General features: G+C 62.3%; 48 protein-coding genes (1 of these 48 running past the window's edge). 31 read left to right on the forward strand and 17 right to left on the reverse strand.

Annotated elements, in window-relative coordinates; all coding sequences use genetic code 11:
- The first annotated feature begins 299 nt into the window (after positions 1-299).
- The 5 genes from ACRQDJ_RS06830 (at position 300) to ACRQDJ_RS06850 (ending at position 5,678) form a co-directional block, all read left to right on the forward strand.
- Positions 300-926 carry a heme-binding beta-barrel domain-containing protein gene (locus ACRQDJ_RS06830; protein WP_435713531.1) on the forward strand — a complete coding sequence of 209 codons (627 nt, stop codon included), beginning with the start codon at positions 300-302 and terminating at the stop codon, positions 924-926.
- On the forward strand, positions 923-1,939 hold the full coding sequence (locus ACRQDJ_RS06835) for a hypothetical protein (protein ID WP_435713530.1): 1,017 nt from the start codon (positions 923-925) through the stop codon (positions 1,937-1,939). Before ACRQDJ_RS06830 ends, ACRQDJ_RS06835 begins: the two co-directional genes overlap by 4 nt.
- Positions 1,940-1,980: 41 nt before the next feature.
- The gene (locus tag ACRQDJ_RS06840) at positions 1,981-2,322 is read left to right on the forward strand and encodes a DUF2516 family protein (protein WP_051278341.1); all 342 of its coding nucleotides are present in this window, start codon (positions 1,981-1,983) and stop codon (positions 2,320-2,322) included.
- Positions 2,323-2,383: 61 nt separating this feature from the next.
- Positions 2,384-2,851 (forward strand): D-aminoacyl-tRNA deacylase, encoded by a 468-nt coding sequence (gene dtd / locus ACRQDJ_RS06845; RefSeq protein ID WP_435713529.1) that lies wholly within the window; start codon positions 2,384-2,386, stop codon positions 2,849-2,851.
- Between the two features lie 223 nt (positions 2,852-3,074).
- Positions 3,075-5,678, forward strand: a complete 2,604-nt coding sequence (locus tag ACRQDJ_RS06850; RefSeq protein WP_435713528.1) for an ATP-dependent Clp protease ATP-binding subunit — start codon at positions 3,075-3,077, stop codon at positions 5,676-5,678.
- Between the two features lie 70 nt (positions 5,679-5,748).
- Here the strand turns inward: ACRQDJ_RS06850 and ACRQDJ_RS06855 are convergent, their stop codons facing one another.
- From ACRQDJ_RS06855 to xylB, 4 genes are all read right to left on the reverse strand, one after another.
- Positions 5,749-6,696: a hypothetical protein gene (locus tag ACRQDJ_RS06855; RefSeq protein WP_435713527.1), complete on the reverse strand. Its 948-nt coding sequence runs from the start codon at positions 6,694-6,696 to the stop codon at positions 5,749-5,751.
- Between the two features lie 62 nt (positions 6,697-6,758).
- Entirely contained in the window at positions 6,759-7,454 is a 696-nt protein-coding gene (locus ACRQDJ_RS06860; protein WP_435713526.1) for a DUF6318 family protein, read from the reverse strand.
- A gap of 160 nt (positions 7,455-7,614) precedes the next feature.
- Positions 7,615-8,694, reverse strand: a complete 1,080-nt coding sequence (locus ACRQDJ_RS06865; protein WP_435713525.1) for an aldose 1-epimerase — start codon at positions 8,692-8,694, stop codon at positions 7,615-7,617.
- Positions 8,695-8,750: 56 nt separating this feature from the next.
- Positions 8,751-10,196 (reverse strand): xylulokinase, encoded by a 1,446-nt coding sequence (gene xylB / locus ACRQDJ_RS06870; protein WP_435717899.1) that lies wholly within the window; start codon positions 10,194-10,196, stop codon positions 8,751-8,753.
- Between the two features lie 388 nt (positions 10,197-10,584).
- On the opposite strand from xylB, the gene ACRQDJ_RS06875 reads away from it, so the two are divergent.
- The 9 genes from ACRQDJ_RS06875 to ACRQDJ_RS06915 all read left to right on the forward strand — a co-directional run bounded on the left by ACRQDJ_RS06875 (position 10,585) and on the right by ACRQDJ_RS06915 (position 21,486).
- On the forward strand, positions 10,585-11,724 hold the full coding sequence (locus ACRQDJ_RS06875) for an ROK family transcriptional regulator (RefSeq protein WP_435717900.1): 1,140 nt from the start codon (positions 10,585-10,587) through the stop codon (positions 11,722-11,724).
- Between the two features lie 220 nt (positions 11,725-11,944).
- The gene (gene xylA / locus ACRQDJ_RS06880; RefSeq protein WP_016442287.1) at positions 11,945-13,108 is read left to right on the forward strand and encodes a xylose isomerase; all 1,164 of its coding nucleotides are present in this window, start codon (positions 11,945-11,947) and stop codon (positions 13,106-13,108) included.
- 280 nt (positions 13,109-13,388) lie between these two features.
- Positions 13,389-14,507, forward strand: a complete 1,119-nt coding sequence (gene chvE, locus ACRQDJ_RS06885) for a multiple monosaccharide ABC transporter substrate-binding protein (RefSeq protein ID WP_026428741.1) — start codon at positions 13,389-13,391, stop codon at positions 14,505-14,507.
- A 9-nt stretch (positions 14,508-14,516) separates the two neighbouring features.
- A complete protein-coding gene (mmsA, locus tag ACRQDJ_RS06890) occupies positions 14,517-16,070 on the forward strand; it encodes a multiple monosaccharide ABC transporter ATP-binding protein (RefSeq protein ID WP_435706344.1) in 1,554 nt (517 codons plus the stop codon).
- On the forward strand, positions 16,067-17,404 hold the full coding sequence (mmsB, locus tag ACRQDJ_RS06895) for a multiple monosaccharide ABC transporter permease (protein ID WP_435706345.1): 1,338 nt from the start codon (positions 16,067-16,069) through the stop codon (positions 17,402-17,404). Before mmsA ends, mmsB begins: the two co-directional genes overlap by 4 nt.
- Before the next feature lie 141 nt (positions 17,405-17,545).
- Positions 17,546-18,268, forward strand: coding sequence for a sugar O-acetyltransferase (locus ACRQDJ_RS06900; RefSeq protein WP_435706346.1), 723 nt, complete (start codon positions 17,546-17,548; stop codon positions 18,266-18,268).
- 62 nt (positions 18,269-18,330) lie between these two features.
- Positions 18,331-19,947 carry a hypothetical protein gene (locus ACRQDJ_RS06905; protein WP_435717901.1) on the forward strand — a complete coding sequence of 539 codons (1,617 nt, stop codon included), beginning with the start codon at positions 18,331-18,333 and terminating at the stop codon, positions 19,945-19,947.
- Between the two features lie 28 nt (positions 19,948-19,975).
- Complete coding sequence (locus ACRQDJ_RS06910) at positions 19,976-20,488, forward strand: hypothetical protein (RefSeq protein ID WP_435717902.1); 513 nt, start codon at positions 19,976-19,978, stop codon at positions 20,486-20,488.
- Between the two features lie 134 nt (positions 20,489-20,622).
- Complete coding sequence (locus ACRQDJ_RS06915; protein WP_435717903.1) at positions 20,623-21,486, forward strand: Cof-type HAD-IIB family hydrolase; 864 nt, start codon at positions 20,623-20,625, stop codon at positions 21,484-21,486.
- 162 nt (positions 21,487-21,648) lie between these two features.
- Here ACRQDJ_RS06915 and ACRQDJ_RS06920 read toward each other — a convergent pair whose 3' ends face one another.
- Genes ACRQDJ_RS06920 through ACRQDJ_RS06930 form a run of 3 tightly spaced genes read right to left on the reverse strand, consistent with a single transcriptional unit; the run spans position 21,649 to position 26,055 of the window.
- Complete coding sequence (locus ACRQDJ_RS06920) at positions 21,649-23,637, reverse strand: YjhG/YagF family D-xylonate dehydratase (RefSeq protein ID WP_435717904.1); 1,989 nt, start codon at positions 23,635-23,637, stop codon at positions 21,649-21,651.
- 22 nt (positions 23,638-23,659) lie between these two features.
- A complete protein-coding gene (locus ACRQDJ_RS06925) occupies positions 23,660-24,628 on the reverse strand; it encodes a dihydrodipicolinate synthase family protein (protein WP_435717905.1) in 969 nt (322 codons plus the stop codon).
- Between the two features lie 17 nt (positions 24,629-24,645).
- Positions 24,646-26,055: a GntP family permease gene (locus ACRQDJ_RS06930; protein WP_435717906.1), complete on the reverse strand. Its 1,410-nt coding sequence runs from the start codon at positions 26,053-26,055 to the stop codon at positions 24,646-24,648.
- A gap of 160 nt (positions 26,056-26,215) precedes the next feature.
- On the opposite strand from ACRQDJ_RS06930, the gene ACRQDJ_RS06935 reads away from it, so the two are divergent.
- From ACRQDJ_RS06935 to ACRQDJ_RS06970, 8 genes are all read left to right on the forward strand, one after another.
- A complete protein-coding gene (locus tag ACRQDJ_RS06935) occupies positions 26,216-26,968 on the forward strand; it encodes an IclR family transcriptional regulator (RefSeq protein WP_435717907.1) in 753 nt (250 codons plus the stop codon).
- A 135-nt stretch (positions 26,969-27,103) separates the two neighbouring features.
- On the forward strand, positions 27,104-27,748 hold the full coding sequence (locus tag ACRQDJ_RS06940; RefSeq protein ID WP_284906394.1) for a GntR family transcriptional regulator: 645 nt from the start codon (positions 27,104-27,106) through the stop codon (positions 27,746-27,748).
- 281 nt (positions 27,749-28,029) lie between these two features.
- Positions 28,030-29,370 carry an MFS transporter gene (locus tag ACRQDJ_RS06945; protein WP_435717908.1) on the forward strand — a complete coding sequence of 447 codons (1,341 nt, stop codon included), beginning with the start codon at positions 28,030-28,032 and terminating at the stop codon, positions 29,368-29,370.
- Between the two features lie 18 nt (positions 29,371-29,388).
- Positions 29,389-30,171 (forward strand): SDR family NAD(P)-dependent oxidoreductase, encoded by a 783-nt coding sequence (locus ACRQDJ_RS06950; RefSeq protein ID WP_435717909.1) that lies wholly within the window; start codon positions 29,389-29,391, stop codon positions 30,169-30,171.
- Between the two features lie 26 nt (positions 30,172-30,197).
- Positions 30,198-31,130, forward strand: coding sequence for a sugar phosphate isomerase/epimerase family protein (locus ACRQDJ_RS06955; RefSeq protein WP_435717910.1), 933 nt, complete (start codon positions 30,198-30,200; stop codon positions 31,128-31,130).
- A gap of 202 nt (positions 31,131-31,332) precedes the next feature.
- The gene (locus ACRQDJ_RS06960) at positions 31,333-33,045 is read left to right on the forward strand and encodes a dihydroxyacetone kinase family protein (protein WP_435717911.1); all 1,713 of its coding nucleotides are present in this window, start codon (positions 31,333-31,335) and stop codon (positions 33,043-33,045) included.
- Positions 33,046-33,227: 182 nt separating this feature from the next.
- Positions 33,228-33,692, forward strand: a complete 465-nt coding sequence (locus tag ACRQDJ_RS06965) for a ribose-5-phosphate isomerase (RefSeq protein ID WP_435717912.1) — start codon at positions 33,228-33,230, stop codon at positions 33,690-33,692.
- A complete protein-coding gene (locus ACRQDJ_RS06970; protein ID WP_435717913.1) occupies positions 33,692-34,435 on the forward strand; it encodes a triose-phosphate isomerase in 744 nt (247 codons plus the stop codon). The genes ACRQDJ_RS06965 and ACRQDJ_RS06970 overlap by 1 nt, the downstream gene beginning before the upstream one ends.
- Positions 34,436-34,562: 127 nt before the next feature.
- Here ACRQDJ_RS06970 and ACRQDJ_RS06975 read toward each other — a convergent pair whose 3' ends face one another.
- A complete protein-coding gene (locus tag ACRQDJ_RS06975; protein ID WP_435717914.1) occupies positions 34,563-35,591 on the reverse strand; it encodes a virulence RhuM family protein in 1,029 nt (342 codons plus the stop codon).
- On the reverse strand, positions 35,584-35,940 hold the full coding sequence (locus tag ACRQDJ_RS06980; protein WP_435717915.1) for a nucleotidyltransferase family protein: 357 nt from the start codon (positions 35,938-35,940) through the stop codon (positions 35,584-35,586). Before ACRQDJ_RS06980 ends, ACRQDJ_RS06975 begins: the two co-directional genes overlap by 8 nt.
- 132 nt (positions 35,941-36,072) lie before the next feature.
- On the opposite strand from ACRQDJ_RS06980, the gene ACRQDJ_RS06985 reads away from it, so the two are divergent.
- Complete coding sequence (locus ACRQDJ_RS06985; RefSeq protein ID WP_435717916.1) at positions 36,073-36,255, forward strand: helix-turn-helix domain-containing transcriptional regulator; 183 nt, start codon at positions 36,073-36,075, stop codon at positions 36,253-36,255.
- A gap of 125 nt (positions 36,256-36,380) precedes the next feature.
- On the opposite strand, the gene ACRQDJ_RS06990 is transcribed toward ACRQDJ_RS06985, so the two are convergent.
- The 3 genes from ACRQDJ_RS06990 to ACRQDJ_RS07000 are packed head-to-tail and all read right to left on the reverse strand — an operon-like array spanning position 36,381 to position 40,254.
- Positions 36,381-37,787, reverse strand: a complete 1,407-nt coding sequence (locus tag ACRQDJ_RS06990) for a sugar porter family MFS transporter (protein ID WP_026428752.1) — start codon at positions 37,785-37,787, stop codon at positions 36,381-36,383.
- On the reverse strand, positions 37,780-39,549 hold the full coding sequence (locus ACRQDJ_RS06995) for an alpha/beta hydrolase (protein ID WP_435717917.1): 1,770 nt from the start codon (positions 39,547-39,549) through the stop codon (positions 37,780-37,782). Before ACRQDJ_RS06995 ends, ACRQDJ_RS06990 begins: the two co-directional genes overlap by 8 nt.
- A gap of 12 nt (positions 39,550-39,561) precedes the next feature.
- Entirely contained in the window at positions 39,562-40,254 is a 693-nt protein-coding gene (locus ACRQDJ_RS07000; RefSeq protein ID WP_435717918.1) for an ArsR/SmtB family transcription factor, read from the reverse strand.
- A gap of 124 nt (positions 40,255-40,378) precedes the next feature.
- On the opposite strand from ACRQDJ_RS07000, the gene ACRQDJ_RS07005 reads away from it, so the two are divergent.
- On the forward strand, positions 40,379-41,818 hold the full coding sequence (locus ACRQDJ_RS07005; RefSeq protein WP_435717919.1) for an MFS transporter: 1,440 nt from the start codon (positions 40,379-40,381) through the stop codon (positions 41,816-41,818).
- 40 nt (positions 41,819-41,858) lie between these two features.
- Here the strand turns inward: ACRQDJ_RS07005 and ACRQDJ_RS07010 are convergent, their stop codons facing one another.
- Together ACRQDJ_RS07010 and ACRQDJ_RS07015 are read right to left on the reverse strand one after the other, a co-directional pair.
- Entirely contained in the window at positions 41,859-43,436 is a 1,578-nt protein-coding gene (locus ACRQDJ_RS07010; RefSeq protein WP_435717920.1) for an alpha/beta hydrolase domain-containing protein, read from the reverse strand.
- A gap of 111 nt (positions 43,437-43,547) precedes the next feature.
- Positions 43,548-44,432 carry a helix-turn-helix transcriptional regulator gene (locus ACRQDJ_RS07015; protein WP_435717921.1) on the reverse strand — a complete coding sequence of 295 codons (885 nt, stop codon included), beginning with the start codon at positions 44,430-44,432 and terminating at the stop codon, positions 43,548-43,550.
- Positions 44,433-44,652: 220 nt separating this feature from the next.
- On the opposite strand from ACRQDJ_RS07015, the gene ACRQDJ_RS07020 reads away from it, so the two are divergent.
- A complete protein-coding gene (locus ACRQDJ_RS07020) occupies positions 44,653-46,095 on the forward strand; it encodes an MFS transporter (RefSeq protein WP_435717922.1) in 1,443 nt (480 codons plus the stop codon).
- Positions 46,096-46,300: 205 nt separating this feature from the next.
- On the opposite strand, the gene ACRQDJ_RS07025 is transcribed toward ACRQDJ_RS07020, so the two are convergent.
- Positions 46,301-46,774, reverse strand: coding sequence for a flavodoxin (locus ACRQDJ_RS07025; protein ID WP_435717923.1), 474 nt, complete (start codon positions 46,772-46,774; stop codon positions 46,301-46,303).
- Between the two features lie 12 nt (positions 46,775-46,786).
- Entirely contained in the window at positions 46,787-47,254 is a 468-nt protein-coding gene (locus tag ACRQDJ_RS07030) for an NAD(P)-dependent oxidoreductase (RefSeq protein ID WP_435717924.1), read from the reverse strand.
- Between the two features lie 252 nt (positions 47,255-47,506).
- Between ACRQDJ_RS07030 and ACRQDJ_RS07035 the strand changes: the two genes are divergently transcribed.
- The 4 genes from ACRQDJ_RS07035 to ACRQDJ_RS07050 all read left to right on the forward strand — a co-directional run bounded on the left by ACRQDJ_RS07035 (position 47,507) and on the right by ACRQDJ_RS07050 (position 54,136).
- Complete coding sequence (locus ACRQDJ_RS07035; RefSeq protein ID WP_435717925.1) at positions 47,507-48,205, forward strand: sugar O-acetyltransferase; 699 nt, start codon at positions 47,507-47,509, stop codon at positions 48,203-48,205.
- Between the two features lie 32 nt (positions 48,206-48,237).
- On the forward strand, positions 48,238-49,935 hold the full coding sequence (locus tag ACRQDJ_RS07040) for a formate--tetrahydrofolate ligase (protein WP_435717926.1): 1,698 nt from the start codon (positions 48,238-48,240) through the stop codon (positions 49,933-49,935).
- A 105-nt stretch (positions 49,936-50,040) separates the two neighbouring features.
- Entirely contained in the window at positions 50,041-52,776 is a 2,736-nt protein-coding gene (gene ppdK / locus ACRQDJ_RS07045) for a pyruvate, phosphate dikinase (RefSeq protein ID WP_435706393.1), read from the forward strand.
- A 328-nt stretch (positions 52,777-53,104) separates the two neighbouring features.
- The gene (locus ACRQDJ_RS07050; RefSeq protein WP_435706392.1) at positions 53,105-54,136 is read left to right on the forward strand and encodes a hypothetical protein; all 1,032 of its coding nucleotides are present in this window, start codon (positions 53,105-53,107) and stop codon (positions 54,134-54,136) included.
- Here ACRQDJ_RS07050 and ACRQDJ_RS07055 read toward each other — a convergent pair.
- Entirely contained in the window at positions 54,054-54,659 is a 606-nt protein-coding gene (locus ACRQDJ_RS07055; protein ID WP_435706391.1) for a hypothetical protein, read from the reverse strand. The genes ACRQDJ_RS07050 and ACRQDJ_RS07055 overlap by 83 nt on opposite strands.
- Positions 54,660-55,465: 806 nt before the next feature.
- On the opposite strand from ACRQDJ_RS07055, the gene ACRQDJ_RS07060 reads away from it, so the two are divergent.
- Complete coding sequence (locus ACRQDJ_RS07060; RefSeq protein WP_435706390.1) at positions 55,466-56,317, forward strand: aldo/keto reductase; 852 nt, start codon at positions 55,466-55,468, stop codon at positions 56,315-56,317.
- A 258-nt stretch (positions 56,318-56,575) separates the two neighbouring features.
- Positions 56,576-57,671, forward strand: the 5' portion of a protein-coding gene (fucO, locus tag ACRQDJ_RS07065) for a lactaldehyde reductase (RefSeq protein WP_284890327.1). 56 nt of this gene lie beyond the right edge of the window; 1,096 of the gene's 1,152 nt are visible here — the first part of the coding sequence; it begins with the start codon at positions 56,576-56,578; the stop codon falls past the right edge of the window.

Genomic DNA, 57,671 nt, shown 5'->3' on the forward strand with positions numbered 1-57,671 from the left:
GGTCTGAACATCCGTAAAGGCCGGATCGGGAGCTAACGACACGCCGTCATTAGACCCACTTTTTGTCTATTAACCCGTGCCGGACCTGAGAGCGCCTGACGGCGCGAATGCCGCTCGTAGCGGCGCTAGTTGGAGCCCGGGGCTTTCAAGGTCCGGCACCGTGGCTTCAGAATAACAAGAGCGCGGCCAATCGGAAACTTTTCGTCGCGCTTTCGGGCCAAGCGTGAAAAATGAAGACTTTTTTGCTCCGACGTGGGAAAATGACACTAGCTATGGGCTGTGGCGGGTAACCTGAGCATATGGTCTTTGCAATCCCTGAAAATCTCAGCCCGGAAACCTATCCGATGGCCTGGCTCGTTGATACCTGGCGCGGCGCTGGCCTCCTCGAATACGAGGGCGTGGACGCGGCCGGCTACCTCCACGAATTGCGCATCGATAATGATGACCACGGCCCCTACCTGCGTTTGCGTTCAGCAACCTGGCTTTCCCAAGAGCCGGCCGGGGCGGTGGATCGCGAGGTGCCAGGCGGGCGGATGTACGCGGCCCTCACCAAAGGCCAGCTGTGGTCGAGTTTTGAGGGTTACCTGCGCGTTTCCCCGAATAACCTCCAGGGCACAGAGGGCCGTTTCGTACTGGAAGGCATGATCGCCACCTCCGCCGGGCACGCCATGACCTGGGCCGGTTTTATTAAGGGCCCGCAATTCCAGATCGTCGCGGACGCCATCGCCGCCACCCCCACCGCCGCGAGCTACACCGGCGGCCAAATCATGGGCGGCTACGTGGAATCCGAGCTTTTCTACGCCTACGATATGGCGGCTTTCGGGGCGGATATGCGCAGCTACATGGCCGGCCGCCTCCAGCGTCTGAGCGATTGCCCGGAAGCGGAGCCGAAGTCCGCAACGCCCGAAGCTCAGCCAGAATCGTGATACCCAGCCCGCTGCTGCGCTGGCCCGGCGCGGTTCCCGGGGAGGGGGAGGCAGCCGGAGTGGCCGCTTTCTACACCAATCCCAATGTGGAACAGCGCGAGCTGGAAGCCGGGCGCGGCTTCGTGGACCTTTCCCACTGGCAGGTGCTGCGCGGTGCCGCTAGGGCATGCCCGGATGTTGAGCATGCACGCGAAGTGCTGGAATGCGACGCCGAGGGCCGGATTCTCAGCGCCCTACTACGTTGCCCGGGCAGTGGCGCGGATATTTTCCTGAGCCCGCCGGGCGGGCCCGATTGTGGTATGTGCCCAGCCAACTACATAGCCATAGGTACGACGACGCAAGGAGCCGCGCGCCTCCGTGCGGCCATGCACGGCCAGCCTGGGCTATCCGCCACTTTCTGGGAAGACTGGTGGCCGGGCAGCGATACGGTGATTCTCCTGGTCGAGGACATTGAGGTGCTGGCCCGGGCCGGGCAGGCCGCCGGCATGAGTCCGGTAGGTTTATTCGCCTGGGTCGCCTACCGGGTCGCCGCGCGCCGCCCGGATCTCTTCCGGGCGGCGCGCGCGGGGGCGAGCTTGGCTGATATATACGGATCTGGCCTAGTGGGTACCCGCGAATCCGGGGAATGCGGTATCCGCCAGCTCGGGGAAGCGGGGCGGAGCCTGACGTGCCTGTATTTAGAAGGTCCGGACGCGGCCGACCTGCCCGAGGAGGGCACGCAGGTACTCGCGGAGCGATCCGATGTGGCGAGTGGTGGAGCGAGCGGGAATGCGGCGGTCGAAACGGAAACGAATCAGCCCGATGGGGCGGTTGTGGGCTGTGTGACCTCCGCGGCGCGGCATTGGGAAGAAGGGCCGCTCGCCCTCGCGCTGGTCAGGGAACCAACGGCGCTGGGGGCGGTGCGGGTCGGGGAATTCCGCTGCGGCGTCGAACCTATTCCTCTACCTGCGCACGCGCCCGTGGCGGTGACCATTCGTGAAAGCGGCGAAAAAAGTGTCGTAGGCCGTGATTAGAATGAGGGCGAGCACCACGTTTAGCACGAGGACGGAGAATCATGAACCTAACAACCTTGCGGCTCGTCACGGATATCTGCAACGGGATATTTTTTGTGATCCAGCTGGCGATTCTCGCGTTTATGGTGTGGGCGCTGGTGGCCTGCCTGCGCCGGCCGGATGCGGATTTTCGCTATGCCCGCAAGGATAAAAAGTTCTGGAGCGGGGTGCTGCTCGGCTGCGCCCTGGTCACCGGGATTGTGCTTTTCACACCCATTCGCCTACCTTTCCAGCCTTTCCTCATGCTCGGGGCGGCCTACGGGGCGCTCTACTACCTGGGTCCCGAAGAACAGCGGATGGGCCCGCGGCGCGGCTCGCGCGGGCGCGGGGGTGGGTCCTGGTAAAGCTGGGTAGGCGCAGGGCCTAGCTGCGTCGTCGTACCAATAACACCACGAAGGAGGAAGAATGCGAGCAGTTATTCAGCGCGTTAAGCGCGCGTCCGTCACGGTGGACGGCGCCGTGATTTCGCAGATCGGCACGGGGCTGTGCGTGCTCCTGGGCGTGACCCACGGGGATGGCGCGGCGGAAGTGGAGAAAGTCGCGCGGAAAATCGCGCAGCTGAAAGTGCTGCGTGCCGCGGACGGCACCGATGATCCGAATAGCCGGCGCAGCGCAGAAGAAGCCCAGGCGCCCGTGCTGCTCGTTTCGCAATTCACCCTGTACGCGGATGTGCGCAAGGGCCGCAAGCCCTCGTGGTCCAAGGCCGCGCCCGGGGAGGTTGCCGATCCGCTCTACGAAGCGGTCGTGCGCGAATTGCGGGAAACGTACGGGCTGGAGGTTGCTACCGGGCAATTCGGGGCCATGATGGATGTGGAACTCGTCAATGACGGCCCCTTCACGCTCCTCGTTGAGGTGGAATCCGCGGGCGCCTAAAGTAGCGCGCTACCTCGCGGCAATACGTTGCGGGCGTGGGTCCAAAGGCCCGGCGATAGTGAAATAAGCTCAGAAATCTTATCGATAACAGCACTTTCCGCGCGAATTCGGCTTTTTCCCTCAGCAAAATGTGAGCCACACACTCATGCCACTGGCGAACAGGGGACGGCTCCCGGGCTGAGGGCCGTTACTCTTTTAGAAGATTGCAAGTGCAAGGAGAGTTATGTTCGAAAGGTTCACCGACCGCGCTCGGCGGGTCATCGTGCTCGCGCAGGAAGAAGCACGGAACCTCAAGCACAACTACCTGGGGACCGAACATATCTTGCTCGGCCTCATTCGCGAGGGCGAAGGGGTGGCCGCGAAGGCGTTGGAAGCCCTGGGGGTGACGCTTGAGTCCGTGCGGACGCAGGTCATCGACATTATCGGCGAAGGCCAGGAGCCGCCCTCGGGTCATATTCCCTTCACGCCGCGCGCCAAGAAGGTCATCGAGTTCGCGATGCGCGAGGGGCTGCAAATGGGCCACTCCTATATCGGGACCGAACATCTCCTCCTCGGGCTCACCCGTGAAGCGGATGGCGTGGCCGCCCAGGTCCTCATCAAGCTCGGCGCGGATATGTCCACCGTGCGCAACCAGGTCAGCCAGCTCATTTCCGGTTTCCAAGGCAAGGAAGCCGTGGGGGTGGGTGGCGGCCCGCGCGAAGGCACCAAGGCCGGCTCTACGGTCCTCGATCAATACGGGCGCAACCTCACCGCCGCCGCGCGTGACCACAAACTTGACCCCGTGATCGGCCGGCATACCGAAACCGAGCGGGTCATGCAGGTGCTCTCCCGGCGCACCAAGAACAACCCGGTGTTGATTGGCGAACCCGGCGTGGGTAAAACCGCGGTGGTGGAGGGCCTGGCCCAGTCCATTGCCGCCGGTAACGTTCCGGAAACCCTCAAGGATAAGCAGTTGTATTCCCTCGATATGGGTTCTCTGGTGGCCGGCTCGCGCTACCGCGGTGACTTCGAGGAACGCATGAAGAAAATCCTCAAGGAAGTCAATACCCGCGGGGATATCATTCTTTTCATCGACGAAATCCACACCCTGGTGGGCGCGGGCGCCGCGGAAGGTGCCCTGGATGCTGCCTCGCTGCTCAAGCCGATGCTGGCCCGCGGGGAACTCCAGGTCATTGGGGCAACCACCCTCGATGAATACCGTAAGTACATTGAAAAGGATGCCGCGCTGGAACGGCGTTTCCAGCCCATCCAGGTGGAACAACCCACCGTGGAACAAACGATTGATATTTTGCGGGGCTTGCGGGACCGGTACGAGTCCTACCATCGCGTGACTATTACCGACGACGCCCTGGAGGCAGCCGCCACCCTGGCAGATCGTTATATTAATGACCGCTTCCTTCCCGATAAGGCCATTGACCTCATCGACGAAGCGGGGGCCCGCCTGGCCATCCGCAAGATGACCGCGCCGCCGGAACTGCGCGAACTGGACGATAAGATCGCCTCCACGCGCCGCGCTAAGGAAGCGGCTATTGATGCCCAGGACTTCGAGAAGGCTGCCGGCCTGCGTGACGAAGAGCAAAAGCTCGGCGAAGAACGCGATGCCCGCGAGCAAGCCTGGAAGGACGGGGATATGGACGTCGTTTCGGTGGTGGATGAAGATCTCATCACCGAAGTGCTCTCCATGTCCACCGGCATCCCGGTCTTCAAGCTCACCGAAGCGGAATCCGCAAAGCTGCTGCGCATGGAAGATGAGCTGCACAAGCGGGTGATCGGCCAGCATGAAGCCGTGACCGCGCTCTCCCAGGCGATTCGTCGTACCCGCGCGGGCTTGAAAGATCCCAACCGCCCGGGTGGTTCCTTCATTTTCGCCGGGCCTACCGGTGTGGGTAAAACCGAGCTCGCCAAGGCGCTCGCGGAATTCCTGTTCGGGGATGAATCCGCGCTCATCACCTTGGATATGTCCGAGTATTCGGAAAAGCACACCGTTTCGCGGCTCTTCGGTGCCCCTCCGGGATACGTGGGCTATGAAGAAGGCGGCCAGCTCACCGAGAAGGTACGGCGCAAGCCCTTCTCCGTGGTGCTCTTCGACGAAATTGAGAAGGCCCACGCGGACCTCTTCAATTCCCTCCTCCAGATCCTGGAAGAAGGGCGCCTCACGGACGCGCAAGGCCGGGTGGTGGACTTCAAGAACACCATCATCATCATGACCACCAATTTGGGCACGAAGGATATTGCGAAGGGCGTGCAAACCGGTTTCCAGTTCGACGCCGATACCACTTCCTCCTACGAGCGCATGAAGACGAAGGTGGCGGAAGAACTCAAGAACAACTTCCGGCCCGAATTCCTCAACCGCGTGGATGACATTATCGTCTTCCCGCAGTTGGGCCGCCCGGAGATTTTGCAGATCGTGGATCTCATGATCGGCAAGCTGGATAAGCGCCTGCGGGATCAGAACCTCTCCATCGCCCTGACGAAGGACGCGAAGGAACTCCTGGCTGACCGCGGGTACGACCCGGTGCTCGGGGCACGCCCGCTGCGCCGCGCTATCCAGCGCGATGTGGAAGATGTGCTTTCCGAGAAGCTGCTCTACGGCGAATTCTCCAAGGGTGACATCATCGTGGTGGATGTGGATAAGGACAATATTCCGATGTCCTTCACCTTCACCGGTCAGTCGCCCGACCAGCCGCTACCGGACGGCGTGATCGAAGCGCACGAACCGGCACAGATGGAGGGCCTGGCCTCCGGCGTGAATACCCGCCCCAGCGGCGGGCCGGTTGCCGGGGCTGGCGCTCCGACTGCCGGAGGTGGCTTGGCCGCGGCGAACTAGGGCCGCTGGCTAAGCGGCCGGATAGGGCCGCGGGCTAGGAGTAGCTGATATCGATACCGAGAGCTCGAAGCTAACCGATCAGGTGGGCTTCGAGCTCTCGCGTTATCACCGGGGTGGTTTCGGAGCGGGTAGTGAGTAGCTCCGGCACTGTGCGGCTCTGCCCAGCAATGCTGTACCGAGCCTCCCACTCCACGACCAGCGTGGCACTCACCTCCTCATTAGCCTGGCGGTAGACAACTTCCGTAAAGGGCTGGCGAGCCGGGACGGTCTGTGCAGGGCGGCCGGATGTGTGGTGGCTAGGTGGCAGACCGCCGGGCGTGCTCCCCGCACCGCTCGTGATTTCTGCGCCGGGCACCTCCCAGGTGGCCCGCACCGGAACCAGATCAATAACCACCTCCGCGCCGAGCAAGGTCACCGTGTGGCGCTGGGCCGGCGCGGAATAATGCAAGCGGACCGGGTAGTTGATCGCAACCCAGCCGCGCGCCGGTTCCATCCACGCCTCAGCATTCGCCGCCGCAATCCGGATACTCTCCGTGTGAATGATCGTCTCCAACTGCGCGGCGGTGGGAGCATCGCCGGTTTGCGGGTCAGCCGGAGGAGCGCCGTTTGCCAGTATCCAACTGAGAATCCCGGCCGCCCCGCGCACATGCCCCGGTAGGGAAGTATCCCGAACCGCGGCGATGAGCGCGCGCCGAGACCACGGCAGCCCGTAGGGCCCGGTGGCTGTACCGGCACCTGAGCCACGTGCTGTAGCGGCGCCGCCTTCGAACCCGGAGCCGGAATATCCAGAATCCGCGCCGGCAGCGCTTCCCGCGCCTGAGCTATCCGCGCCACCCGAGCCGGATGGCGTACCGCCCGCCCCACCGGGCAGACGCCGGGTGTAACTACCCTGAGCTTCCACGGTCACTCCGCCGGCATCGGTGCGAGCGGTATAGATCCGTTCCTCACCGTCCTCGTATTCGCGGGCAAGGGCTGGTGCGCTTACCGTGCACGAACCAAGAAATACCACCGCGGCCATGCCTATGATGAGGCCCCTCAGGAACCAGCGCGGCTTAAATCTGGGGCTGCTGTACCGGCTCATCACACGCCTCCGTCCAAAATGTCATCGTTCATGCCCACCGCATCCACGACCCAGTTATCACCCGAGCGGAAAATTCGCATGGTCACGAAGAATTCTTCGGCCCGATCTGTCTTTTCGGCACCCTTGCGGTTCACCACCGGATTAGGCGGGTGGGAGACGGAAAACTGCACGGTATAGGCCGCTATCGGATCATTCCACCGCCCCCGCGCATCACTAAAACTAAAAACAGTTGCCTGCCGGGGCCGGAAATCCGTTTCTTCACGTTTCGCGACCTGGTGTTGGCACCAATCACATTGCTCTCCGGCCAGCGGTGTGAGAGGCGCGATATCACCGGTGATCGTGGCGTAATCGAGGAGGGTGAAAAGATACTGCCCGGCCGCGATGGCTCCCTCCACGGAATCTTCGGCCATCTGAGCGGGCGGGGCAGGAACCGGAATCTGCACCGGCCAGGTAGGTGGAGCAGAGGGAGAACCGGCGGGCGCGGCAGAGTCAGAGCTGCCGGCAGCACCTGCTGACCCGCTGGCAGCGGAACCGGAGCTCCCGGTAGAGGAAGCGGAGCTAGCGGCCGGTGGGCTAGAAGCACCGCCAGACGAGAGCGCCGGGGGAGGCGCACCCGCCCCGGCTCCACATGCACTGAGAAGGAAACAGAGGATGGCAAGAATTCCGGCGCGGCGCCCGGTTATAAGTACGTTCATGGCGCCACGTTAACAGCCGCGTCGCCCCCGCCTAGCGCCTATCCACAGGAAGGCTCGCAGCGGCGCGTCGTCCACAGCTTTGCGCCACGCACACCGCGACACCTACGCAAGCCACGCCTGAACGATTCCCCGGTTCGGCTCCCCTGCGTAGCGTTGCCACCTACGCGCCAGCAACCTCCGTCACCACAACCCACGCTTCGAGCTCTCGGCGAGCGCCCGGTTCCAGCAGCATTTCGCGGCCCTCGGCCCGGTTGAAGGCATTGGGGAGTGCCTGGCACGGCTCCATGGCCACCGCTTGACCAGCGTCGCGCGCCAGCCCGGAGCCAGCAAAAATATGGAAATTCTTCGACGGCCAGTCACCCAGGCGCGCCCACAGAGCAACCTCGCGATTTCCGGTGTGCAAGCGCGCCACATTCCAGCCCGTCCCGGCGCCACTACGTGCGTCAGCACTTCCGTCCGCAGCACCGTCCGCGCTACCGGCCGAACCGGCGCCAGCCCCGACCGCACCCGCGTCCGGCCCGGCGCTATCGGCGAGCCGGGCGTAGGCCCAATCCGTAGCCGGGTCGATGGGGGAGTCCGCGAGCGGCTCGCACGGCGCGAAAGCGCCGGCGCCGTCGTACGGAATAAGCGCGGCATCGGTGGCGATACGCGCGCGGCAATCCAGGCTCAGGCGCGCCTCCGCCAGCGGGCCGGCGAGCCGGAAATACGGATGCCAGCCAAGCGTGACCGGCGCGGCTACCTCGCTGAGGTTCTCGGCGCGTAAGTGCACGTGCAAGGAGCCATCCTCCCCAATGCTGTAAACAATGTTTACGGCAAGCTCGAAGGGGTAAACACTGTTCGCATCCACGCGGGTGGCGAACTCAAGAACGCCGTCGCCTGCTCGAATGACCTCGAATTCCTGGGTAGTGACGAGGCCGTGCAGGCCCGGTTCCGTATCGGGAAGCGGTTCCGGCACGCTGTGAACGCCGTTTACTGGAACCTCGGCGTGGAGGTGAGCACGCACGGCGGCGTCGTCGCCATGATAGAGCGCGGCCGGGTAGCGCCCCGCGCGGATGCGGTTGGACCACGGCACCAGCACGGCGCTGCGGAAACCGTTGAGTTCGCGCAGCTCAGCGGGGTTGCGGTAGCCGTCGATAACCTCGGTATCGCCCAGGCGATAGCTGAGCAGGGTGGCGCCGCGGGTGGCCGCGCGCAGCGTAACGGTCCGGCCCGCGCACTCGCGTTCAGTGGTGACGATCATGGTTCTTCTTCCTTGTAGTCCCGGGTACGACGACGCCGCAGCTGCGGGCGCCTCCTTTAGCTTCCCACGTTCTCCAGGGTACGCGCCAAGGCCTGGTAAGCGGGCCAGGCCGGGTTGCCGGGGCGCGGTGTGAAGCGGGCGGTGATCCGCGGAGCCCAGGCATCGGCCGGGCAGTCCAGGCCCGCCACCCGCGCCGCCTGGTAGGCCGCCCCCTTGGCCACGTATTCACCGGGTTCGGGCAGGGCGAGGGGAATCTCCAGCACATCCGCGAGGATCTGGACCAGCACCCGCGATTGGGCACCCCCGCCAATAAGCATGGCGTTATCAATGGTGATGCCCCCGGCCCGCAGCGCTTCGAGGGCCCCGCGCATGAGGCAGGCCAGGCCTTCGTAGGCGGCGCGGGCTAGATTCGCGCGGGTGAAATTCGCGGCCGTCAAACCGCCCAGATGTGCGCGGGCACCGGGAAGATTCGGGGTGCGCTCGCCCAGGAAATAAGGGATCAGGGTGATTCCACCCGCGCCCGGAGCCGCGGATTCGGCCAGCTCGCCGAGCTCGTCGAAAGAAACATCCAGGATGCTGCGGAAATAATCCTGGATGAGGGAGCCGTTGAGGGTGCAGGCGAGCGGGAGCCACTGGCCGTTCGCATCGGAAAAACCGGTGACCCCCGAGCTGGCATCCTGAACCGGATGGTCGGAGACCGTGGCGATCACCCCGGAGGTTCCGATGGAAAGCGAAGCCTGCCCGCCGCGCAATCCCAAACCGAGGGCGGCGCCGGCATTGTCCCCGGCACCCGGGCCGATGGCGATCGTGCGCGCGGCGGTCCCGCTGCTCAGCCACTGTGCGTCAAGATTCCCCACCGCCTCGAAAGGCGCGGCAATGCGCGGCAGAATAATCTCCCGCGCGGCCGATTCGGGGATGCGTAGCGCCGCGGCGAGGATATCGTAGCGGTAGGCGTCGGTAGTGCAATCCACGTATCCCGTGCCCGAAGCGTCCGAGCGGTCGGTGGCCAGATCGCGCAGATCGGTGGAGCCGGAAAGCTTCCAGGTGAGCCAATCGTGGGGCAGACAGATCGCGTGAATCCGCGCGGCGTTCTCCGGCTCGGCATCAGCCAGGTAGCGCAGTTTGGTGACGGTGAGGGAGGCAACCGGAACCGAGCCGGTTGCCTGCGCCCAAAACTCCCGCCCGAATTCTTCCGTGAGGGCCCGCGCGGCGGGGGCGGACTTGGTGTCGTTCCAGAGCAGCGCGGGGCGAATAACCTCCCCGGCGGCATCGAGGGCCACCAGGCCGTGCTGCTGGCCGCCCACGGCGATACCGGAAATATCATCGAGCCCGCCAGCCGCGGCAATTGCAGCGCGCAGCGCATCAAGCCAGGCCTGCGGATCCACTTCGGTTCCAGCCGGGTGAGGGGCTTTGCCCTGCCGCACGATCTGCGCGGTCTCGGTATCAATAATGAGGACTTTGGTGGACTGGGTGGAGCTATCGACTCCGGCGACGAGTGGCATATTCTCTCCTAGTAGTGGGTGGCGTGACAGCGGTGTCACGCCGCGGGCTGGCACGGAGGAAAAGGGTGAGATAGCGCCGGATAACTCGCCCGGCGTACACCACTCCGTGTATTTGTTCTTAAATAAAACTAATGTGGGGGTGGGAGAGTGTCAAGGGTCTGCGCTATGCTCTGGCCCGCATCCAGCGGCGCGCCTCCATTATGATAAATGAGATGCGCGAGGGGCGGGCAGGTAAAGACCCAGCGGGCAGAGCTCGGGCAGGCAGTGGCCCAGCAGGCAGAGGTTCGGCAAGCGGAAATCAAGCAGAAGTCCAGCAGGCAGAGAGGTCGGGAGCGTGACCAAAACCGGGAAAACACCGCAGAGCTTGAGGGTGGAAAATACCAAAACGGTGTTGGCATCCGTTTTGGATAGTCCGGAACCGCCCTCGCGCGCCCAGCTTGCTACCCGCACCGGCCTCACCCGTGCCACCGTGTCTCGCCTGGTCGATTACCTCCTGGAGGTCAAGCTCATCGAGGAGCTACCCCCGGTGCGCCCGCACGTGGGCCGGCCCGCCAATCCCCTGGTCGCCAAGGGGCAGACCATGGTCATGATCGGGATGGAAGTGAATCTGGCCTACCTTTCCGTGGTGGTCATGGATCTGGCCGGCAATATTCTTTTCACCGCGGTGGATCAGCGTGATTCTCGCCAGGCATCCCCCCAGCTGGTGTGCGAGACGCTCAGTGAGATGCTGGGGCGGTGGGCCCGCCCGCGTGGCACCACGGTGCTGGGCACGGGACTATGCGTTCCCGGTTTGGTGGATCGCGGCCGCGGGATCGTGGTGACCGCCCCGAACTTGGGCTGGGCGGATGTTGATATGGTGAGCCAGCTGCACGCTACCATCGCGGATCTTGGCCGGGTGATCGTCGTGAACGAGGCTGATGCGGCCGCGTACGGGGTGCTCTACCAGCGCCCCGGGGCACTCTCGGCCACCCGCGATTTCATTTACGTGTCCGGTGAGGTCGGCATCGGCGCCGCGGTGGTGGCCGGGGGTGAAGTCTTCGAAGGAACGCACGGCTGGGCCGGGGAATTCGGGCATATGTGCGTGGAACGCTCGGGGCCGCGCTGCGGCTGCGGCTCCAACGGGTGCTTGGAGCAGTATGTGGGTCAAGACGCACTCTTGCGGAACGCCGGATTGGAGCGGGAAGTGGGCGTGGGTGAACTGATAGAAAGGTTCGACGCCGGGTATGCTGGTGTGAGAGATGCTGTTGATCTGGCTGCGGTATCCCTCGGATCGGCCCTCGCGAACGCCCTCAATCTCCTTGATCTCGACACGGTGGTTTTCGGTGGAAACTTCGCCCTCCTCTACCCTCGCTTGGAGATGATCCTGCGCTCCGAACTCAAATATCGGGTGCTGGCTTCGCGCTGGAAGGATATTGAATTGCTCGTCGATGAGCACGGGAATACCGCCGCGGCCATCGGGATATGCCTCCAGCATTTTGAGATTTTCCTCGGCGATCCCAACTCCTGGCTGGAGCCGGAACTTACCTAGGGGCTGGCCCGCAACGGCTCGCAACGGCCTGTAACGGCCCGCACACCGGCTCACGCCAGCGCACCCCACTTTGTTTGTGCCTAAAACTAACCCGCCGGTAAAACGTGCCGGAAAGCTCTCCGGGTGAGATTTACCTTATAGCTATTGACACCGCGCGCTTCCCGAATTAGTTTTGGAAGTGAACAAAGTAGTTGTTCATCAGCATAAAGGAGTGCATACGATGAGAAAGCCTACAAAAGAAGATAAGTTCTCCTTCGGTCTGTGGACCGTGGGGTGGACCGGAACCGATCCCTTCGGTGGGGATTCCCGCCCGGCCCTGGACCCGTGGGTCTACACGGAAAAGCTCGCCGAGCTGGGTGCCTGGGGCATCACCTTCCATGACAATGACGTTTTCGCTTTCGACGCCAGCGATGCTGAGCGTGCCGAGCGGGTGGGCAAGGTCAAGGAAGCAGCCGATGCCAACGGCCTGACCATCGAAATGGTCACCACCAACACCTTCTCCCATCCCATCTTCAAGGACGGCGGCTTCACCAATAACGACCGCTCGATCCGGCGCTTCGGCCTCCAGAAGATCCTGCGTAACGTGGATCTGGCCGCGGAAGTCGGCGCCACCACCTTCGTGATGTGGGGCGGGCGCGAAGGCACCGAATACGATTCCTCCAAGGATCTCAACGCCGCGTTCGAACGTTACAAGGAAGGCCTGGATACGGTAGCCGGATACATTAAGGAGAAGGGCTACGATCTCAAGATCGGCCTGGAGCCCAAGCCGAATGAACCGCGCGGTGATATTTTCCTGCCCACCATCGGCCACGCCCTCGGCATTATTGCCGAGCTGGATAATGGCGATATCGTCGGCCTCAACCCGGAAACCGGGCACGAGCAGATGGCCGGCCTCAACTACACCCACGGGCTGGCCCAGGCCCTCAACGCCGGCAAGCTCTTCCATATCGACCTCAACGGCCAGGCCGGCCCCCGCTACGACCAGGACAAGTGCTTCGGTCACGGCGATCTGGCCTCCGCCTTCTTCACGGTGGATCTGCTGGTCAACGGCTTCTCCAATGGCGGCCCGCGCTACGAAGGCCCCATCCACTTCGATTACAAGCCCTCGCGTACCGAAGGCCTCGAAGGCGTATGGGAATCCGCGGCCGCGAATATGGAAATGTACCTCATGCTCGCGGAGAAGGCGAAGGCCTTCCGTGCCGACCCGCGCACCCAGGAAATCATGGAAGCTGCCTCGGTTCCCGAACTGGCCGAACCGACCGTGGCCGAAGGTGAGAGCCTGGATGATGTACGGGCGGAGAAGTTCGACGTCGCAGCTCTGGCCGCGCGCGAATACCACTACGTTGAGCTCTACCAGCAGGCCATGCGCCACCTTATTGGCTAAGAACCGCAGGGAGGTGGGCGGCCACATATAAGCCCACCTCCCGGCTATCACTGTGCCCCGGTTGGTGGGGGTGAGGTGCGATTCGCAGCTCGCCCCCACCGCATACCGGGCTCACCGCGCAGATTGCCCACGCCTACTCCGGCGTGCCATGCCTGCCGGGCTTGCACGCCGCCCGCGCCTGAATCCACCGCGGACATATATACAGGCGCGTACGAATTGACGATAGCGCGAGCTGCGCCGTCGTTCCCCAACACTTCTCACACAGAGCAAGGAGGCTCCGGTGAAGATTTCCCTGAAGAAAATAGCCGCGATGATCACGGGGATGTTCCTCGTGCTCGCCACCGCAGCCGGGTGCTCCGCCACGCGAAGCGATGAGTACTACGGTCGCAGCGGTGGTGGCACCATCGGCATTTCCATGCCCTCCAAGTCCCTGGAACGCTGGTCGCGTGACGGTGACTACCTGCAAAAGCAATTGCAGGATATGGGATATAAAACCTCGATGCAGTACGCCGATAACAAGGTGGAACAGCAGATCTCCCAAATCCAAAATATGATTAACGAAGGCCCGGCGGTCATTATTGTGGCGTCGATTGACGGTTCGGCCCTCGCGCCGGTGCTCGCCCAGGCCAAGCAAGCCGGTATCAAGATCATTGCCTATGACCGCCTTATTCGCGATACCGACGCGGTCTCCTACTACGTGACTTTCGATAATTACCGCGTGGGGCAGATGCAGGGCGAATATATCGTCAAGGAACTTGGCCTCGACCAGGGCAAGGGTCCCTTCAATTTCGAGCCTTTCTCCGGTTCGCCGGACGATAATAACGCGCGTTACTTCTTCGAAGGCGCCTGGGATCAGCTCAAGCCCTACCTCGATAAGGGCCAGCTGGTGGTGCCCTCCGGTAAGGCCCCCGCGAATGTAGCAGATTGGCAGTCCATCGGTATCCAGGCGTGGATGGCTCCCACCGCGCAGGCGGAAATGGAAACGCGCCTCAACTCCTTCTACCGCGGCGGCACTCGCGTGGATGCGGTGCTCGCCCCCAATGATGCGCTGGCTCTGGGTATCACCCAGGCCCTCGACGCGGACGGCTACACCCAGGACACCTGGCCGGTCCTCACCGGGCAGGACGCGGATCAGGCCAATGTTACGAATATCGTCAAGGGCCGCCAGTCCATGACCGTGTGGAAGGATACCCGCAAGCTCGCCGACCAGGCCGCCCTCATGGTGGACCAGATCGTCAAGGGCGAAGAGGTGACCGTCAATGACACCGAAACCTATGAGAACGGCATGATGGTTGTGCCTACCTACCTGCTCGAACCGGTGGTTATTAACGCGGAGAACGCGCGCGAAAAGCTGGTGGATTCCGGATACTACTCGGCTGCCGAGATCGGCCTCGAGTAGGAGGACGCCATGTATTCAGACGAAAATATTTTGGAGATGCGCGGAATCGTCAAGGACTTTTCCGGCGTGCGCGCTCTCGACGACGTGACCCTCAATGTCAAACGCGGGGAAATCCACGCGATTTGCGGGGAGAACGGCGCCGGGAAATCCACCCTCATGAAGGTGCTCTCCGGCGTGTGGCCGCACGGTACCTACGAAGGCGAGATTATTTACGATCACGAACCGGTCAAGTTCTCCACCATTAAGGATTCGGAGCGGTCCGGAATCGTGATTATCCACCAGGAGCTGGCGCTTTCGCCCTTCCTCTCGGTGGCGGAAAATATTTTCCTCGGTTCCGAAATTACCCGCTTCGGGGCCATCGACTGGAATAAGACGAATGATCGCGCGGCGATCCTGCTGGCCAAAGTGGGCCTCGACGTCGACCCCACCACGGAAGTGGTGGACCTGGGCGTGGGCAAACAGCAGCTGGTGGAAATCGCGAAGGCGCTATCCAAGAACGTCAAGCTCCTCATTCTTGACGAGCCCACAGCGGCCCTCAATGATGATGATTCTGAACACCTACTCAACCTCATGCGCCAGCTCCAGGCGCAGGGTGTTTCCCAGATCATTATTTCCCATAAGCTCAACGAGATCGCGGAGATCGCCGATAATGTCACCATTATTCGCGACGGTCACGCGGTAGGAACCTGGCCCATGAAGGGCGAGGGAGCCATTAGCGAAGCGGAAATTATTCGCCATATGGTGGGCCGCGAGCTCACCAACCGCTACCCGGAGCACACCCCGAACGCGGGGGAGATGCTCCTGGAGGTGGAAGGCTGGACCGCCTACCATCCCCTCGATACCGGGCGGAAAGTGGTGGACGACGCCGCGATTAACGTGCGGGCCGGGGAAATTGTGGGTATCGCCGGGCTTATGGGTGCCGGGCGTACCGAGCTGGCCATGAGCCTCTTCGGGCATTCCTACGGAACAAAGATCTCCGGGACGGTGCGCATGCACGGCCAGGAGGTTGATACTTCCACGGTGGGCAAGGCCATTAAGGCAGGTATTGCCTACGTTCCCGAAGATCGCAAGAGTCTGGGGCTCAACCTCATCCAGGATGTGCAACTTAATGTCACCTCCGCTGCGCTGCGCAAACTCGTGCGCGGCGGGGTGATCGACGAGCACGAAGAAACCCGGGTGGTGGATGGCTACCGGAAGTCGATGCGGATTAAAACCTCCTCGAACCGGGCGCTGGTCTCCTCGCTTTCGGGGGGAAACCAGCAGAAGGTAGTGCTCTCCAAGTGGATGTACACCGATCCGGAGCTCCTCATTTTGGACGAACCGACGCGCGGCATCGACGTCGGCGCGAAATACGAAATCTACCAAATCATTAACGAACTAGCGGACCAGGGCAAGGGTGTTCTGGTGATTTCCTCCGAGCTTCCCGAATTGCTGGGAATCTGCGACCGCATTTACACACTCAACGCCGGAAAAGTCACGGGCTGCTTCGCGCGCGAAGACGCGAGCCAGGAAAAGCTCATGAGCTACATGGCCGGTGAACGCAAGGAAGGACAGGTAGCATGAGCGAGAAACCTGAGGTAACCACGGGCGCGGCCGGTGCGGGCGGCGCAAGGGCCGCCGGCACCGAAACCGCAACCGGCACCGAAACCGCAACCGCCGCGACACGCGCTGTTCCCGCGGTGCGCGCGCCGAAGAAATCCGAGGATCCGGCCACCGCCAACCGGGGCAGCGCGAAACTGGGCGGGATTAACCTGCGCCAGTACGGCATTTTGCTGGCTCTCGTCATTATTATTCTGCTGTTCCAGGTCCTTACCAAGGGCCTGCTCCTCGCCCCGAATAACGTGGCTTCCCTGATCCAGCAGAACGCCTACGTGCTTATTTTGACCATCGGCATGACGATCGTCATTATTGCCCGGCATATCGACCTCTCGGTCGGTTCGGTGGTGGCTTTCGTGGGCGGCGTTGTGGCACTCATGATGGATTCCATGGGCTGGTCCTGGCCGGTCGCGGTGGTGGCCGGGCTTCTTATCGGCGCGCTTATCGGCTGCTGGCAGGGCTTCTGGGTTGCCTATGTGGGCATCCCCGCCTTCATCGTGACGCTGGGCGGCATGCTCATCTTCCGCGGCCTGGCCATTGTACTGGTGGAACGCACCATTTCCGGCCTGCCCGGCGGCTTCGTTTCCATCGCGAACGGCTCGCTACCGAATTGGCTCGGCTTCTTTACCCCGAGTTTCCTGCGTGATTGCGATGTGCTTACCCTCCTTATCGGCCTGCTGGCCGTGGCGGGCATGCTGGTCAGCGCGCTGCGCAAGCGCCGGGCCCGCGCCCGCGGGGGAGCCCCGCTCGAATCCGCGGCGAGCTTCTGGATCCGTAACCTCATCCTCGCGGTCGGCATTATGGCGGTGGCCTACGTGCTCTCGCTTTCGGCCGGCGGCACCCCGATTGTGCTCGTCATTATCGGCGTGCTCGTGATGATCTACGCCTTCGTCATGAACCGCACCGTTTTCGGCCGGCACGTCTACGCCGTGGGCGGCAACCTGGAAGCCGCGAAGCTCTCCGGTGTCAATACCAAGCGGGTGGACTTCCTCGTCTTCGTCAATATGGGCGTGCTGTCCGCGCTCGCGGGCATTGTGACGACGTCGCGCGCGGGTGCGGCCGTGGCCACGGCCGGAAACGGCTACGAACTGGATGCCATCGCCGCGGCCTTCATCGGCGGGGTGGCGGTGACCGGTGGTCGCGGCCGGCTTTCCGGGGCTATTATCGGTGCTTTTATTATGGGCGTGCTCAATATGGGTCTGTCGATTCTCAACGTCGATTCCGCCTGGCAGCAGTCCATTAAGGGCCTCGTGGTTATTCTTGCCGTCGCTTTCGATATGGTGGCTAACCGCAAGAAATAATCTCCGGAATTGCACTCCTCCGGGGTCGTGCGGGGCGGGTAGGTCACTACTCGCCCCGCACGGGCGTCGTCGTACTACTTTTCGACCGTCGCTGCCACCGCGCACCGTCGCTACCACCGCGCATCAAATTAAGGAAGAAAAATGCCCGAAACTCCCCGCAACCCGCGCCATATTGCCCGCCCGCACGTCGCTGAGCTGCCCGAACGCTCCCGCTGCCCGCTTCCGGGCGAAGAAACAGACGTGCAATGGCGGCGCATGGTGGAAGGCCGGCTCTACCGCTGGGGCCCCACCCAGGCGCGGGTGCGCGAACGCGCCATCGCGCTGCTGGAAGAATTCAACGCCGACGCCGCCTGGGGTAGCCCGCGCGCGGTCCACATCCTGCGCGAACTCCTCGGCGGTTTCGGGGCCGGCGCGCAAATCGTCCGCCCGTTCACCTGCGATTACGGCGTGAATATCAGCCTGGGGGAGGGCTCCTTTATTAATACCGGCGCGGTGATTCTGGATCTGTGCCCGGTGCGCATCGGCGCCGGGGTGCTCATCGCCCCGCACGTGACCATCTCCTGCGCCTCGCATCCCATCGACCCAGCTCTGCGCGCCACGCGCCTCGAATACGGCCGCCCCATCACCATCGAAAATAACGTCTGGATCGGCATGGGCGCCTCCATCGCCGGCGGCGTGACCATCGGCGAAAATTCCGTGGTGGGCGCCGGCGCCGTGGTGCTGCGCGACGTCCCGCCGGGGAGCGTCGTCGGCGGGGTTCCGGCCCGCGTGCTCCGTTCCATTAATTCCGACGACGCCGCCTTCGCGGCAGCGCTCCTCGCCGACTACCGAGCGGAGGTGGGCGAGGAGCCGCTTTCGGGGTAGGCGGGGATGCGCGGGCGGCGCATTATCGCTACCCTGGAAAGGCGCCAAAGGAAGGAAGTTTTGTGCCGCATCGTCATCGCCGACCCAGCACCGCCACCACGCCATTCACATGTTCGCGCACCGCCCACCGCCCGCACCTGGCCTCGTTCGGCCTGCTCACCGTGCTGGCTCTTGTGCTCGCTCTCAGCCTCAGTTCATGTAGCGGCACGCCGAGCGCCGCCGAGCGCGGCCCCATTGCCGTGCATCGCGCCCCGCAAGCGGACCTGGTGCTCCCCGCCACGGACGCGGAAGGTGCCATCGCCGCCTCCGCCGCGCTTTTTGCCAGCGCCCACGTCGCGGTGCTGAGCGGCCCGGGCTCCGTGGAGCAGGCCGGCGAGCTTGCCGAATCGCTGGCCGTACCGGTTTTCCTGGTGGAGAATGCGGAAGGGCAGGCGGCGCTCGAAGCGCAGGGTGCGCCCGAAGCGGATCAGCAGCCCGAAGCGCCGGCTGCGGGGGGTGCCCTCGCCGCGGAATTTGAGCGGCTCGGCGTGCAGCATACCCTCCTGGTGGGCACCGCGAAGCCGGCCTGGTTGAGCGGCGAAGCTGACGAGTACCCGCCCGCGCAGGGTGAAGAATCCGATCAATCAACCAACCCCGTGCCGGCGGATTTCGACTACCTGCCGGCCACCACCACCGCGCCATTCCCCGCCATCACTGATGGCGCGAATCCCGCCACTCTGGCCACGGTGCGCGCGGCAGGTGGCGCCGTCGTCGAATCACATCCGGATCCGCGCGCAAGCAGTGCAACTATCCAGGCGCTCGTGGGAAGTGCGGCGGCGGTGGCCAGCTTCGGCGTCGACCTTCCGGATCTTTCGTGGCAGTTGGCCGCGGCGCGCACCGGGACGGAACTACCCGGCGGCGGGCAGCTGGTGCTGGAGGGCAAACGGTATGTGGCGCTCTACGGTTCGCCGGTGACGGCCGCGCTCGGGGTGCTCGGCGAGCAGGGCGTGGAGGAAACCGCCGCGCGGGCCGCGGAGCACGCCGAACCGTACCGCGCGCTCACGGAGGATACGGTGATCCCCGCGATGGAGCTCATCGTGACGGTGGCGGCCGGGCAGCCCGGCGATGACGGCAATTATTCGCACGAATGGGATCCGGATATTTTCGTGCCCTATATTGAGGCGGCCGCGCGCCACGGCCAGTACGTGGTGCTCGATTTCCAGCCCGGGCGCTCCAGCTTCCCTGAGCAGGTCAAACGCTATGAGAAGCTGCTGCGCTACCCGAATGTGGGGATCGCGCTGGATCCGGAATGGCGGCTCGGCCCCGATGATTTCCCGCTCGAGCGCATCGGCCACGTGGAAATCGCCGAGGTGAACGAGACGGTGCGGTGGCTCGCCGATTTTGTGCGCGCGCATCAGCTGCCGCAGAAAGTTGTGATCCTGCACCAGTTCCAGGTGCAGATGCTGCGCGACGTTGATCAGCTTGACCAGTCCCGTGCCGAAGTTGCGCTGGTCATTCACGCCGACGGCCAGGGCAGCCAGGCCGCCAAGCAGGACACCTGGCGCACCCTGCACAGCTACGCCCCCGAGGGTGTGGCATGGGGCTGGAAGAACTTCTACGATGAGGACAAACCGATGCTCACGCCGGAGGAAACCTACATCCAGGTGGAGCCAACCCCGGCCTTCGTGAGCTACCAGTAAGCGCTGGCCCAGAAACGAAAGGCGGAATATGCAGAGCAGGAAAATGGTGGCTGTTGCCGCGGGATTGGTGGCTGCGTTCTGCGGTGCCGCGGGCCTGGGCGGATGCAGTGGTGATACGACGACGCCGCCCTCGGCCACGCCCCTCCCGGGCGGGCCCGGGGATACCGAGTCGGGGCCAACCGCGGCTATCGCGCACGGCACCGGGGAAGTGAAGGTGCGTGGTGGGGTCATTATGTCGGGTGGTGTGGCCACCATGTGCGATGTGTTCCTGGAGAGCTACCCGCCGCAATGCGGGGGAGCTCGGGTGACCATTGCGGGGCTGGAAAGCTATTCGCCGCAGGAGCTGGGGCTGCAAACCGTGGACCCGGCGGTGGTGACTCGCCCTGGTGAGACTCCCAAGCCGGCCAGCCCGGATCCGGCCTGGGGTGAGCTGGCCCTGACGATTGATATTACGGAGATCGCTGCGGATGGCCAGTCGGCCACCGCGCAGCTGGTGGAAATCCACGGGAAGGACGGGAAGGAAACGATTAGCCACCGGTAACTGCGCCGGGGGCGGGGCGTGGCCCGCGCGGGGTGCGGGTCGCGGGTGCGTTCGAGCAGGCCAGCCGCCCGATGTGCGGGCCGCGGGCGGCGCAGCCCCTCCCGGAGGGCGCGCGAGTAGCGTACCGTGGAGATATGGCTATTCATGTGGACCTGGAAGCTGAGCTTCCCGCAGACCTTCTCACCATTGACGCGCTGGCCCTCGATTTGGACGGCACCCTGGCGCGCAATGACAAACACGTTTCCGATGCCACGATTGCGGCGCTGGCCCGGCTGCACGCCACCGGCGTCGCGATTATTGTGGCGACCGGCCGGGTATACCCGGCTACCATCGGGATTTACGAGCGTGCCAATATTGACGGCCCGCTCATCGCGGCGAGCGGCGCGATGGCGGTGGCATCCGTGCGGGAATACGCGCATGGCGCGGCAGGCGCGGCGTCGTACGAACCCATGGACGACGCCCTCTACGCGCGCATCCTCGACTTTTGCCGCACGCACGAACTCCAGCTGGTCATTTTCGGGCGCGACCATCTTTTCGCGAAGGAAGACGGCGAAGCGGTGCGGGTGCTGGCCGAGCGCAACGAAGGCGAGCAGCCCATCGTGGCGGACCTGGAGGCGCTGCCGCGCGAGGACCGCCTCAAGGCCGCGCTGTTCGCGAACGACGCCGAATACGAACGCATCCGCGCCGACCTCGCGGCGGAGTTCCCCAACGCGGCGCGCTCCTATGACGGCACCATCGAAGTGACCAGCCCGGCCACCGATAAATGGGTGGCGCTGCGCACCATCCTGGAGGGGCTGGGCGTTCCGGTGGCGCGCACCGCCGGCATCGGCGATTCCGCCAATGACCTGCCCTGGCTGCGCGAAGTGGGCGTGGCGATCTGCCCGTCCAATTCGGTGGCTGCCGTCAAGGACATTTCCGCCTACGAGATCGGCTCCAATGATGAGGATGCCGTGGCCGCGCTGTGCAACCGGATCGCGGAGGTAAGGGAGGGGCGCTGAGCAAGCCGCGTGAAGCGTGCTGAGTAGCAAGCTAAAGGGCGCCCGAAACACGCTCATAAAAATGCGGGCGGCTTGATGAGTGCGATCAAGCCGCCCGCGGTGTGTCAGCTCGGCGCTGACGGATTATGGAGATTTAGCTCCGATTGAGGAGTTGGCCCCGGTTTATTGCGCCCAGGCCACCCCGGCTTCCTTGAGCGCGGCGCGCCCTGCCTGTAGGGTTTCGACGATCCGGTCGACGTCGTACACGCAACCGCGCCAAATTCCGCCGGAAGCATCCTGGAGCGCAGCCCACAGGCGCGTGTCATCGGGAAGATCCTCGTCCGGAGCAAGATCCGGGTTCGAGGGCCGCTCGGCAAGAATAGTGGCGCCTTCCTCCCAGCTGACCTCCTCCCCGGGCCGGCCCACGAAGTTGAGCGAGCCCTCCAGGTTGACGGTATCCACCACGATCTCGATGAGATCGCCTTCCTGGAGCTTCCCGATGGGGCCGCCCGCCAGGGCTTCCGGCCCCACGTGCCCGAAGCAAGCCCCGGTAGACACCCCGGAGAAACGCGCGTCGGTAATGAGGGAAACATGCTTGCCGTAGGGGAGCTTCTTCAGGGCGGAGGTGAGCTGATAGGTTTCCTCCATTCCGGTACCCGAAGGTCCGATACCCGCGATCACCATGACATCGCCGGCGTGGATCTTGCCGTCCTTGAGCGCGGCCATGGCGTCCTTCTCATGCACGAAAATGCGGGCCGGCCCGGTCTGGCGGAATACCCCATCCTCGCCCACTACGCTCGGGTCAATGGCCGTGGATTTCACCACCGAGCCTTCCGGTGCGATATTGCCCTTCGGGAACGTGACGGTGGAGGTCAGGCCGTTACGGTGGGCCTTCTCCGGATCCATAATCACATCATCCTTGGGGATCTTATTGACGCGCAGCAGGCGTTCCTGCACGCGGGCGCGGCGGTCGGACGTCTCCCACCACTCGAGGTTCGCGCCCACGGTTTGCCCGGTCACGGTCAGGGCATCCAGGTGGAGCAGCCCCAGATCGCGCAGGTGCAGCATGGCTTCCGGCACGCCGCCGGCCAGGTACGCAACCCCGGTGGGGAAATGCACCGGGCCAATCGGCATCACGGAAACCAGGCGCGGGACCTTCTTGTTAATGCGCTCCCAATCATCAACCGTCGGTACCTTGCAGCCCGCCTCATAGGCGATGGCCGTGAGGTGGAGCAGCAGGTTGGTGGAGCCGCCGAAGGCCGCGTGCAGCACCATGGCATTTTCGATGGACTTATCGGTGATAACGTCCTTCGTGGTGATACCTTCCCGCTTCAGGCCCAGGAGGGCCCGAGCCGAGGCAGTACCCAGGTTCTTCCAAATATCCTCACCCGAGGGGCACAGCGCAGAATGCGGGAGGGCCAGTCCGAGGGCTTCACCCACCACCTGCGAGGTGGCCGCAGTGCCGAGGAACTGGCAGCCGCCCCCGCCCGAAGCGCAGGCCCGGCAGCCTTCGATCATGGCTTCTTCCAGGGTCATTTCCCCGGCGGCAAAGCGAATACCCACGGTCTGAACCGTCCCCAGATCCTCATGGTCATAGGCCTTGAGGGTGGCGCCGCCCGGAACCAGGATGGTCGGGGTGTCATGCTGGGAAACGAGGGCCATCATGAGGGCCGGCAGGCCCTTGTCACACGAGGCAACGCCCAGTACCGCGGTGCGGGTGGGGAGCGATCTGATCTGGCGGCGGAAGACCATTGCGGCGTCGTTCCGATACGGAAGCGAGTCAAACATTCCGGTGGTGCCCTGGGAGCGCCCATCGCACGGATCGGACACAAAAGTCGCGTACGGAATATGGTCGAGCCGCTTGAATTCCTTGGCCGCTTCGTCCAGCAGCATGCCGAGCTCGAAATGCCCGGTGTGCAGGCCGAGGGCCGTGGGATTACCGTCCGCATCGCGCAGGCCGCCGAGGGTGGAGATCATCATGATGTCGTCATTGGCGAGGTCCTCGGCTTCCCAACCCATGCCGCGACCCTGCGTCATCGAGAAAATGTATCCCGAGGGCGCATTGCGCAAGAAATCTTCCGTGAGCGGGAGCTTGCCGCTGGGCCCTTCCGCGTGCGTGCGAGTTTCGTAAAATTCTGGTGGCTGTTCCTCGTAAATATCTTCGAGGCGCATAGTTGTCTCCTCTGCTGTATTGCTAGCGGTCGGTGGACGGGAGGGTGCTGGACGGAAGAGCGGAACTCCCCGTGGCCGGGAGCTCAGCCGCGGCGATCAGCTCATCGGCGCGGGCAAGCAGGGCCGTAACCGCATCCTTTTCCGCCGCGGTCAATCCGGTTGGGGTGGCACGGCACGCCGTGGATAGGGCGACGCCGCGCTGGTGGATCGCTTCCTTGATGACGGGCACGAAAACCGGGGCGATAGTGTAAATATTCGCCAGGTGGTTCATGAGCTCCTGCATGCGCTCCAGTGTGGCCGCATTGCCTTCGCGCGCCGCGCGTACCCAGGCGGAGGTGACCTCCGGGTACACATTCGCCAGCCCGGAAATAGCCCCGTTTCCGCCGCTGAGCAGCGTGTAGTAGAAATTCTCATCGAAACCGGCCAGGAAGCGGAAATCTGGATGCCGTGGGCGCACCGCCTGAATCAGCGCGCGGGTATGGGACAGCTCCGTGACGGTGTCCTTAATGCCGACGATATTCGGGAACTCATCCACCAGGCGCCGCAGCAACTCCGGGCCAATATCATTCCCGGTTCGAGCCGGGAAATTGTAGAGCAGAATCTTCCCGTCAATCGCCTGCGCGCAGGCCGCGTAATAATCAAAGAGCGCTTCCGCACCCAGGGTGAAGTAGTACGGGGTAATAAGGGCGACGACGTCCGCTCCCGCTTCCAGTGCATCACGCGAGAGCGCGATGGTTTCCGGGAGGGAGTTCATCCCGGTACCGGCCAGCAGTTCCACCCGGCCATTAATGTGCTGCGCGGCAAGCTTGACCAGCTCAAGCTTCTGTTCGCAGGTAAGGGCGAAGAACTCTCCGATGGAGCCGGCAACAAGGATGCCGTCAACTCCGCCGGTGATGAGCCGGTCCCACAGCTGCCGGTTGGTTGCGGCGTCGATATTGAGATTGGTATCGAAAGCCGTGACCGTGGGGCAAATGAATTGCGGGTTTTCCATGGTGGGGAGCTCCTTTTCTAGACGAAGAGGTGAATGATCTCAACCATGACAATTCCGACAATCGAAATAATCGTGGTGAGAGCGGACCAGGTCTTGAAGGTTTGGCCGACCGTCATGCCGAAGTATTCCTTGACCAGCCAGAAGCCCGCGTCATTCACATGGGACATGAAGAGGGAGCCGGCGCCAATGGCGAGGACCATGAGGGCCAGAGATATGGGTTCCATGCCTTCGGCCAGGTGTGCCACCAGGCCGGCCGCGGTAATCGTGGCGACGGTGGCGGAGCCGGTAGCCAGGCGGATGAAGACCGCCACGAGCCAGGCTGCCAGGAGCGGGGAGAGTGGCAGACCGGAAAGCCAGTTGCCGATCACATCCGCGATACCCGAATCGACGAGTGTCTGCTTGAAACCGCCACCGGCACCCACGATGAGGAGAATGCCGGCGATGGGCGGGAGCGAGGAGCCGATAATATCGGAGACGCCTTGCAGGCCGCGCCCGCCGCGCATCCCCAGGGCAAAGGCGCCGTAAATCACGGAGGACAGCAGCGCGACAACAGGTTCGCCCAGGAAGAGCAGCGCCGTGGTGAGAACGGGAACGTTCAGGCCGGTCATTTCGACCACGGAGCGCAGCATCATGAGGATAACCGGCAGCAGCACGATCATGATGGACGCGAAGAAGCCGGGGCGGTGTTCGGCCGGGACCGGTTCATCGGTGGAGATGAGTTCCTTCGGTTGCAGATCGGGGATAGCACGGGCCATCATGGGCGCCACCAGCGGGCCGCCGATAATAACGGCCGGGATGGCGATAATGAGGCCGATGCCCAAGGTGAGGCCGAGGTTCGCGCCCAGCGCATCAATGGCGATAAGCGGGCCGGGGTGCGGGGGAACGAAGCCGTGCAGGCAGACGAGGCCTGCGAGGGCCGGCACGCCAATGAGCAACACGTTAACATGGGACTTACGGGCGACCATGAGGACGACCGGAATAAGCAGAACCACGCCGACCTCGAAGAAGAGCGGGATTCCAATAATGAACGCAATCAGTGCCATAGCCCAGGGGAGCTTCGAGGTGCTGGTGCGCCCGATAATCGAATCAACGATGGTATCCGCACCCCCGGATTTGATGAGGAGTGCGCCAATCATGGAGCCAAGAACGATGAGAACGCCAACGGAGCCGACGGTGCTGCCCAGGCCCTTGGTGAAGGAATCGAAAACGTCAAGGAGAGGAACACCGGCCACAAGGGCCATGACCACCGATCCGAACATGAGGGAAAGGAAGGGGTGGACCTTGCAGACGGTGATGAGAACAACGATTGTGGCGATACCCAGGAGGGCCGCGGCCACGAGAACGCCCGGGTGAGCGGAGTCGGTTTCCGCCTCCATGGGGAAGACCGCTGGTAATGTTCCTAGCGGCATAGCAAGAAGGGGTGTCATGATGACCTCTCAAATCTACACAAGCGACGATGCCGGATTGCGTGGTGTTCCAAGCCGAAGTGCCGTCGCTTTCCGCGGCGTGCCCCACACTGGGCAGTTCCAATAAATGGAATGCAATTCGATAAGTGGAACAAATACGAGTCTAGCCGATAGGGGCGATATGGGTGAGCAAAGCAAAAAACTGGTGGGTTCTGACCGAGTTCTCGCCATTTTGGTGGCTTTGGGGGAGCGGGTGCGCGGAGCCTCGCTCGAGGAGCTTGCGCGGGCGGTAGACTCCCCAAAACCTACTGTTCATCGGGGTTTGGCGGCTTTGCGGCGGGCCGGATTGGCCGATCAGCGTGCTGACGGGACGTACGTCCTTGGAGGCAATTATGTGCGCCTAGCGTTACGTAATCTCGAGGCGTGGAGTAATGATGAGCGGGTTGGCCCCATTCTGGAGCGGTTGGTGGAACGCTTCGGGGAGACTGCCCACTACGCGACTCTGGAAGCAGATCGCGTTATCTACCGGGCGAAAAAGGATCCCATCCTGGGGCCCGTGAAACTGACATCGCGGATCGGCGGAGAAAATCCGATCCACTCCACCGCGGTGGGGAAACTGTTGTTTGCGTATAGGGTGCGCGATCTTGAAGACGTGCGCGAGCTGGAGCGGCGGGTGGGCTTCCCGGCCCGCACCGAGCATACGGTGACCGACCCGGAAGAGCTCTACCGCGAGTTGCTGCGCATTAAGGAGCAGGGTTACGCGGTGGACCGCCAGGAAAACGAGACCGGTATTAACTGCCTGGCTGTTCCGTACTTCTTCTCCTCGACGGCGGTGCCGGACGGGGCGATCTCGGTCAGCGCACTGACCTACCGCACGCCGCTCGCGGATCTGGAGGCGCGCGTGGAGGAAATTCGCGCGATTGTGGGGGCGTGATAAAAGCGATCTTGGACATAGGTCCAGACCGAAATGCGTATATCCGGATAAAATAGCAGGGTCTGTTTAGTTTACTAGCCGGAGATCGTTACCTGAGTGCCTCGAACTACGTTACCTCTGAATAAACGCGGGTCGTTGCGTGATGATGTCTATGTTGCCCTGCTTGAGCGGCTTATGGGTGGTGTGTACGAACCCGGTGAAAGTCTAAGTATCGATGGGCTTTCTCGCGAGCTAGGTGTTTCACAAACCCCGCTACGCGAGGCTCTTGTAACTCTTGAAAGCACCGGACTCGTTGAACGCGAGGCGCGAAAAGGGTACCGCGTTGCTGCGCCCCTCACCTCGGATCAGCTGCGCGCCCAGGTTGAGTTGCGTTTCTTGCTTGAGGTCGAGGCAGTAAAACACGCCTTCAAGGATCGTGAGGTTGTTCTTCCGGAACTTGAAAAGGCACTGGACTCGCACCGCCACTGGGCGAAGAAAATTGAAGGGGTTCCCCGCGAAGATCTTGACGTAGCGAATCTCTACGATTATTTCGTCGCCGATTGGAGCTTCCACGACGTCATCCTGGAGCACTGCGGAAATCCTTATTTGGCTAATGCGGTACGCAATCTCTCCTTTGGGGTGCACCGGATGCAGCAGACGATAAGAGAATCGGGAACGGATGCCCCGGTTGCCTGCGCGGAACACGAAGCTATTTATATCCAGTTCCGTGACGGAACTGTGGAAGGTGCGGTTGCGGCTATGGAAACGCATCTCCGTAATCTGCTTGAGCGCTTGAAGTAACTCTTCACTTTTCCGCTACGTGCTGCGGATTGTTACGGGGAATCTTCCCCGCATATTCACGAGAGTGAATCCCTCTGTAAAAGTTAGGGCCTTTGTCCTTTTGTGACCCTCTAGACACTATGGGATAGATCCTATAGGATATCGGGTACGAGCTCAGCGTCGACAAGGCAGTCGCGAAAGTCTCGGATGACATCTCATAGGCGAGAACTGATCGGAGGTCAAGAGTGACCGCAATACCTCAAGGGGCCGGTACTCAACATGCTTTACCGGATCCCACACTAGTGAAATCAGCAGTAGCAAAAGCTGCGAAACGTCTTGTTCCTGTATTGCTGGCGATGTACGTCATCGCCTTTATTGATAGAACAAATCTTGGATGGGCCCAAAAGGCTTGGGAAGTCGACCACGGGATTTCCGCAACCGCGTACGCCTTCGGGGCAACCCTCTTCTTCATTGGGTACGCGGTTTTCGAAGTACCGTCGAACCTCATCATGCACAAGGTGGGGGCACGCTGGTGGATGACCCGCATTATGTTGACCTGGGGCCTTGTGGCAATGGGCTTCGCATTCGTCAACGGTGTGACAAGCTTCTACGTGCTTCGTTTCCTCCTCGGTGTTACGGAAGCAGGATTCTTCCCGGGTGCCATTCTCTATATGACGTATTGGTTCCCAGCCGCGAAACGCGGTTGGATTATGGGGCTCTTCTATATGGGCTTGCCGCTCGCGAATATGATAGGCAATCCACTCTCGGGCTCTTTGCTTGAAATGCACGGAATTTTCGGGATGGACGGGCATCACTGGATGTTCGTCGTCGAAGGTGGCCTTGCTGTTATTTTCGGCTGCTTCGTTCCCTTCCTCCTCACTGACCGTCCCGTACACGCGAAATGGCTGACACCCGAAGAGCGCGATGCTCTGTCGCGGCAAATCGAATTGGAAGAAGCTTCCAAGGAGAAGGCCGAAAACATCAAGTGGACGCAAGCCCTGGTGAATCCGCGCATCCTCTACTTCTGCCTCATTTACCTGTGCATCCAGGCATCTGTATACGGACTGACCTTCTTCCTTCCCCAGCAAGTTGTTACGTTCACGGGGCAAAGCGTTGGTTTTAAGGCATCCCTGGTCACCGCTATCCCCTGGGCAATCGCCCTCATCGGCGTGCTCATCATCCCGAAGATGGCCGACCGTACTCAGAAATACGACTTCTTTACCGGAGCCATGTTGCTCTTCTCCGGATTGGGAATCGCGATATCGGCTTTCAATATCCACAACGCAATCCCGGCGCTTATCGGTTTGTCTATCGCAGCTATCGGCTTCGTCTCCGCGCAGCCAATTTTCTGGCAGTTACCTACCCGCTATCTCTCGGGTGCTGCGCTCGCCGGCGCTACCGGCCTGATCAATGCTTTAGGAAATCTAGGCGGCTGGCTCGCACCCAATCTGCGCGTATGGGCATCCCAGCACGTATGGGGGAGCGCTGCACAGCCCAATGAAACCGCAGGGCTGCTGGTCCTTGCATGCGCCGGCTTTATCGGCGTCGTACTCATCCTCGGCCTGAAACTCTTCCCGGTGAGCGATGAAGAACTTGAGGCGCAGCGTGTTGCGCAAAGCCTCAACCGCCATGAAAACAACTAGATCAAAGGAGATATAACAATGGCACAGGCAAAAAACGTTCCTTTCCCGAAGGAATATACCGCGGTAGTTTCCGGATGCGGTGCATCGGCCGGCATTGGTCGGCGTATCGCCCGCCGCATGGCTCAAGACGGCGTCAACCTTGTCGTCACGGACATTATGGAAGACGTTGTCGCATTCGGCGAAGAACTCCAGAAGGAATTCCCCAATCTGAAGGTTAAGGGCATCGTTACCGATATTTCGGATGAAGCCTCGGTGAAGGCCCTCTTCGAGGTGGTTGAGAAGGAATTCCCGCCGCTTATCGCGGAAGCGAATCCCGCAGGAATCGCGGATCCGACTCCCTTTGGGGAATTCACTCTGGAGCAATTCAACCGCACCCAGCGCGTCAATATCACCGGCACCATGCTCATGATGAAGTACGGCGCTGAGCTCATGAAGAAGTCGGGCACCGGGCGAATCGTGAACTTCTCTTCCATTACTGCATACGACGGCGGTGGGACCTTCTCGAAGTCTGCTTACGCGGCCGCCAAGGCGGGAATTATTGGTCTCACCCGCGGCGGCGCTCGCGAATTTGGGCCCTTCGGAATTACCTGCAATGTCATCGCTCCGGGACCGATTGATACGGACATTATGGGCGGGAAGCTGACTCCCGAGCGTAAGGATGCGATGTCGTCGAATATTCCACTCGGCCGAGTGGGCCAACCCGAGGAAGTCGCAGCCGTTACCAATTTCCTTCTTTCGGAAGAAGCATCGTTCGTCAACGGTGACGTCATCAATGTTGATGGCGGAAAGCATATGCACTAATAGCGAAAACTGGTTAAGGAGAAACAATGTACACCGCAGAAGGATGGCCAATTGCAGCGAAGATGAACTTTGGTTCGTTCGCGGAGGATGGCACCCCAATTATGGAAGCGTCGCCTGATGTCTGGCGCGACCAGCTTCTCCAGGTAGCTGAACTCGGCTTTGAGTGGTTCGATCCGATGGACGATTGGATTAACCTCGGGAAGATCAGCGATGAGAAATTCGAGGTCTTCCAGAAGCTCCTTGATGAAACAGGGCTTCGTTGTCCCGCAGTGTCCATCGGCCGCGCGTCAGTTGTGGATACTGAAAAAGGCGAAGAGAACCTTGCGATGGTCCACGCGACGATTGATCGGGCAGCAGCCCTCGGCGCCACGATTATTAACGTGGGATTCCAGCAGGCACTAACTGAACCGCAAAAGAAAGCCCTGTGGTTCTGGCTTGCGGAAGGGCACGTAGACGATCCGGCGCTTCGTGATCTAGCAATCGAACGTATTCGCGACCTCGGTGATCACGCCCAGCGGGTTGGCATGGAAGTCAGCCTCGAAATGTATGAAGACACTTACGTGGGAACCCCCGATGACGCTGTTTCCTTCTGTAAAGATGTCAACCACCCGGCCGTCGGTATCAATCCGGACCTCGGGAATCTCATTCGCCTGCATCGTCCCATGGAAAAGTATGAGGACATGCACGAGAAGGTTCTTCCATACGCCAATTACTGGCATATCAAGAACTACATCCGCGATGAAGATCCGGAGACCGGCTCCTACATGTCCGCACCGGTTCCCCTCAAGTACGGAACTATTGACTACCGCAAGATGATTCGTCGTGCGCTGCAACTGGGCTTCACGGGGCCCTTCATGGTTGAACATTACGGATCTGATTGGCTCGGAGTAGGGGCCGAAAATATGCGGTACATCCGTGAGGTGCTCCGCTCGGCACTACGCGTTTATGGCGACAAGTAACAATTTTCAGGCAGCACTTATCTCGATGTGCCGATAAGTACGCCCTGATGATTCTGGCAGGAGGCCCTGTGGCTGAACTGCGTAAGCGGTGACATCGCAGGGCCTCCTACTCGCTCGCGGCCAGGGTATATCCGGGGGTCGCATGGCATGCACGCGTGTTTTGAACACGAAAGCGCCAACCATATTTATCGACGGAGTAACAATGACGTTTATCTACAACGATCCCAAGCATTTTCCTGCGGAAGCTCTGACAGGATTTATTGCGGCGAATGAGCGCTATGTCGAAGCAGTGCACGGCGGAGTTGTCCGCTCTACCACGTCACCGGAAGGCGAAGTAGCCCTGGTGATCGGGGGCGGTTCGGGGCACTACCCGGCTTTTCCCGGCTGGGTCGGCCCGGGCATGGCGCACGGCAGCGTGTGCGGCAATATTTTCTCCTCACCTTCACAATCCCAGGTGACATCCGTTTCTCAAGCGGCGCACAACGGCGGCGGGGTTCTCCTCATGTACGGCAATTACGCCGGGGATGTCCTCCACTTCGGGAAAGCCGCTAGCATCATGCGCGCGGACGGCCTGGATGTGCGCGAAGTACAGATTTCTGACGACGTCGCATCGGGCACCCCGGACAAACATCGCGAACGCCGGGGTATCGCGGGCGACCTCTTCGTTGTGAAAGTAACCGGCGGGGCGATTGCTGCCGGGTACAACCTGGACGAAGCCGAACGCATTGGCTGGCACGCCAATGATTCCACCCGCACCCTCGGGGTGGCTTTCACCGGCTGCACCCTCCCAGGCGCAGAGGAACCGCTCTTCACTGTGCCGGACGGGAAATTCGCCCTCGGGCTCGGGATCCACGGCGAACCCGGGATTTCCGAACACGAACACGCCACCGCGGATGAACTGGCGGCCCTGCTGGTAGACGGTGTTCTTGCCGAAGAACCCGAACGCCGCGAGGGCGGCTACAACGGGCGCGTGACCGTGATCGTCAACGGACTGGGCGGAGTGAAGTACGAAGAAATGTTCGTGCTCTACGACGCCGTTTCCACCCTCCTGGCCGAACGCGGCCTGGAGATCGTGGCACCGGTGGTGGGTGAACAGGTGACCTCGCTCGATATGGCCGGGGTTTCCCTCACGGTTGCTTTCCTCGATGAGGAGCTAGAGAAGTTCTGGCTGGCCGGTGCGGATACTCCCGCTTTCCGTACCGGAAATGTGGAGAACCAGCAGTGCCGCGAACGGCCTGTTGCGGAAGAGCACGCGGTGGAACTCAGCGCCGGCGCGCCCGAATCGGCAGCGCAGGCGGAACGCATCGCTACCGTTTTCACCGCTTTCGCAGATGCCGCTATCGCGGCGGAAGCGGATCTGGGCAAGCTGGATTCCATCGCCGGAGACGGTGACCACGGCCAGGGCATGACCCTCGGCTCGGTGGCCGCGCGCGATGCGGTGCGCCGGGCCCTCGGTGCCAAGGCCGGGGCTGCGAGTTTGGTGGACGCAGCCGGTAAGGCATGGTCCGAAGGCGCGGGCGGAACCTCGGGCGCGCTCTGGGGAGACGCCATCTGCCAGGCCGCTACCCATCTTGACGATGGCGCGGCGGTTTCGGCCGAAACATTAGGCGCAGCCGTGGTCGATGCGGCGCGGAATGTGGCGCGGAACGGTGGCGCCGTCGTCGGAGATAAAACGATGGTGGACGCAACCGAACCTTTTGCCGATGCGCTGGAAAAGGAGCTCGCCGGGGGTGCGGGCCTCAAGGAAGCCTGGACCCGCGCGGCGGAAGTAGCCCGCCAGGCCGCCGAAGCCACCGCGGAACTGGCCGCACGCAAGGGGCGGGCCAAGACCCACGGCGACGCGTCACTCGGGCACCCGGATCCGGGCGCGGTGTCCTTCGCCCTGCTCATGGCCGCCGCAGCGGAGGCGCTCTGAGACTAATCTGCACGAACCGCGCAAGAAGGTGGAATAAAACGGTGAAAATACACCAAAATATGGCTTTTTGCGCGGTTCGTGTGGTGGAATAGCAGCGGGCGCCCGCCACTTCACTGTCGCGCGGCTTCGCAAGAACGTACCAACCCGTATACATGTCGAGAAAAGAAAACAAAGGAGTAGATATGGGATTTCGTGTGGTGGTGCTCGGCGATTCGGCCGGGTACGGATACAAGGACCTCATCAAGGCTGACCTGGACAAAGATGACCGCATCGACGAAGTGATCGACCTGGGCTTGCATGAAGGGGAATCCGCGCTGTATCCCAATCTCGCCACCGCGGGCGCGGAAATGATCGCGCGCGGCGAAGCGGACCGCGGTATTTTCATCTGCGGGACCGGGATGGGCGTGGCGATGTCCGCCAATAAGGTCAAGGGGATTCGCGCGTCGACCGCGCACGATTCCTTCTCGGTGGAACGCCTGGTGCTCTCCAATAATGCGCAGGTGCTGTGCCTGGGGCAGCGGGTGATTGGCGCGGAGCTCGCGCGGCGGCTGGCGAAGGAATTCTTCAATTATGAATTCGATCCGAGCTCGCATTCCAAGGCCAATGTGGATGCGATTTGTGCCTACGACGGCTCGCTGGAGGAATAATGCTCTGGGTTGGAACCAGCTGGAAAATGAACGGCACTCGCGCTTTTGCGCGGGACTACGCCCGTACCCTTGCCGGTGTGGATGTTGCCGGCCTTGGTAATATTCAGCCTTTTATTATTCCTTCGTTTACCGCTATCGACGTGGCGGCGAGTGAGCTGGAGGGAACCGGGATCCTGGTGGGGGCGCAGAACGCGGCCTGGGAGGATGCCGGGGCGTGGACTGGTGAAGTGTCGATCCCGCAGGCGATGGACGTCGGGGCCACCATCATAGAAATGGGGCACTCCGAACGGCGCGAATACTTCGGGGAAACGGACCGGACCGTGAATCTCAAGGTCAAAGCCGCGCTGCGCCACGGGGTTATTCCGCTGGTGTGCTTCGGCGAGCCAGCCGAGGTATTCGAGGCGGGGGAGACCCTTCCCTTCATCACCGCGCAGATCGACGCGGCCCTGGAGGGGGTGGAGGACACTTCTCGGGTTCTCCTCGCCTACGAGCCGATCTGGGCCATTGGGGAACACGGCCGTCCGCCGCGGCGCGAGGACCTGGTCCGCACTTTCGCGGCGCTCGCGGAGCGTTACGGGGAGCGCGTGGAGGCCATTCTTTACGGTGGTTCCGTCAATCACGAGAACAACCAGGACATCCTGGGAATTCCGGGCGTGGGTGGCCTCTTTATCGGGCGCTCGGCGTGGACCGCGGAAGGATATATCCGCAACCTCGAGCTCGCCGCGGAAGCGGTGCGGGGGTAGCGAGAGAATGGCAGATACTAAAGGCCCACAATAAGGGACTTTTCGTGATTTGCTTCTATCTGAGGTGGGCAAGCTGCCGTTGGAAACGAATTATCGGCAGCAGCCTGCCTTAGCTTGAGCCAATTATCTAAGCCTCGCTGTGTTCCTCGTTGACTCGGTCTGCTTGCAGAGCGAACCTATCGAAATCTGATTCATAGGTGAGGTCCTGCATGACCCGAAATTTGGAGAACTCTTCTAGCGCATGCTCATCGGCAACTCTTTTTGATATTTTTCCTGCGTTGTTCAGCAGTTCACGACTGTCGAGGGTGAGAACCTGATCGAGGAACTGCGCCCAGTCGTCCATGGTGGTGGCGATGCGACGACGGGCGCGTGACTCGGCAAGGTTTAAATACGCTTCTACCAGTCGGCCCAAGTCATCAAGCTCATTCTTGTTGAGATAGTTTTTGCCGATGGTCACGTCACCAGCAAGGATTTTCCCATCAGGGGAGTTCTTCCACGACGTCAGCCCCATATGCGGTTTCTTAGCATCTGCTCGTTCGGCAATGAGTTCCGCGGCGGTGTGCCCGTGCACGGCGTAATGAAGCTTGTTTTGCACAGTGGCAAAGAAAGCTCGGGTCGTAGGTGCTGTGGCATTGTAGTCAACCGCGGTCGAATATATATCGGTTATCTTCTGATAGAAGCGTCTCTCTGACAACCGGATTTCGCGTACTTCTTGGAGAAGCTGCTCGAAGTAATCCTCACCAAGGATATCGCCGGACTCCATACGCTCTCGGTCAATTATGTAGCCACGTAAAGTGAAATCGCGCAAGATAGCGGTAGCCCACTGCCGGAACTGGGTGGCGCGTATTGAATTGACTCGGTATCCAACTGAGATAATTGCGTCCAGGTTGTAGTGCTGCGTGAGGTAGTTTTTTCCATCAGCGGCAGTTATCCGGAATTTCCGGATAACTGCCGAATCCGATAGCTCGCCCGATTGGAAAATATTTCGCAAGTGTTCGCTGACGGTTCGTACATCCACGTCGAATAGTTGTGCCATCAGCTTCTGCGTAAGCCAGATGGTGCCCTCTTCGTACCTTACTTCAACGCTGTTAGCTACGTTGGACGTAGTGAAAACTAAAAACTGAGCAGAACTGTGCTGAACAAGTTTCTTAGACATCTTCCGCTCCTTCTGTATTGGAGACTTGCGTCGTTATCGCTTCGGCACGTGCGTAATCGGCAACGTAGCCCTCCGAGCGACTCGACATGACGTCGACTGGGGTTTCAAGTAGCTCGCTTAGCTTCATTTCTAATGCTACGAGGTCAAAATAGCTGGCGTCGGGCAGGAACTCCACCAGGAGGTCGTAATCCGATTCACTGTTTGCCTCGCCGCGGGCTACCGAACCGAAAACCCAGAAGCGGCCGGTTCCTTGATGTGCCTTTATCAGTTCGCGAATCGTATCATTGGCAGCCCGAAGCTGTGCCAGTGACGGGACCTGTGCTGAACCTGATGCGACGGTGGTGGCCATGTATCTATTTTACTTTTGCGGCGGAGGATGTACAGCTCCTCTGTTCTCGAAATATGCTTGGTGGGTAACCGGAACCACCTCAATATTGGAACAAGCAAAGAGGATTGCGGCAGAAAACATTCAGGAGCGACCATGGCGGTAAAAATCACCAGATGGGATGCCAGTGACTACCTGCAAACCTGGGAAGATATTGCGGCTTATCTTAACGCGGTACTGGAAGAACGCGACCCGAAACTTCTTGAAGTGGCTCTCGAAGACGTGGTGCAAGCGCTCGCTCGACGCACGCCAGTCCCCGCTTCGCCCGAGGAAAACTAACGGCGGCGATAGCGAACCTCGGGGATTCACCATCGCCGCCGCCTGGATTTTCTGCCGCACGAATATTGCGCCGCCCGAATGATCCAATGCCTGGAAGGCGTCGCAGTACAGCCGCGGCAGCCTACCTACCGCGTACTAAATTCCATCTCCTCGAGTTCGCGACCCTTCGTCTCCGGGATGTAACGCACCACCAGCCAGATGAGCAGCGCACCCACTACCGCGTAGGAGAAGTACGTACCGGCTAGCCCCAGAGATTGGGCGAATACCGGGAACAGCAGCGTCACCAGGGTGCCGCCAATCCAGTTGCCCGCCGTCGCCAAACCGAGGCCCGCGGTGCGGATGAGGTTCGGGAAAATCTCCCCGAGGAAGACCCACAGCACCACGCCCCAGGTACCGCAGAAAATAATGTAAACGAGGTGCACGCTCACCAGCGCAATCGCCGCCCACGCTCCGGGAAGCTGGAGCGCGCCGTCGGCATCCACCGTGCCCTGCATGAACGCAATACCGGAGGTGATCATTGTAATGAACATGCCAATCGCGCCCCAGAGCAGCAGCGGCCGGCGCCCCACCCGGTCAATCAAAAGCATGCCCACCACGGTCATGCCGATGCCGATCATTGAGGTAACGACCGGGATAAATACTGCCAGGTTGCCGGTGTAGCCCACCGTCTCCCACAGCTGGGTGGCGTACAGCAAAATGTTATTAATGCCGGCCATCTGGATGAGGAAAGCGAAGGCGAGGGCCACCCACACCACCGGGTGTAGGAAGTACTTCGGGTGGCGCAAATCTCGCAACCGCGGCTGATGCCCGCGCAGGCTTCGTTTGATTTCCTCCACGCGTTCGGCCGGATTCGCGTCCGCTCCGGTAGAAGTCAGAATCTTAACGGCTTCCGCCTCACGCCCCACGGAAACCAGGTAGCGCGGCGATTCGGGCAGCCGCAGCGCCAGCACCCCGTAAATAACCGCCGGCACCAGCTCGCTCATGAACATCCAGCGCCAGGTCTCCAGCCCGAACCACAAAATATCGTCTGCCGAACCGGAAATTTTCACCAGGATGAAATTAGAAATAAAAGCCCCGAAAATACCGATGCCGATGGCCAGCTGTTGCAGGGTGCCCAGCCGCCCGCGTTTATCCGCGGGTGCGATCTCGGCGATGTACGCGGGGGCGACGACGGCGCTCACACCCACGCCCAACCCGCCGAGCAAACGCCAGCCCACCAGCTGCCAGGCACCGAAAGACAGCCCGGACATCAGTGCCGAAATGGACAGCAAGATCGCGGCCGTGACCATGACTCGGATACGCCCGTATTTATTGGAGAATTGCCCGGCGAACCAGGCGCCGATGGCTGCGCCCAGATTCACCACCGAGACCACCACTCCCGTCATGAGGGAGCTGAGGTCGAACCCGGTCACGTTCCCTGATACCGACCCGATAGCACCATTAATAACGGCGACGTCGAAGCCGAAGAGGAAACCTCCGAGCGCAGCGGCGATGGCTACCTGAAGGAGCCGCGAAGAAGTCGCCTTACTCATTGTTCTGCCTTTCTTTTGTGGAGGTGGAAAGTTCGTGGGTGGAAAGTTGCGAGGTGGGACGCGGTTTCGCGAAAGCGGCCGCGATAAATTCACTCATTCGAGTCCGGACTTGTGCCCACACATCCGTACCCGGAGCGCTGAGCATGCCGTGGAAGGTCCCCGGATACATATGCAGCTCCACGGCCGCGCCGGCATCCATAAGATCGCGCGCCCAGTCCAGGCCCTCGTCGCGCAGTGGATCCACCGGATTGACCACCAGGAACATGGGCAAGCCCGCATAAGGCCCGCTACCTGCGGAAATAGGCTCGGCGCGGTACCCGGAATCGCCGACGTACGCGCTCCACGCCGCGGCCGCCGCCTCCCGCGTCCACACCGGCCCGTCGCGATAGGTCCGGTAGGAAAGCGTGTCGAGGCGCGGGCTTACGCACGGTTCTAGGGCGACGACGCCGCACAATCCCGCCAGTTCCTCTGGCGGCGCAAAGCGCAGCACCTGATCGGCCAGGCCGGCCCCGGCTGAATCGCCGAAGATCAGCACGGGCGCATCCGGGAAAGCCCGCGCAATAAACTTCAGCGCCGCGCGGCAATCATCTACCGCCGCCGGGAACGGATGCTCGGGAGCCAGTAGATAATCGGGGACCACCACGGTTGCCCCGCTCATTTGAGCGATCTCAGCATTACGGGCGTCATCGTAGCGGGCCCGGCCCGCCACGTAACCGCCGCCGTGCAGGGATAGGGCCACGCGGGGCTGCGGCGTCGTCGTGCTGTCGGGATGGAAAATACGCAGCTCTAAGCCGTTTTCCTCCACGATCTCACGGCGAATGCCCGCGGGGAGCTCCGGTTCCGCGCCCAGCAGCGCCTCGCCTTCCGCGCGCATGGCCGGGGTATCCCAGGTGGTCTGCTCGGGCACGCCCGCCAGCAGCGGCGTGAGCTGCGGATCGATGTAGGGCTGCGGGCGCGCCTGCGTTTTCGCGCACTCGGCCAGGAAGAGATCTACCGCGGCGTAGAACGCGTTTTCCTGATCGCGGCGGACCGTATGGGTGGAGTGCGGGATAAGCAGCCCGCGCAGTTGCGGGTTGCGGTGCTCGGTCAGGGCTTCGATCCCGGTGGCACCGAAGAGTACGTCGTCGGCGTCACCGGTCACGAGGAGGGTGGGCATGTGCAGCTGGCTGAGCACCTCGCGCCCGGGGTGGCCCACCACGCCGGTGGCAATAAAATCGAGGTCCACCTCTGTCTTACCCTGCGCCCAGCCCGCGTATTCGGAGGGCGTCCAGGTGGTGTAGGACTCGCGGAGCGAAGCGATGGCTTCGGGCAGGTATTCGCGCACCCGTTCCTGGGTTTTGCCCAGGCTTTCCGCGGCTTCGCGGTAGGTCTGGACCTGCTCGGGGGTGAGGAGAGCCGGGTCCTCGAGCACCAGCCCGGCGATGAGTGCGGGATGCGCGGCGGCGATATGTGCGGCAACCGCGCCTCCCAGGGAATGGCCCATGAGGAGGACCTGGCGCGAGGGCGTGCCGGCCGCGGCCCGCACCACCACATCCGCCGCGGTGGCCACGAGGGCGGCGAAAGGATCGGCCAGGTCATCCTTGGCGAAACGCGCCGAAAGCCCGTGGCCGAGCAGGTCACAGAGCACCACCCGGTAGTCCCGCCCGTAGTGCGCGGCGAGGCTGTGCAGCGAGGCCGCACAATCGGTCACCCCGTGAAAAGCCACGATGGTGCCCTCGATGGGGGCCCCGGAAACTGAATACGATAACGCGGAATGCCTCATTGCGCTCCTTTGCTAGTGGGTACGTGCGTGGGCGCTGTGCCCAGGGCTGCGCGGGATAATCGCCTGGAGGGTGACGAAAGGCGTGGCATCATCTGTGGCATCTTTCGTATCGTCACCCGTGCTGGCGCCTTCTTGACCGTTCGCCACGGCCGCCTCGTTATCCACCCGGTATTCCTCCACGAGCTCGTACATTTTCTTGGAAAGTTCGGCAGCCTGCTCGCGGGTGAGCAGAACTTCCGCCGGGTGCAAGCTGGTGAACAGTGGCCGTTCCTCCGGGTGATCGGTGCGGGCGGTCATCGCCGCGAGCCACAGCGAAGTGGCCCACTCTAGAATCGCGGTGCCGGCCGCGGTAACGCTTTTGGAATACTCCGGATTAGGCAGGCTGGAATCGGTGGCCATGCGCGGGGACGTGAGCGTCCACACCCGATCCCGTTTATCGCGCGCCTGGGTGGGATCCTCGCGAATCAAGCCGCCACGAGCCAGAATCCGCAGGTGGTAGCTCATGGAATTGGCGGGTAGGTCCAGTTCTTCGGCCAGGTCGGCGGCGCGCGCGTGGCCTAGGCGGCTCAGGGTGTGAAGTAAACTTAAACGAACCGGGTGGGAAAGCGCCCGCAGCTGTTCGCGGTTGAGGCGAGCTGCCGTTTCTGTTGTGGTGGTCCCCGGTGCGGTGCTACTCGATTCGGGGGTGCCGTCAGATGAAGCCATGGGTTCATTGTAGCTGGAGTGCTCGGTTCTCCCATATTCGCAACAACTGTTGCGCAATATATGTTGCGCAATTATAGTGGGAGGTGAAAGCCAGGGAAATGGCCAAAATAGGCAAGGAGAAAGCATGTCAAGCGCGGCACACGAGCCAGTCACAGTAACGGATCAGGTGACCACCAAAAATCAGGTGGCCGGTTCGGAGCGTGAACCGGCCACCATCTGGGCTTCGCGCGAATACCGAGCCTGGTTTGCCGGCGACCTCCTCCAAGACCTGGGCGCCGGCATCGCTATGTTCGCCTTCCCGCTGGTCTGCCTGGCCGTCACCGGCTCCCCGGTCCACGCCGGAACCGTAGGCTTTTTCCAAGGGGCGGGCACCCTGCTGGGCATCCTTCCCGGGGGAGTCCTGGCCGACCGCCACAACCGGCGCACCCTGCGTCTGGTTTCCTCCGGACTGGGCGTGCTCGCGCAGGTGGCGCTGGTAGCGCTGCTCCTCACCGGCACGGCGAACGTGGCGAACCTCGCCGCACTCGCCTTCCTGGACCGCTTGCGCAATTCGCTGCTTTCCCCGGCCTCTAATTCCATGCTCAAACAGGTGGTACCCGGGCGCTTGCTGCCCAACGCCGTGGCTGCAAATCAGGGGCGCGACGCCGCTATTACCCTGGCCACCGGCCCGGCAGGCGGGGCACTGCTCGCTATCCACCTCTACGTTCCTGCCCTCGCGCAAATCATTGGGCAGTTGGCGAGTATGGTGGCCACGCTGCGCATGCGTGGGGATTACCGGCCCGGGCGCCGCGAGGGCTCAGAAAGCGCCACTCAATCCGGCGGTGCCGAGCGCTCTTGCGATTCCAAGCGTGCTGAAAGCGCCGCCCGCGCCGGGGATTCGCCAAAGTCGAAGCGTTCCGGACGCCTCTCCCGCGCGCTCGCGGAATTCAACGAATCACTGCGCTGGATGTGGGATCGCACCGTGGTGCGCGTGCTCCTTATCTGCGCCTGCCTGCTCAACTTGGGGTGGGCCGGCATGATGATGAGCGTGACCCTCGGCCTTGCCAGCCGCGGAGTCGCGCCCGCACTCATCGGGCTGCTGGCGACCGCGCTCGGCTGCGGGGCACTTGCCGGGGCGATGGTCGCAGCCAAAATTGTTGCCCGCGTGCCTTCCGGAGCGCTGATCGTGACCGGATTCCTCCTGTGCGCCGGCGTCGTCGCCCTTGTGCCCTTTCTGCCCAGCCTGGGGTGGATCGGCGCGATGTACGCCTTCATGGGTCTCATCATTCCCGCCGTCAACGCCGCGGTCCTGGGCCTCGTCACTCTCATGACGCCCAACGAGCTCATGGGGCGCGTGGGTTCGGTCAGCCAGTTCTTCTCCTCCGGCGCGGCCGCTTTCGCGCCCGCGCTCGCGGGCTGGGGCATCGGCACTCTGGGCTGGGAACTCACCCAGAGTGCCTTCGCCCTTCCCACCGCGCTCGCGGCCTTCGCTATGTTGGCGTCTGCGCAGGTCCGGCGCATTCCGGCCTCGCCGCAGTGGGAGACTTACCTGGAAGAAACCGGTGCTATGCAAGTCCAGGATTAAGGGCGACGCCGCCCTTCCCGCACCAGCAACTCAGGCTATATCAGTGCCCCTGCGGTGAACTCAGCGGAGCCAGTGCGCCGTTCACCGCGCGCTCCCACAGCTCGCGCTCCACGGCGTGGAGCAGGCGGCGGCCCACGGGTTCAAGGTACCCGGCCGCTTCCAGCGCGTCATCGACCTCATCGCAGGCGGCTTGGTAGTCCTCAAAAGAAGCGAAACGCCCCAGAGTCGACTCGCGCGAGTGCAGTGTCATGAGGCCGTAGACGGGATTCTCTGGCGCTCCCGGAAGGAAGTCCGCAATGGGATGCGCCAGGAGCCCTAATTCAATCCCGCCCGAAAGCAGGCCGGAATCATCCTTCACCCACCGATCGCCCTCCGCATCGAACCAGGTAGAAGGCGCAGCCGGCTCCCCCTCCGCAGCCCACTTTTCCACCGCGGCCATGGACCCGGTAATAATAGGCTCAATGGGCAGCACGCTCAGCGCCTCCAAGAACGCCGTATCCATCTCGCGCGGGCGCCGCTTCGCCTTGACCACTTCCGAATTTTGCGGAATCACCCGCGAACGAGCATCGGAATGCTGGGAGCGCCGCACGTGCCAATGCCGGCGCAGCGGTCCGTCCCCCAAGCGCAGGCACTCGGGGCTCGCTCCAAAGAGGCTCACATCGGCCTCCGAAGAAGTGCTGACCACCGGCACGTCAAGCTGGGCGGGCTCTACCAGGTGGAATACAAAAGCCCCGTGGCGCTTCGCGCCGGTTCCGGTCCCGCCCAAGGCCAAGGTGCGCAGAATCCGGGGCGGAACCCCGGTCCCGTGCTGGTTAATCGCCTTGACGTACACCGATCCAACCCCGGGAGCGTAACCATCGAAGGGATGCGCTCCGCTTGCCAGCCGCAGCACATCGTGGAAATACGTGAGGTACGTATTGGCGTACACCGAGGATTGCGACTGCCCCATGAGGAAAACGTGCCCCGCCCTCGCAGGACTGCTCGGTGAGTGCAACCACGCGGACACCTGCGCAATCACATCCCAGGCCAAGCCTTCTTCACATTCGTCAAGCTGCATAAACGGATTCCAGCCCGGCTGTGCGGCATCAATCTGGCGCGGCTTTCCGCCCCAGCTCAGCTTCCCGTAACGCTCCGGATCAAAGGTCTGCAAGGCGGAAATCTGGATGGGCTTGGCCGTCACGGATACATAGGTGTGCCGCCTGCTCATCACATAATCCCAGGCTCGCCGCCAATCATCTTCAATGTCGTACCCCTGGGAGGCATTCGAAATGGATACCCACGCCGTGCCCGAACTCCCCTCCACCGGGCGCCGCACCAGCACACGCGTGCAATACGGGATTCCTTCTTTTTCTACGACGACGCAGGCCGCCGGCTGAGCGCCGTCGGCCTTTTCCCCGCGGCCACCACGGCCCGCACCGTTTGCATCTAGCTCTGGCGCAAAAGCGTAAACATTCGCGTTACCGGAAAGGAAATACTCCTCCTCCACGTAACCGTAAGCGGCTAAATCTAGCGGTTCGCGCGCGAAACGCATACTCGAAAATGGGTGGCTGGTATCGGTTACGGGGATCGGGCCCGCGGCATCGGGAACCGGTACGGTCAGTGCTAGTGCGTTCATCATTTCTCCCTCGAAATTCTCTCCGACTGCGATCAATCGTCAGCCTAAGTGCCCGGCTTGTGCGCGGCTTGGCATAGTGGGGGTGAAAAGACGTTCCGCATCCGCCCCCGGGGACTAGTCCCTCAACATTTTCGGTCCGAATCCGTACTGAGCGGCCGCATCCAGGAGCTCCACCGCGTTATGCACACCGAATTTACGCATGAGACTGCGCCGATGGCTGCGCACCGTATTGATCGAAATATGTAAGGTGGCAGCCGCCTCGGAATTTGTGAGGCCCTGGGCGATCTGCGTTAATACGTCCTTCTCTCGGAGGGTAAGCGCAGGTGTGTGCCCCGAGTCGGTTCGTGGTGGCCTATTTTCAGAGGCGGAGTTCTCCGGTGTTTCCGCGGTGATCTGAGTGGGGGTGCTTGGAAGCACGTCCCATACCTCCGCTAAACCATCGGAGTTGAGAATAGTTGCCTGGGGCGCGGCGCGCAGAAGCAAGGCGACCAGCGTGGAGAGCTGGGAAATCCGCGTCCGATCCGTGGTGGAGAAAGCCCCCGCGCGCGAATGGGATTCCAACCATAGGGTGCCCTGCAATTCCTGCCCAATGATGCAGGGTTGGATAACCGCGGAGGCGTGCGTAGCCGCGGAAGCAAAGCGGAATAACGGGCTCATCCGTTCGTAAGCCAGGGAAGAATCCGCGGGGAAAGAATAGAGTTCGGCTACCTCGGCCGGGGTGCGAGCCCAGTACTGTTCGCGCCGCCCGAGGGTCCTCCCGAAAGGCGAATTCGCCTCCACCACGAGGGTGGAATTGTAGTGGGGGAAGCCGTAAACCCCCAGAACCGCAAAAGCGTTCTGGCGCGGCAAAAAGGCGTAGAAATAAATGTAATCCGCATTCGGCGCCACGTCCGCTAGTAGGGCAACCACGTAACGCGCAATGGTGCGCCGATCCGTGGCCGCGTGAAGCGCCTGGATAGCATCCGTCAAACGCTGTGAGAATTGTAGATTCGTTCGCATTCCACATCACCATCCGCCAGGCGAATATTGGGCATTCGCCCCGTGAGCAGGGACTAGTCTACTCGTCTGAAAGTAGGGCAGGAGGGACCTTGATTCACCCCTAGGGTGGCGCCGCGCCGCGCGAGCAGCTCATTACGCTATCGCATGGGCGTAAAGGAACGCTCAGGAATAACCGCATATAACGGATGCGAAGCAGCTCCGTTGCGTGAAAGGATAACCAATGACGGACCCACACACGGTAACGGGTACCAGACCGATACCGCCGTCGGATAACAATGTCGTATCAACAGCAGCCAGCGGGGCGACGGGTGGGGAAGTGAGCCTGGAGAAATCCGCCAAGAAAGCCGCGAAATCTGGTTTTTGGGGCGCGGTTGCCGAATACTACGACTTCGGGCTGTACGGAACCGCATCCGCGGTTATCTTCCCCTCGGTCTTCTTCGGGGGCGGGGAAGATCCAACCCTGGCCAATATCGCCTCGCTCGCCTCATTCGGCGTCGCGTATCTGGCCCGGCCTCTCGGCGCTATTGTGCTCGGCCATCTCGGTGACGCGTGGGGCCGGAAGAAAACACTTCTTCTTACCCTTGGCTTGATGGGCTTCGCAACCCTGGTTATCGGTTTCTTGCCTTCCTATGATTCGGTTGGTCCCGCCGCGGGTGTCATTTTGATTGTGATGCGGCTGATCCAGGGCTTCTCCGCGGGCGGCGAGCAAGCCGGATCCACGGCGATGACTTCTGAACTTGCCCCGCCGGAGAAACGCGGCCGCCTCGTTGCTTTCACCATGCACGGGCTCCTTATCGGTATGTTGCTCGGCATCGCCGCCTTTATCCCGGTATCCAAGGATGAGGAATTCCTCCTCGGTGGGGGCTGGCGTATCCCCTACTTCGTTGCCATCCCGCTGGTGCTCTACGCCCTGTGGGTACGCATCAAGGCGGACGAACCACGCGACGTATACGAAGCACTCGCCCGCAACGAGGGCGCAGCGGCGCAGCACCCGGTCCAGAAAACTTCCGAGGCCGCTACCAATAAGGGAAGCCTCGGCGACCTCTTCAAGAACCACTGGCGCCAAGTCATTCGCGTCATGGCGATGGGCCAATACGCCATCACCGGTGCGCTACTCACGAACTACATGCTCAACTACGGAACCACCTACTGGGGGTGGGAGCGTTCCACTTTGCTGGCGCTCGCGACCCTAGCAATGGGGATCGGTGTGCCTATCCAACCGGTGTGGGCCGCGCTTTCGGATAAGATCGGGCGCCGGCCGGTGTACCTCATGTCAATGTTCAGCCTCGTGGTGCTGTTCCCGGCGATCTTCTGGGCAATTCAGCTCAAGAACGTGCCGCTGCTCGTTGTGCTGCTCTTCATTATCGGCTTGACCTTGGCCGGTGGAAACGTTGTGCAAGCGCCGATGTACAGCGAGATGTTCCCGACCCGCCTGCGCATGACGGGCTACGCGGTATCCACTCAGCTCGGCAATATTATCGTGGGCTTCACCCCGATGATCGCCGCGATTATCGTGCGGCCCGGCGCTTTCGGCTGGCTGCCGGTGCTGACCTTCACCACCATCATGATGGGGCTTGGGATTCTCTCGTGCCTGTCCACGCCGGAAACCATGGGCAAGGTTATTACCGCTGATCTGGAGCAGGAAGTAAGAGCAGAAGCCTAAATCGCGTTCGCTCTGCACCCGTTTGTGCCGCGCGTTCGTAACGCACGTGATGGCAAGCTCTTGAGCAAAAGCAGGCACCGCCGTCCGGTCCGAAGACTGGGCAGCGGTGCCTGCTTTTTCTTCTGGTCCGCGCCGTGGCGGCATGCGGTTTCCGTGCCGTCCTTTATTTTGAACGACGACGCCGCGCCTGCCCCCCGCGCGCCCGCTAGCGGTTCTTGGCGTATTCTTCGTGCGCCCAGGCGCGAATATCTTCTTCGGTCAGCCCATCGTGGAAACGCAATCCTTTCGCCCACTTAATATTCGGGAAAGCAGAGCGTAGGTACTCCTCTGCCTCGTCCATCGGCGAGCTCCCGGAGGTGCAGAAGGGGTGCACTCGCGCGTTCCCCAAATCATGCGAGCTTAAGAAGCTATCCACCACTTTCGGCGGAATGCCCCACCAGATCGGGAAGCCGAGGAACACCTCTGTTGTGCCGCCCAAATCTACCGGTGCTGCGAGTTTCGGGGCCGGGAGCTTACCGTGCTGTTCTAGATTCGCCCGGCTATCCTCGACCTGCCAATCTAAATCCGCATCCGTATACGGCTGAGCTGCCGCTATTCGCACCGCATCGCCGCCAACAATGCCCTGCAAGCGCTGCGCTGCTTTCTCGGTCATGCCAGTTTCGGAAAAGTAAATAATCATAGGTTCCCTTCTTTACTTCTCACCTACCACCACACGCTGGCGGATATGCGCGGTCAGCGGGCCGCGTTCGAGTTCATCAATCACGGCCACCGCCAACTCCGCGGAGGTCACCTCCGGGGAAACATATGTCCACTTAGCAACGTGATTGCCTTCCACCGCTGCCGGGACCTTCCCATCCCCGCTATCGAGCACGATGAGCCGGGTCGGCAGCCCGGAAACCAGATCAATAAGATGGCTCGCGGCGCGCTCGAGGAAGTCCTCTCCGGCATCCGCGCTGGGCGTGAGGGCATCCACCATGGCGTCAAAACCGGCAATATCCCCGCGTTCAATTTCGAATACGTCGCGGCGCAGCGAAACCGGTGCCTCCGTTTCATTTTCCGAGCGCGTCACGGCAATAACTTCGTGCCGGCGCGAAACTGCTTCCTGGGTAATGAGCTTTCCTGCCGAGCCGTTCGCTCCAATAATTGCAATGCGCATCATTCATCCTTTCTGATGGCGGCCACGCGCGTGGCCTGCTGCTGGTGAGGTCTTATCAAGGTGATGGCGGTGGCGGGTGCCCGGCCGCGTAGTTGGGAGCCCATTACGGGGAGAAACGGCAGCATGCCAGCTGGGCCACGATGTCCAGCCGGCCACCGCCGGGGTTGAAAACCTGGGAAACGCACCACCGCATCCCTTCCGAGGGTGAACAAGAGTTCACCATAGATGGTAGCTCAGATATGCCAGAATGAACCCATGACCGAATCGAATCAGCCCGCGCCGAACCCCGTGCCCGCCGACGCGCAGCTCGCGCCCGATGCGCCGCAACCCTCATCCACTTGGGAACGCATGGTCGCCGGGAAAATGTACATCGCGGACGACCCCTACCTCGCCAAAGTCCGCCGCGAGGGCCTCACCGTCCAGCACGAGCTCAACGCCACCAACCCCTCCGATAACGAAACGATCCGCACCATCGCTGCCCGCTTCTTCGGTTCCTTCGACCCGAGCGCCACCGTGGTCCCGCCCGTCCATTGCGATTACGGCGCGAATGTCCACATCGGCCCGGAAGTCTTCATTAACTCCGGCGCGATTCTGCTCGACGTCGCCCCCATCACCCTGGGTCGCCGCGTCCTCATCGGCCCGCGCGTCACGATCACCACCGCCGGCCACCCGGTTCCCCCGCGCCTGCGCGCCGAAACCGACCTCGAATTCGGCACCGCCATCACCATCGGCGATAACGTGTGGATCGGCGCCTCCGCCACCATCGGCCCGGGCGTCACCATCGGCGAAAATTCCATCGTGGGCGCCGGCGCCGTCGTCATGCGTGACGTCCCCGCGAACTGCATTGTGGTTGGGGTCCCGGCCCGCGTGCTCCGGTATTTTAATAACGACGACGACGCCCGCGGCCAAGCGCTTCTCGACGCCTATGTTGCTGACATGGGCCCGCTTAGCTAAAGGACCTGAGCCATCGGTATAAAATACAGCGTATGTCTATCGAACTTCCCCTCATTGATGCCGCCCTCGCGGCGGGTGTGCCGGCCGATGCGGTTATCCCCTTCGGTCGGGATCGGGCGAAGATTGATTACCGCTGGGTAGAAAGCCTCGATGCACAACCGGGTACACCCGGCCGGCAGGGTGCGGAGCTTGCACAACCGAGCCAACCCGAATCCCGCTCCGCGCAACCCGGCCGCCTCGTGCTGGTGACAGCCATGTCACCCACCCCGGCCGGGGAAGGAAAAACCACCACTTCTATCGGCCTGGCCGACGGCCTGCGCTACCTCGGCCAGCGTGCGGTGCTGGCCCTGCGTGAACCCTCGCTGGGGCCCGTCTTCGGGCTCAAGGGCGGGGCCATCGGTGGGGGCCGCGCCACCCTCACCCCGGCGGACTCCATTAACCTGCACTTCAACGGCGATTTCGCCGCTATCGCCGCCGCCCACAACCTGCTGGCCGCCATGACCGATAACGCGGTGTATTTCGATACCCACGACATTGACCCGGCCACGGTGAGCGTGCGCCGCGTGATCGACATGAACGACCGGGCCCTGCGCGCCATCCTCCTCAGCCCCAGCGGGCGCCTGGATAGCGCCGGCCCGGGCGCGGGCACCCACTCCAATCCCGGCGCGCACGCCACCCGCGCCACCGGCTTCGATATTGTTCCCGCCAGCGAAGTCATGGCAGCTTTCTGCCTGGCCTCCTCCTTCGCGGATCTGCGCGAGCGCCTCGATTCCATGGAAGTGGCCCGCACCCGCGCCGGCAAGCCGGTCACCGCCAAAGACCTGGGAGCTACCGGCGCTATGCTCGCCCTGCTCGCCGAAGCTTTTTCCCCGAACCTGGTCGCCACCCGGGAAGGAACCCTCGCCCTGGTTCACGGCGGGCCCTTCGCCAATATCGCCCACGGTTGCAATTCCGTGATGGCCACCCGCGCCGCGCTCGCGATGGGGGAGATCGCGGTCACCGAAGCGGGCTTCGGGGCCGACCTGGGCGCCGAAAAGTTCATTGACATTATGTGCCGGACCTCCGGGCTGCGCCCCGATGCGGTTGTATTCGTTGTTACCTTGCGCGCCCTGCGCTACCACGGGGGTATCGCCAATGCCGCCCGGCATATCCATAATTTGCGGGCGGTATGGGGGCAGTCCGTCGTCGTCGCCCTTAATCGTTTTGATACGGATACCGAAGCCGATATCGCAAAGGTGCGCACGCAATTCGAAGATCTGGGCGTGCCCGTGGCCGTTTCCGAGCATTTCGCGCGCGGCGGGGAAGGTGCGGCGCCACTGGCTGAAGCGGTCCTGCGCGCCCTCGAAATGCCCTCCCGCACCACGTTCACGTACCCGGATCACGCGAGCCTTGCCGAAAAAATCACCGCGGTGGTGCGGCGCGTCTACGGGGGCGCGAGCGTGACCTTCGCGCAAGAAGCCCGCGAGCAACTGCGCGACCTGGAAGAACGCGGCTACGGCAGCTATCCCGTGTGCATCGCGAAAACCCCGGCCTCCTTCACCACCGACCCGAAACGCCTGGGCGCGCCCAGCGATTTCGACGTGCCGGTACGCGAGGTGCATCTCTCCGCGGGTGGCCGGTTCGTCGTCGTCATGGCCGGGAGCGTCATGCTGATGCCGGGCCTGCCCCAAGAACCATCCGCGCTGGCCATTGACGTGGACGGCGCCGGAAATGTGCGCGGTATTCACTAAAAATCCCTCTCGATCACGCCGCCCCAAAGTGTTACCCTGGACACGTGAGCGGCGACGGGGCCGCTCCGCGCACTTATGCGCGTGTGAATCCCCACGGAGGACGATATGACAAAGTTCGTATACGCATTTACCGAGGGCAACAAGGACATGAAGGACCTGCTCGGCGGCAAGGGAGCTAACCTGGCTGAGATGGTCCACATGGATTTGCCTGTCCCACCCGGTTTCACCATCACCACCGAAGCTTGCCGCTACTACCTGAGTAACGGACAGGAACCCGAAGAACTTGAAGCGGAGGTGACGCGCCACCTAGAAGCCGTGGAAGAGCAGATGGGCAAGAAACTTGGCGATCCGGAGGATCCGCTGCTGCTCTCGGTGCGTTCGGGCGCGAAGTTCTCCATGCCCGGCATGATGGAAACCGTGCTCAATATTGGCCTCAATGATGAATCAGTCAAGGGCCTGGCGGCGCAATCCGGCAACGAACGTTTCGCCTGGGATTCCTACCGGCGCCTCATCCAAATGTTCGCCCGGACCGTGCTCGATATTGATGGGGATCTTTTCTCGGACGCCCTGCATGCCCTCCAAAAGGAAAAAGGCTACAGCGGCGATCTTGATATGACGACGGCGGACCTGCAAGAGCTGGTCGAACAATTCAAGGGAATCGTGCGGCGCGCCACCGGGTACCCCTTCCCGCAGAACCCGCGCCGGCAAATGAACCTCGCAATCACCGCGGTGTTCCGCTCCTGGAACACCGAACGCGCCCGCATCTACCGCCGGCGCGAACACATCCCGGATGACCTGGGCACCGCCGTCAATATTTGCACGATGGTCTTCGGCAATATGGGGGAGAAGTCCGGTACCGGCGTGGCCTTCACCCGCGATCCTTCCACCGGGCACTCCGGGGTGTACGGCGATTACCTGGTCAATGCCCAGGGTGAGGATGTGGTGGCCGGTATCCGCAATACCCTCTCCCTCAAGGACCTCGAGCAGCTGGACCCGGTTTCCTACAACGAGCTCATGGACATCATGAAGCGCCTGGAGAACCACTACCGGGATCTGTGCGATATCGAATTCACCATCCAGGAAGGCAAGCTGTGGATGCTGCAAACCCGCGTGGGGAAGCGCACCGCCGCCGCTGCTTTCCGGGTGGCCACCCAGCTGGTGGACGAAGGGCTCATCAGCGCGGAAGAAGCCATCACCCGTACCACCGGCGAACAGCTCACCTCGCTGCTCTTCCCGCAGTTCCAGCGCGATGCGCAGCGCACCCTCATCACCAAGGCCATGGCGGCCTCCCCGGGTGCGGCCGTGGGCGAAGTGGTGTTCAGTAACGAGCAGGCGGAGGCGCGCGCCGCGGAAGGTGCCAAGGTGATCCTGGTGCGCCGCGAAACCAACCCGGATGACCTGCCCGGCATGGTGGTGGCCGCCGGCGTGCTCACCGCGCGCGGCGGGAAAACCTCGCACGCCGCGGTGGTGGCCCGCGGGATGGGCCGCACCTGCGTGGTGGGCGCGGAGGATCTGCTGGTGGAAGAAAAGGCCGGCACGGTCTTCATCAAGTCCACCGGGCAGACGCTGCGCGCCGGGGACGTGATCTCCATTGACGGCACCACCGGGGAAGTGTTCTTCGGGGCGGTGCCGGTGGAAGATTCCCCGGTCATGATCTATGTTTCCCAGGGCTTGGAGGCCGCGCTGGAAGCCGCCGGCGATGATGTGGACACCTGCGAACTGGTGCGTTCCGTGGATCGCATCCTCACCCAGGCGGATAAGTCCGCGCGTATGCACGTGCGGGCCAATGCCGATAATCCGGAAGATGCCGCGCGCGCTCGCGAATTCGGGGCGCAGGGGATCGGCCTGTGCCGCACCGAGCATATGTTCTTGGGCGAGCGGCGCGAACTCATTGAGCACGTGATCCTCGCGGCCACCCCGGAATTGCAGGAGGCGGCCCTGGGTGCGCTCATGCCGCTTCAGCGCGGTGATTTCGAAGGTATTTTCGAGGCGATGGACGGCCTGCCGGTGGTGGTGCGCCTCATCGACCCGCCGCTGCACGAATTCCTCCCGGATATGACGAAGCTGGCGGTTGAGGTAGCCACCATGGAAGCCCGCGGTCAGCAGGTGCCCGAACACACCCGCACCCTGCTGCGGGCGGCAACCGAACGCCACGAAGATAACCCGATGCTGGGCCTGCGCGGGGTGCGCCTGTCCATCCAGATCCCCGGTTTCGTGGATCTCCAGGTGCGGGCGGTGGCCGAAGCTGCGGTTGCTTGCCGCAAGCGCGGCCTGGATCCGCATCCGGAAATCATGATCCCGCTCATCGGTTCGGATAAGGAATTCCGCCTGGTCGCGGACCGTGCCCGCAAGATCATCGCCGATGTGGAACGCGAATCCGGCTACGACCTGGACATCGCGATCGGCAATATGATTGAGCTGCCGCGCGCGGCGATTATCGCGGAGAAGATCGCCGAAGATTCCGAATTCTTCTCCTTCGGCACCAATGACCTGACCCAGACCACGTGGGGCTTCTCGCGGGACGACGTCGAACACGAATTCATTCCGACCTATATGGCGGAAGGGATCTTTGACACCTCGCCCTTCGAGACCATCGACTGCGAAGGCGTGGGCGAGTTGGTGCGCATGGGTACCGAACGCGGCCGGAAGGGCAACCCGAATCTCACCGTGGGTATCTGCGGCGAGCACGGCGGGGATCCCGCCTCGGTGCACTTCTTCGACTCTGTCGGTTTGGATTACGTGTCCTGCTCCCCGTTCCGGGTGCCGGTGGCGCGCCTGGAAGCCGGGCGCGCGGCCGTCATGGCCAAGGGGCAGGAGTCCGGAGCCGGCGCGACGGCGTAGCTTTGGCACCTCGCGCGTAGCTGCGAGGCTGCGGAGCCGCGAAGCGGCGGCTTTGAGCCCGCAAGCGCGAGCTGAACGCGGCTAGCACAGCACAGCGGCCGGGCGGGAACCGAGCTCTTCACGGAGCTGGTTTCCACCCGGCCGCTTGGCATCTGGTGGCTTAGCGATACCGGGCCACCGGGGCCGTTCGGGCACGGCAGCGTAAGCACCCGGAGACGCGGGCGCCGTCGTACAAGAAAGTGCGGTGCAGTCAATTCTCAGGTACCTCGCCTAGGATAGGCTTGGGTAGGCAGGTTGGTGCGGTAAGCAGTATCGGAGATGGTATCTCGTGGGCGTTTTCTCATTACGTGGCGGGCAATTTCATCGCGCGGCGCCTCCCGCTGATCTTCCGGAAGAAACCCGCGCCTCCGTTGCCGAAGCGTTGCGCGCCCAGATTGCGGAGTTCCTCGATTTCCCGGCCTTCCAGGTGGCGTGGACACGCCCGGAGGGGGAGAGCGGCACCGCTTCTCTGGTTGCCTTGGATGCCACCGGGAACATTATTAGCGTCGATATTATTGATATTCTCGACGGCGCAGCGCTCCTCGCGGCCCTCGCCCGTTCCGCTCAGCACGCCACTTTAGACAGGCGCGAAATCACCCGGCTTTTCCCGGGCGGGCCTCACGATTTTTCCTCCGCTTGGCAGGAGTTCACCGCCGTCAATCCGCCCATTCCGGAACCGGCGCCGCGCCTGAGCATCTTCGCTTTCGCTATCGATCCGGATATTACTGACGCCGTGCGGGCCCTGGCCGGAGCCGGGGTGCAGGTCTGGCAGGTGACCATCCTGGAGCGGGCGGCCGGGATTTTGCTCTCTGTGGACGAAGTCCGCCTCCAGCGCGCCACCGCGCTCGGGCCGGCCGCCGGGGTGCCGGTGTTGAATGTGGCGCCCGAGGCGGAAGCGGAAACGGAAGCGGGCGATCATCCCGAGGCGGAGGCTATGCCGGAAGTCTCGCGGGAAGGCGATGCGGCACCCGAGGCGGAGAATATGCCGGAAACGGAGGCTCAGCCTGAGCCGGTAGCCGAGCAACCGGCAGAAACACCTGAAGTGGCGGAACTTGCTACCGAGCGGCCGCGGCGGCGCGGAAGCCGGGCCGCCCAGCCGGGTACCGAAAGCGCTGCACGCAGCCGCAATATTTGGCAGGAAATCCGCGGCCGCCGCGCCGCGCATACCTCCGCTGCGGCCGCTACATCCGTGCCCAGCTCAGCGGCCGGCGCCGCGCACACCGCCGCGCACCGCGCTGCTAATTCCGCCCCTCCTGAGGGCGCTTATCGGAGTGATCATCAGGCTGCCCCGCGGCGTCGGGCGCGGCGCGCGGCGGAATAAAGTTCACGCGGTGCGGCCGGAATTCGAAGCCACCCCGCTTTACCGTGATAATCGGACTGGTGTCCTCCGGTAAACCGAGCCGCTTGCGGCGCTCCGCTTCCTTGCGCCGAGCCTTCTCCCGCCGTTCAATGCGCGCTTCTATAGCTATTTCCTCAAGCGCTTTCTTGGCTGCCAGATTGGCTTCTTTTACCTCCGCTGTGGTCAAGCCGGTTTTCCATTCCCGTATCCCGAACACCTCGATAATCGCGACGGTGGTAGCCACGCCGCCACAGATGAGTGCCTGCCGGGAGTCCCACGTCAGTGCGAATGCGACAAGAAAATAGACCCCTGTAAAAAATACAATCCGGCACAGCGGGGGAATCCATCCGCCCGGGCTCGGATGGTGCCAGCGGCGTTGATCCCAACGGTCGACGTGCGCCGAAAAGAATTCAACAGCCACGGTGCTCAGCACAACGATGAGCAGCAGAGCGAAAAAATTCACCTGGTGAAGGAGGAACAACCGGCTCAGCGCCAGCGCAATCACAATACCTATCGCGGTAATAGTGCCTGTAATGAGGTGCCCGCTCCACGACTGGCGGAAAGGCACCGGCGTCCAATCCGGATCCGGAGGAATACGAACCATAGCTATCCCTTCACTCGACGCATGTGCAAAGTGTACGTGGCTGTCGGCGTCAAGTAGTTGGAAAAGTCAGGGACTTTAACATATATGAAAGTGATGGTCATGGCTTCATGTTGATCACCGCCAAGACAGTTGGTCGGTCACTACCATCGTCAGGCGTGCTCGTAACATTAAACGATGCCCCAAGCACGAGCTGAGCAACGGCAATCCTAGCCCCGCGTCAACCGCTGACTTTCCCCGCCTCGCCGCGCCGGCGAGGAAGGTATGTTTTTCCGGGATGTACTGCGGATGTCGTACATACGAAGTACAGCTTAGAAAACATATACCCTGTCCCCAGGTTCTGGTGTGACTATTGAACTTCATGAGGTCCATGAGAAGCTCGCGGGAAGCTCGCCGCGTCCGCCCGAAATCAAAGTGCAACGGCAGCTACGTTAAGAAATCGTTTTGATGTCGTGGGGTTGCATCCTGTGGCGGCCACTGTCGTGGGGTTGCATCCTGTGGGGCTCGATGTCCGTGGGGTTGCATCCTGAACGGCCCGGCAGGCCCGACCAGCCGGGCCCGCCGAAACGCCTGGCGCGGGCACGCTATCCGTGGCACCCTGGAATGGAAAGCCCCCGCGGCGCGGAGCCTACGGTGGCGGCCCCGGGAAAGCAGGCAGAAAACAAGCAGAAAACAAGCGGAAAGCAAGCAGAACACGAAAAGGAAGCCCCATGCGCAACATCACCTTGGCGAACGGCGATACCGTGCCGGCCCTCGGGCTGGGCACCTGGTTCCTCGGCGATAACCCGGCGAGCCGGCAGGAAGAAATCGCGGCGCTGCGCTGCGGAATCGAAGGCGGGGCGCGGCTCATCGACACCGCGGAAATGTACGGCAGTGGGCGCTCCGAAGAACTCGTGGGCGAAGCAATCACGCCTTTCCCGCGCGAATCTCTCTACCTCATCACCAAAGTGCTGCCCTCCAACGCCTCGCGCCACCGCATGGAGGCCGCGCTCGACGCCAGCCTCAAGCGCCTCGGAACCGACTACGTTGATATGTACCTCTACCACTGGCGCGGCGGCACCCCGCTGGCCGAAACCGTGGCGGAACTCGAACGCCTGCGCGCGACCGGGAAAATCCGCAGCTGGGGCGTCTCTAATTTCGACGTTGAAGATATGCAGGACCTGGCCGCGGTGCCCGGCGGCGCCAACTGCCAGGCCAACGAGGTGCTCTACCACCTCGGCTCGCGCGGCATCGAAGTGGAGCTGCGCGGCCTCATGGAACGGCGCGGCGTGGCGCTCATCGCCTACTGCCCACTCGCCCAGGCCGGCACCCTGCGCAACGGCCTGGTCACCAACCCGGCCCTCACCGAGGTCGCCCGTGAACTGGGCATCAGCCCCTTCCAAGTTCTCCTCGCCTGGGTGCTGGCGCAGGGCGACGCCATCGCGATTCCGCGCACCGGCAAACTCACACATATGCGGGAAAACTTGGAGGCCGCGCGCCTCGAACTGAGCGCCGACCAACTCGCGCGCCTGGACGCCGCCTTCCCGGCTCCGCGCTTCCGAGTCCCCCTCGATGTGGAATAGCTTCGCTCCAGGTGGTACGACGGCGCCGCGGCGCGCCCGCGCGCCGCGGGGACGCGGCGTCGTCGTGCTTAAAAGCCATGCACGGTAACCCGCAGCTACACCGCTCCGTAACCGATCTGGCGGAAAAATATCGCCACGGCCCCGGCGATCTTTCCGTGCCGGGCCTTACGTCATAGGGAGGGGGTCAAAAAAATGGAACAATGTTCCATGTCAGGAAAGTGGCGCAGTTGCTACGAATATTCGACATAAGGAGTAGTCATGGTTAATCGCATGATCCTCAACCAAACCTCGTACTTCGGGCGCGGTGCGCTCGACCAGCTGGTCCCCGAGCTGCATCGCCGCGGCTTCAAGAAAGTCCTCATCATCACCGACAAGGGCGTGCGCCAGGCCGGGACCGTGGACCTAGTGACGAAGCGTTTGGATGAGGCCGATTTTGCTTACGAGATTTTCGACGACGTTGTTCCGAACCCGCCCGTCGAAAATGTGAAGGCCGGCGTGCAGGCGCTCAAGGATTCCGGCGCGGATGTGCTTATCGGCCTGGGCGGCGGTTCCCCGCAGGATACCGCGAAGGCCATCGGCATTATCGGTGCGAACCCCGAATTCTCCGATGTTCTTTCCCTCGAGGGCGTGGCGGACACCAAGAACCCCTCCGTGCCGATTATCGGTATCCCCACCACCGCCGGTACCGCTTCGGAAACCACCATTAACTACGTGATTACCGATACCGAGAAGCACCGCAAGTTTGTGTGCGTGGACGAACACGATATTCCGGTGCTCGCCATTGTGGATCCGGATCTCATGGACGGCATGCCGCGTTCCCTCAAGGTGGCGACCGGGCTCGATGCCCTCACCCACGCCATCGAAGGCTACATCACCCCGGGTGCCTGGGAGCTTTCGGACGCGGTTCACCTCAAGGCGATCCAGATGATCGCGAAGAACCTGCGCAAGGCTGCCGACGGTGATACCGACGCCGTGGAACAGATGGGTTACGCCTCCTACATCGCGGGCATGGGCTACTCCAATGTGGGCCTGGGCCTGGTGCACGGCATGGCGCACCCGCTCGGTGGGCGTTACGACGCGCCGCACGGCGTGGCCAACGGTATCCTGCTGCCGGCCGTCATGAAGTTCAACGCCGAGTACACCGGTGAAAAGTACCGCGATATTGCGCATGCCTTCGGCATGAAGGATTCGTACGACGTCGCGCTAGAAGACGCGCGTACCTACGCGGTGGACGCGGTCAAGCAGCTGGTTGAGGACCTGGGTAACCCCACCACGATCTCCGCGGTGGGCGTGGACGAATCCGGCCTCGACGCCCTGGCCGAGGACGCCTTCAACGACGTGTGCACCCCGGGCA

The organism is Actinotignum urematis (assembly GCF_051264595.1).
Lineage (GTDB): Bacteria > Actinomycetota > Actinomycetes > Actinomycetales > Actinomycetaceae > Actinotignum > Actinotignum timonense_A.

Excerpts from the sequence above, each read along its gene's own strand:
- ACRQDJ_RS06955 (WP_435717910.1), top strand. The coding sequence starts at position 30,198 with ATGTACACCGCAGAAGGATGGCCAATTGCAGCGAAGATGAACTTTGGT.
- ACRQDJ_RS07030 (WP_435717924.1), bottom strand. The coding sequence starts at position 47,254 with ATGATGCGCATTGCAATTATTGGAGCGAACGGCTCGGCAGGAAAGCTC.
- ACRQDJ_RS06975 (WP_435717914.1), bottom strand. The coding sequence starts at position 35,591 with ATGTCTAAGAAACTTGTTCAGCACAGTTCTGCTCAGTTTTTAGTTTTC.
- ACRQDJ_RS06830 (WP_435713531.1), top strand. The coding sequence starts at position 300 with ATGGTCTTTGCAATCCCTGAAAATCTCAGCCCGGAAACCTATCCGATG.
- ACRQDJ_RS06850 (WP_435713528.1), top strand. The coding sequence starts at position 3,075 with ATGTTCGAAAGGTTCACCGACCGCGCTCGGCGGGTCATCGTGCTCGCG.
- ACRQDJ_RS07040 (WP_435717926.1), top strand. The coding sequence starts at position 48,238 with ATGTCTATCGAACTTCCCCTCATTGATGCCGCCCTCGCGGCGGGTGTG.
- ACRQDJ_RS06990 (WP_026428752.1), bottom strand. The coding sequence starts at position 37,787 with ATGAGTAAGGCGACTTCTTCGCGGCTCCTTCAGGTAGCCATCGCCGCT.
- ACRQDJ_RS06855 (WP_435713527.1), bottom strand. The coding sequence starts at position 6,696 with ATGGCCGCGGTGGTATTTCTTGGTTCGTGCACGGTAAGCGCACCAGCC.
- ACRQDJ_RS06950 (WP_435717909.1), top strand. The coding sequence starts at position 29,389 with ATGGCACAGGCAAAAAACGTTCCTTTCCCGAAGGAATATACCGCGGTA.
- ACRQDJ_RS06980 (WP_435717915.1), bottom strand. The coding sequence starts at position 35,940 with ATGGCCACCACCGTCGCATCAGGTTCAGCACAGGTCCCGTCACTGGCA.
- ACRQDJ_RS06900 (WP_435706346.1), top strand. The coding sequence starts at position 17,546 with ATGCCCGAAACTCCCCGCAACCCGCGCCATATTGCCCGCCCGCACGTC.
- ACRQDJ_RS06970 (WP_435717913.1), top strand. The coding sequence starts at position 33,692 with ATGCTCTGGGTTGGAACCAGCTGGAAAATGAACGGCACTCGCGCTTTT.
- ACRQDJ_RS07005 (WP_435717919.1), top strand. The coding sequence starts at position 40,379 with ATGTCAAGCGCGGCACACGAGCCAGTCACAGTAACGGATCAGGTGACC.
- ACRQDJ_RS07060 (WP_435706390.1), top strand. The coding sequence starts at position 55,466 with ATGCGCAACATCACCTTGGCGAACGGCGATACCGTGCCGGCCCTCGGG.
- ACRQDJ_RS06960 (WP_435717911.1), top strand. The coding sequence starts at position 31,333 with ATGACGTTTATCTACAACGATCCCAAGCATTTTCCTGCGGAAGCTCTG.
- ACRQDJ_RS07000 (WP_435717918.1), bottom strand. The coding sequence starts at position 40,254 with ATGGCTTCATCTGACGGCACCCCCGAATCGAGTAGCACCGCACCGGGG.
- ppdK (WP_435706393.1), top strand. The coding sequence starts at position 50,041 with ATGACAAAGTTCGTATACGCATTTACCGAGGGCAACAAGGACATGAAG.
- dtd (WP_435713529.1), top strand. The coding sequence starts at position 2,384 with ATGCGAGCAGTTATTCAGCGCGTTAAGCGCGCGTCCGTCACGGTGGAC.
- ACRQDJ_RS06910 (WP_435717902.1), top strand. The coding sequence starts at position 19,976 with ATGCAGAGCAGGAAAATGGTGGCTGTTGCCGCGGGATTGGTGGCTGCG.
- mmsB (WP_435706345.1), top strand. The coding sequence starts at position 16,067 with ATGAGCGAGAAACCTGAGGTAACCACGGGCGCGGCCGGTGCGGGCGGC.
- ACRQDJ_RS06930 (WP_435717906.1), bottom strand. The coding sequence starts at position 26,055 with ATGACACCCCTTCTTGCTATGCCGCTAGGAACATTACCAGCGGTCTTC.
- xylA (WP_016442287.1), top strand. The coding sequence starts at position 11,945 with ATGAGAAAGCCTACAAAAGAAGATAAGTTCTCCTTCGGTCTGTGGACC.
- ACRQDJ_RS07020 (WP_435717922.1), top strand. The coding sequence starts at position 44,653 with ATGACGGACCCACACACGGTAACGGGTACCAGACCGATACCGCCGTCG.
- ACRQDJ_RS06925 (WP_435717905.1), bottom strand. The coding sequence starts at position 24,628 with ATGGAAAACCCGCAATTCATTTGCCCCACGGTCACGGCTTTCGATACC.
- xylB (WP_435717899.1), bottom strand. The coding sequence starts at position 10,196 with ATGCCACTCGTCGCCGGAGTCGATAGCTCCACCCAGTCCACCAAAGTC.
- ACRQDJ_RS06995 (WP_435717917.1), bottom strand. The coding sequence starts at position 39,549 with ATGAGGCATTCCGCGTTATCGTATTCAGTTTCCGGGGCCCCCATCGAG.
- ACRQDJ_RS06840 (WP_051278341.1), top strand. The coding sequence starts at position 1,981 with ATGAACCTAACAACCTTGCGGCTCGTCACGGATATCTGCAACGGGATA.
- ACRQDJ_RS07025 (WP_435717923.1), bottom strand. The coding sequence starts at position 46,774 with ATGATTATTTACTTTTCCGAAACTGGCATGACCGAGAAAGCAGCGCAG.
- ACRQDJ_RS07035 (WP_435717925.1), top strand. The coding sequence starts at position 47,507 with ATGACCGAATCGAATCAGCCCGCGCCGAACCCCGTGCCCGCCGACGCG.
- mmsA (WP_435706344.1), top strand. The coding sequence starts at position 14,517 with ATGTATTCAGACGAAAATATTTTGGAGATGCGCGGAATCGTCAAGGAC.
- ACRQDJ_RS06915 (WP_435717903.1), top strand. The coding sequence starts at position 20,623 with ATGGCTATTCATGTGGACCTGGAAGCTGAGCTTCCCGCAGACCTTCTC.
- ACRQDJ_RS06920 (WP_435717904.1), bottom strand. The coding sequence starts at position 23,637 with ATGCGCCTCGAAGATATTTACGAGGAACAGCCACCAGAATTTTACGAA.
- ACRQDJ_RS06985 (WP_435717916.1), top strand. The coding sequence starts at position 36,073 with ATGGCGGTAAAAATCACCAGATGGGATGCCAGTGACTACCTGCAAACC.
- ACRQDJ_RS06860 (WP_435713526.1), bottom strand. The coding sequence starts at position 7,454 with ATGAACGTACTTATAACCGGGCGCCGCGCCGGAATTCTTGCCATCCTC.
- ACRQDJ_RS07015 (WP_435717921.1), bottom strand. The coding sequence starts at position 44,432 with ATGCGAACGAATCTACAATTCTCACAGCGTTTGACGGATGCTATCCAG.
- ACRQDJ_RS06965 (WP_435717912.1), top strand. The coding sequence starts at position 33,228 with ATGGGATTTCGTGTGGTGGTGCTCGGCGATTCGGCCGGGTACGGATAC.
- ACRQDJ_RS06865 (WP_435713525.1), bottom strand. The coding sequence starts at position 8,694 with ATGATCGTCACCACTGAACGCGAGTGCGCGGGCCGGACCGTTACGCTG.
- ACRQDJ_RS06935 (WP_435717907.1), top strand. The coding sequence starts at position 26,216 with ATGGGTGAGCAAAGCAAAAAACTGGTGGGTTCTGACCGAGTTCTCGCC.
- ACRQDJ_RS07010 (WP_435717920.1), bottom strand. The coding sequence starts at position 43,436 with ATGATGAACGCACTAGCACTGACCGTACCGGTTCCCGATGCCGCGGGC.